The 57,479-nt window shown below is 66.0% G+C and carries 46 protein-coding genes (1 of these 46 running past the window's edge); 15 read left to right on the forward strand and 31 right to left on the reverse strand.

Annotated features, from left to right (window positions below; all coding sequences use genetic code 11):
• Positions 1-69: 69 nt before the first annotated feature.
• From brxL to ACYQ1H_RS01695, 10 genes are all read right to left on the reverse strand, one after another.
• The gene (gene brxL / locus ACYQ1H_RS01650; RefSeq protein WP_460026310.1) at positions 70-2,103 is read right to left on the reverse strand and encodes a protease Lon-related BREX system protein BrxL; all 2,034 of its coding nucleotides are present in this window, start codon (positions 2,101-2,103) and stop codon (positions 70-72) included.
• Between the two features lie 9 nt (positions 2,104-2,112).
• Positions 2,113-4,725 carry a BREX-1 system phosphatase PglZ type A gene (pglZ, locus tag ACYQ1H_RS01655; RefSeq protein ID WP_460026311.1) on the reverse strand — a complete coding sequence of 871 codons (2,613 nt, stop codon included), beginning with the start codon at positions 4,723-4,725 and terminating at the stop codon, positions 2,113-2,115.
• Positions 4,722-5,768, reverse strand: a complete 1,047-nt coding sequence (locus tag ACYQ1H_RS01660; protein ID WP_460026312.1) for a PDDEXK nuclease domain-containing protein — start codon at positions 5,766-5,768, stop codon at positions 4,722-4,724. Before ACYQ1H_RS01660 ends, pglZ begins: the two co-directional genes overlap by 4 nt.
• A 7-nt stretch (positions 5,769-5,775) precedes the next feature.
• Positions 5,776-6,867, reverse strand: coding sequence for a PDDEXK nuclease domain-containing protein (locus tag ACYQ1H_RS01665; RefSeq protein ID WP_460026313.1), 1,092 nt, complete (start codon positions 6,865-6,867; stop codon positions 5,776-5,778).
• A gap of 7 nt (positions 6,868-6,874) precedes the next feature.
• Positions 6,875-10,474: a BREX-1 system adenine-specific DNA-methyltransferase PglX gene (gene pglX / locus ACYQ1H_RS01670; protein WP_460026314.1), complete on the reverse strand. Its 3,600-nt coding sequence runs from the start codon at positions 10,472-10,474 to the stop codon at positions 6,875-6,877.
• 9 nt (positions 10,475-10,483) lie between these two features.
• Positions 10,484-14,083 (reverse strand): BREX system P-loop protein BrxC, encoded by a 3,600-nt coding sequence (gene brxC / locus ACYQ1H_RS01675; protein WP_460026315.1) that lies wholly within the window; start codon positions 14,081-14,083, stop codon positions 10,484-10,486.
• Between the two features lie 31 nt (positions 14,084-14,114).
• Positions 14,115-14,558 (reverse strand): DUF1788 domain-containing protein, encoded by a 444-nt coding sequence (locus ACYQ1H_RS01680; RefSeq protein WP_460026316.1) that lies wholly within the window; start codon positions 14,556-14,558, stop codon positions 14,115-14,117.
• Between the two features lie 131 nt (positions 14,559-14,689).
• Positions 14,690-15,295 carry a DUF1819 family protein gene (locus tag ACYQ1H_RS01685; RefSeq protein WP_460026317.1) on the reverse strand — a complete coding sequence of 202 codons (606 nt, stop codon included), beginning with the start codon at positions 15,293-15,295 and terminating at the stop codon, positions 14,690-14,692.
• Between the two features lie 441 nt (positions 15,296-15,736).
• Positions 15,737-16,618 (reverse strand): 4-hydroxybenzoate octaprenyltransferase, encoded by an 882-nt coding sequence (ubiA, locus tag ACYQ1H_RS01690; protein ID WP_460026318.1) that lies wholly within the window; start codon positions 16,616-16,618, stop codon positions 15,737-15,739.
• Complete coding sequence (locus ACYQ1H_RS01695; RefSeq protein ID WP_460026319.1) at positions 16,615-17,199, reverse strand: chorismate--pyruvate lyase family protein; 585 nt, start codon at positions 17,197-17,199, stop codon at positions 16,615-16,617. Before ACYQ1H_RS01695 ends, ubiA begins: the two co-directional genes overlap by 4 nt.
• 463 nt (positions 17,200-17,662) lie before the next feature.
• On the opposite strand from ACYQ1H_RS01695, the gene ACYQ1H_RS01700 reads away from it, so the two are divergent.
• From ACYQ1H_RS01700 to lnt, 4 genes are all read left to right on the forward strand, one after another.
• Positions 17,663-17,884 carry a hypothetical protein gene (locus tag ACYQ1H_RS01700; RefSeq protein WP_460026320.1) on the forward strand — a complete coding sequence of 74 codons (222 nt, stop codon included), beginning with the start codon at positions 17,663-17,665 and terminating at the stop codon, positions 17,882-17,884.
• Between the two features lie 499 nt (positions 17,885-18,383).
• Complete coding sequence (locus tag ACYQ1H_RS01705) at positions 18,384-18,680, forward strand: antibiotic biosynthesis monooxygenase (RefSeq protein ID WP_460026321.1); 297 nt, start codon at positions 18,384-18,386, stop codon at positions 18,678-18,680.
• 4 nt (positions 18,681-18,684) lie between these two features.
• Positions 18,685-19,869, forward strand: a complete 1,185-nt coding sequence (locus ACYQ1H_RS01710) for an iron-containing alcohol dehydrogenase (protein ID WP_460026322.1) — start codon at positions 18,685-18,687, stop codon at positions 19,867-19,869.
• A gap of 133 nt (positions 19,870-20,002) precedes the next feature.
• Positions 20,003-21,562, forward strand: coding sequence for an apolipoprotein N-acyltransferase (gene lnt, locus ACYQ1H_RS01715; protein ID WP_460026323.1), 1,560 nt, complete (start codon positions 20,003-20,005; stop codon positions 21,560-21,562).
• Positions 21,563-21,592: 30 nt separating this feature from the next.
• Here the strand turns inward: lnt and ACYQ1H_RS01720 are convergent, their stop codons facing one another.
• From ACYQ1H_RS01720 to ftsH, 3 genes are all read right to left on the reverse strand, one after another.
• Positions 21,593-22,183, reverse strand: a complete 591-nt coding sequence (locus ACYQ1H_RS01720; RefSeq protein WP_460026324.1) for a lipocalin family protein — start codon at positions 22,181-22,183, stop codon at positions 21,593-21,595.
• Between the two features lie 18 nt (positions 22,184-22,201).
• Positions 22,202-22,678 (reverse strand): DUF2956 domain-containing protein, encoded by a 477-nt coding sequence (locus tag ACYQ1H_RS01725; protein WP_460026325.1) that lies wholly within the window; start codon positions 22,676-22,678, stop codon positions 22,202-22,204.
• Between the two features lie 135 nt (positions 22,679-22,813).
• On the reverse strand, positions 22,814-24,727 hold the full coding sequence (gene ftsH / locus ACYQ1H_RS01730; protein WP_460026326.1) for an ATP-dependent zinc metalloprotease FtsH: 1,914 nt from the start codon (positions 24,725-24,727) through the stop codon (positions 22,814-22,816).
• A gap of 265 nt (positions 24,728-24,992) precedes the next feature.
• Between ftsH and ACYQ1H_RS01735 the strand changes: the two genes are divergently transcribed.
• Positions 24,993-26,024 (forward strand): MerR family transcriptional regulator, encoded by a 1,032-nt coding sequence (locus tag ACYQ1H_RS01735; protein ID WP_460026327.1) that lies wholly within the window; start codon positions 24,993-24,995, stop codon positions 26,022-26,024.
• A 21-nt stretch (positions 26,025-26,045) separates the two neighbouring features.
• Entirely contained in the window at positions 26,046-26,834 is a 789-nt protein-coding gene (locus ACYQ1H_RS01740; protein WP_460026328.1) for a YdcF family protein, read from the forward strand.
• Here the strand turns inward: ACYQ1H_RS01740 and ACYQ1H_RS01745 are convergent.
• Positions 26,827-28,332 (reverse strand): Ppx/GppA phosphatase family protein, encoded by a 1,506-nt coding sequence (locus ACYQ1H_RS01745; RefSeq protein WP_460026329.1) that lies wholly within the window; start codon positions 28,330-28,332, stop codon positions 26,827-26,829. The two genes, ACYQ1H_RS01740 and ACYQ1H_RS01745, sit on opposite strands and share 8 nt — an antisense overlap.
• 137 nt (positions 28,333-28,469) lie before the next feature.
• Between ACYQ1H_RS01745 and ACYQ1H_RS01750 the strand changes: the two genes are divergently transcribed.
• The gene (locus ACYQ1H_RS01750; protein ID WP_460026330.1) at positions 28,470-29,405 is read left to right on the forward strand and encodes an ABC transporter ATP-binding protein; all 936 of its coding nucleotides are present in this window, start codon (positions 28,470-28,472) and stop codon (positions 29,403-29,405) included.
• A 7-nt stretch (positions 29,406-29,412) separates the two neighbouring features.
• Here ACYQ1H_RS01750 and ACYQ1H_RS01755 read toward each other — a convergent pair whose 3' ends face one another.
• From ACYQ1H_RS01755 to ACYQ1H_RS01775, 5 genes are all read right to left on the reverse strand, one after another.
• Positions 29,413-30,270, reverse strand: coding sequence for a M48 family metallopeptidase (locus ACYQ1H_RS01755; protein WP_460026398.1), 858 nt, complete (start codon positions 30,268-30,270; stop codon positions 29,413-29,415).
• Positions 30,271-30,498: 228 nt separating this feature from the next.
• Positions 30,499-34,545, reverse strand: coding sequence for a hypothetical protein (locus tag ACYQ1H_RS01760; RefSeq protein WP_460026331.1), 4,047 nt, complete (start codon positions 34,543-34,545; stop codon positions 30,499-30,501).
• Positions 34,546-34,656: 111 nt separating this feature from the next.
• Positions 34,657-35,598 carry an N-acetylmuramoyl-L-alanine amidase family protein gene (locus ACYQ1H_RS01765; protein ID WP_460026332.1) on the reverse strand — a complete coding sequence of 314 codons (942 nt, stop codon included), beginning with the start codon at positions 35,596-35,598 and terminating at the stop codon, positions 34,657-34,659.
• A gap of 67 nt (positions 35,599-35,665) precedes the next feature.
• Positions 35,666-36,814, reverse strand: a complete 1,149-nt coding sequence (locus ACYQ1H_RS01770; RefSeq protein WP_460026333.1) for a glycosyltransferase — start codon at positions 36,812-36,814, stop codon at positions 35,666-35,668.
• Positions 36,807-37,943, reverse strand: a complete 1,137-nt coding sequence (locus tag ACYQ1H_RS01775) for a glycosyltransferase (protein WP_460026334.1) — start codon at positions 37,941-37,943, stop codon at positions 36,807-36,809. Before ACYQ1H_RS01775 ends, ACYQ1H_RS01770 begins: the two co-directional genes overlap by 8 nt.
• A 237-nt stretch (positions 37,944-38,180) precedes the next feature.
• Between ACYQ1H_RS01775 and ACYQ1H_RS01780 the strand changes: the two genes are divergently transcribed.
• Together ACYQ1H_RS01780 and ACYQ1H_RS01785 are read left to right on the forward strand one after the other, a co-directional pair.
• Complete coding sequence (locus ACYQ1H_RS01780; RefSeq protein ID WP_460026335.1) at positions 38,181-39,410, forward strand: O-antigen ligase family protein; 1,230 nt, start codon at positions 38,181-38,183, stop codon at positions 39,408-39,410.
• A complete protein-coding gene (locus ACYQ1H_RS01785; protein ID WP_460026336.1) occupies positions 39,403-40,476 on the forward strand; it encodes a glycosyltransferase family 2 protein in 1,074 nt (357 codons plus the stop codon). The genes ACYQ1H_RS01780 and ACYQ1H_RS01785 overlap by 8 nt, the downstream gene beginning before the upstream one ends.
• On the opposite strand, the gene ACYQ1H_RS01790 is transcribed toward ACYQ1H_RS01785, so the two are convergent.
• The 4 genes from ACYQ1H_RS01790 to metH are packed head-to-tail and all read right to left on the reverse strand — an operon-like array spanning position 40,403 to position 46,473.
• Complete coding sequence (locus ACYQ1H_RS01790; RefSeq protein WP_460026337.1) at positions 40,403-41,077, reverse strand: M15 family metallopeptidase; 675 nt, start codon at positions 41,075-41,077, stop codon at positions 40,403-40,405. The two genes, ACYQ1H_RS01785 and ACYQ1H_RS01790, sit on opposite strands and share 74 nt — an antisense overlap.
• Positions 41,074-42,465 carry a class II fumarate hydratase gene (locus ACYQ1H_RS01795; protein ID WP_460026338.1) on the reverse strand — a complete coding sequence of 464 codons (1,392 nt, stop codon included), beginning with the start codon at positions 42,463-42,465 and terminating at the stop codon, positions 41,074-41,076. Before ACYQ1H_RS01795 ends, ACYQ1H_RS01790 begins: the two co-directional genes overlap by 4 nt.
• Positions 42,466-42,510: 45 nt before the next feature.
• On the reverse strand, positions 42,511-42,756 hold the full coding sequence (locus tag ACYQ1H_RS01800) for a glutaredoxin family protein (RefSeq protein WP_460026339.1): 246 nt from the start codon (positions 42,754-42,756) through the stop codon (positions 42,511-42,513).
• A 6-nt stretch (positions 42,757-42,762) separates the two neighbouring features.
• The gene (gene metH / locus ACYQ1H_RS01805; RefSeq protein WP_460026340.1) at positions 42,763-46,473 is read right to left on the reverse strand and encodes a methionine synthase; all 3,711 of its coding nucleotides are present in this window, start codon (positions 46,471-46,473) and stop codon (positions 42,763-42,765) included.
• A 215-nt stretch (positions 46,474-46,688) separates the two neighbouring features.
• Between metH and ACYQ1H_RS01810 the strand changes: the two genes are divergently transcribed.
• From ACYQ1H_RS01810 to ACYQ1H_RS01835, 6 genes are all read left to right on the forward strand, one after another.
• On the forward strand, positions 46,689-47,084 hold the full coding sequence (locus ACYQ1H_RS01810) for a hypothetical protein (protein WP_460026341.1): 396 nt from the start codon (positions 46,689-46,691) through the stop codon (positions 47,082-47,084).
• Positions 47,085-47,098: 14 nt separating this feature from the next.
• Positions 47,099-47,602 carry a hypothetical protein gene (locus tag ACYQ1H_RS01815; protein ID WP_460026342.1) on the forward strand — a complete coding sequence of 168 codons (504 nt, stop codon included), beginning with the start codon at positions 47,099-47,101 and terminating at the stop codon, positions 47,600-47,602.
• Positions 47,603-47,618: 16 nt separating this feature from the next.
• Positions 47,619-47,813 carry a DUF2970 domain-containing protein gene (locus ACYQ1H_RS01820; RefSeq protein WP_460026343.1) on the forward strand — a complete coding sequence of 65 codons (195 nt, stop codon included), beginning with the start codon at positions 47,619-47,621 and terminating at the stop codon, positions 47,811-47,813.
• Positions 47,814-47,955: 142 nt separating this feature from the next.
• Complete coding sequence (locus ACYQ1H_RS01825) at positions 47,956-48,309, forward strand: hypothetical protein (protein WP_460026344.1); 354 nt, start codon at positions 47,956-47,958, stop codon at positions 48,307-48,309.
• A gap of 17 nt (positions 48,310-48,326) precedes the next feature.
• Positions 48,327-48,860: an OmpA/MotB family protein gene (locus ACYQ1H_RS01830; protein WP_460026345.1), complete on the forward strand. Its 534-nt coding sequence runs from the start codon at positions 48,327-48,329 to the stop codon at positions 48,858-48,860.
• Positions 48,860-49,270: a DUF4890 domain-containing protein gene (locus ACYQ1H_RS01835; protein WP_460026346.1), complete on the forward strand. Its 411-nt coding sequence runs from the start codon at positions 48,860-48,862 to the stop codon at positions 49,268-49,270. Before ACYQ1H_RS01830 ends, ACYQ1H_RS01835 begins: the two co-directional genes overlap by 1 nt.
• Here ACYQ1H_RS01835 and ACYQ1H_RS01840 read toward each other — a convergent pair.
• From ACYQ1H_RS01840 to ACYQ1H_RS01875, 8 genes are all read right to left on the reverse strand, one after another.
• Entirely contained in the window at positions 49,239-50,024 is a 786-nt protein-coding gene (locus tag ACYQ1H_RS01840) for a class I SAM-dependent methyltransferase (protein WP_460026347.1), read from the reverse strand. The two genes, ACYQ1H_RS01835 and ACYQ1H_RS01840, sit on opposite strands and share 32 nt — an antisense overlap.
• A gap of 124 nt (positions 50,025-50,148) precedes the next feature.
• Complete coding sequence (rho, locus tag ACYQ1H_RS01845) at positions 50,149-51,405, reverse strand: transcription termination factor Rho (RefSeq protein ID WP_460026348.1); 1,257 nt, start codon at positions 51,403-51,405, stop codon at positions 50,149-50,151.
• Between the two features lie 196 nt (positions 51,406-51,601).
• Positions 51,602-51,928 carry a thioredoxin TrxA gene (trxA, locus tag ACYQ1H_RS01850; RefSeq protein WP_460026349.1) on the reverse strand — a complete coding sequence of 109 codons (327 nt, stop codon included), beginning with the start codon at positions 51,926-51,928 and terminating at the stop codon, positions 51,602-51,604.
• 181 nt (positions 51,929-52,109) lie between these two features.
• A complete protein-coding gene (gene recG / locus ACYQ1H_RS01855) occupies positions 52,110-54,230 on the reverse strand; it encodes an ATP-dependent DNA helicase RecG (protein ID WP_460026350.1) in 2,121 nt (706 codons plus the stop codon).
• Positions 54,205-54,591 (reverse strand): RidA family protein, encoded by a 387-nt coding sequence (locus tag ACYQ1H_RS01860; RefSeq protein ID WP_460026351.1) that lies wholly within the window; start codon positions 54,589-54,591, stop codon positions 54,205-54,207. Before ACYQ1H_RS01860 ends, recG begins: the two co-directional genes overlap by 26 nt.
• Positions 54,584-56,782 (reverse strand): RelA/SpoT family protein, encoded by a 2,199-nt coding sequence (locus ACYQ1H_RS01865; RefSeq protein WP_460026352.1) that lies wholly within the window; start codon positions 56,780-56,782, stop codon positions 54,584-54,586. Before ACYQ1H_RS01865 ends, ACYQ1H_RS01860 begins: the two co-directional genes overlap by 8 nt.
• A gap of 87 nt (positions 56,783-56,869) precedes the next feature.
• Positions 56,870-57,151 (reverse strand): DNA-directed RNA polymerase subunit omega, encoded by a 282-nt coding sequence (rpoZ, locus tag ACYQ1H_RS01870; protein ID WP_460026353.1) that lies wholly within the window; start codon positions 57,149-57,151, stop codon positions 56,870-56,872.
• A gap of 139 nt (positions 57,152-57,290) precedes the next feature.
• A protein-coding gene (locus ACYQ1H_RS01875) for a phosphoglycerate kinase (RefSeq protein ID WP_460026354.1) crosses the window boundary here: on the reverse strand, positions 57,291-57,479 show its end. It continues 987 nt past the right edge of the window; the window shows 189 of its 1,176 coding nt (coding positions 988-1,176); its start codon lies off the right edge, out of view; it ends in the stop codon at positions 57,291-57,293.

The following is a 57,479-nucleotide window of genomic DNA, read 5'->3' on the forward strand; positions in this document are numbered from 1 at the left end:
GAATGTGTGCCGCCGCGTGCTTGACGACCGCCTTGCCGGAGAGGGCCTTTCAGGCGCATGTCTTCCGATTCATTCAACCCCGAGTGCCTTGAAGACGGCGTCTAGCGGATCCGAATAGAAACTCGTCTGAAATTTGGCAAACAGTTCGCCCGGTACCGTCGGAATATCCACGACGCTGGACATCGGCAGCAGCAGCCTTTTGGCGCCCGCATCAAACGCGACCTGCAGGCTCTCGGCCAGGTTGCGCACCTGCACCACGGTACCGCCGAGACTCATGTCGCCCATGATCACCATCTGGGGCTGCACGGGTTTCCGCAGGGCGACAGAACAGAGCGCGATGAAGCTGGCCAGCGTCAAGGCTTGTGGAGCTCCGGCATTTTGCAGTTCCACCAGGTGCAGGTGGAAGTCGAGTTCGCCGGGCTTGATCGAGGCACTCACCCGCGAGGCATTAGCCTTGAAGTAATCGTGCGCCACTCTGACCGGCTCCCTGGGCGCCGAGCCGGAGGCCGAAATCTTGCCACTGCCGGGAATGCTCTGAATTTCCAGCCGATAGGTCCCCGGCATTTCGGCGGTGCCCATGCTGATGGTGTGGAGCGTTCCCGGATTCAGGCGCCCGTCCGGAATCAGGGCGCCGCCGGATTGTTCCGGCACCGAGATGAAACGCTCCTGTCCGTCCTCGAGATCGATATAGGAAAAGTGGACATCGTAGAACTCCATGCCGCCGATCTTCTTCAACTGCTCCTTCACCCGGCGACGGGTTTCCAGAGCATATTCCAGACACTTCCGGACCGATTCCTTCCCATAGTCGCCGGCCGGGCAGATCAGCTTCAATAGGCCCGACACGGTCCGCCGCACGGCGATGGTGTCGCGCTGGTTCAGGTTGTTGCCCAGCCTGAACCACTTGTCGATGGCATCCGCAAAATTGACCTTGCGCATTTCCCGCAGGTACTCGGCCAGATAATCGACGATCAAGCCGTACTGATTAGTGAAGAACTCCGGCCGCATCTTCGGGATTTCCCAACCCGGGATGTAGGCATGGAAACGATCGAAGAACGCCGAATCGATCATGGCCTCGGGGAATGGCGCCAGCAGGTGCGATGTTTTCACCAGCGATTCGACACTCTGGTTGATGTTGCCGATGAAGACCAGGGAGGCGTTGGCGTTGATCGACTCGCGTCCGCGCGAGAAGGAGCCGGAAGCCATGTAATCCTTCATGATCTGGACGCCGTCATGATCCTTGAAGGTGATGCCGGACACCTCGTCGAAGGCCACCGTATCCCAGAGCCCCACCAGGCCGACTTTCCTGGCCCCCATGTTGTAGAACAGGTTGGCCACCGTGGTCTGACCGCCGGACACCAGGATGCTGTTCGGGCTGATCTCCTTGTAGATGTGGCTCTTGCCGGTGCCGCGTGGCCCCAGCTCGCAGAAGTTGTAGTTGTTTTCCACCAGCGGAATCAGGCGGGCCAGCAAGTGCCACTTCACCCGTTCCTTGAAACAGGACGGCTCCATGCCGGTCGATCGAATCAGGGCATCGATCCAGAGTTCCTCGGTAAACGCCTTGCGACCCTCGAACAGGCCCGGCATGTCCATGTTGGGCATCTGGATCGGTTTCAGATCCGTGACCAGAAACGGTGAACCCTTCTGATTCTCCTCGAACCGATAATGCAGCGTGACGATGCACCAGATGCCGCCCACCAGCAGCTTTTCGTACTGGCGCACGAACGCGTCGGAAATCTCGGCGTTCTTCACGCCCAGATTGGAGAGCAACGCCTCGTAAACGTCACGCTTTTCGTTGAGCTTGACGGTGACCTTATCGATGACCTTGTAGCTGCCGCTCTCGCGGATCTTGGACTTGATCTTCTCCGCCTCGTCGGGGCGCACGTAATTCTCGGCCAGGATGCGCTTGACATGGCTCAACCCCGACTCGAGAGTCGCCTCGTCGTCGGATGCGCAATACATGCCCAGCAGGTACTCCAGCACATAGACCGGGACGTTGGCCCCTTCCTTGATCAGCTTGGTGAGATCCTTGCGCACCACCTTGCCGGCAAAGTGGGTATTCAGCAGGGTATCGACGCTGGCCTCGGATTGCAGTGTTTCAGTCACGGTTCAGTCTCAAAAATCGTTGGCGAAGGCCAGGTCGACTTTCACCGGCAAGCGGATCACCTCCACCCTGGTCTGGGTATCGCGTGCGATCAGGAAGTAGTCGCGGGTCTTGTCGTAGTCTCCGGACTTCACCGTCAGGATCACGGAGCGCTTGCGCTCGTCCATCAGGTTGGAGGTACTGTCAAACGTCACCGATACCTCATCGCTGATCGGCTCCTCACCGTCACGCAGAGAGATCAGCACGCAGCGCGGCAAAACCCGCTCGGAAACCGGTTCGGTCTGGATAAACTCGAACCGTTGCTTATTCGTCACAACCTTGTTTGATGCGCCCAGTAGGCTGAATTCCACGGAACGGGTCCTGGCGGATTCCTTCTCACTCTCGCGCACGGTGATCACCGGAATGACGATTTCCTGCGGCATGGCACTGCCATGGACAAAACGGGCGCCGCCGGCAAAGTGAAAGCGCGCTGCACCGCGTGGGACAAGGAAGTCCATGCTGCCCTCGCCCGGCGAGGTGCCGGCAGTCACTGCCGTATTGCCGCACCAGGCTTTCGGATGGCTACCCAGTCCCTGGCCCAGCAGGTACCGCTTCTTGACCTTGAGGGTACCCTCCGGCTTCTCGCCCAGGGCGGATTTATCGGCCTCCTCCAGGGGGGATTCCTGATAGAGAAAGCCATGATCGGCCGTGATTAGCACCAGTGAACCGTTCAGGCTGTTGACGATGAAGCTGGTGAGCTGATTCAGTTCCGCCAGCGTCTGGGCCACGGCGTCGAAGGTTTCCCGCTCGGACCCCTGCTTGTCGCCCAGCATGTCGATCCTGTCGTGATAGACGTAAATCACCTTCCGGTCACGGACGAATTCGCGTCCCTTGTCCTTGCCCAGGGCCAATAACTCATCCGCCTTGATCGCCACGCCGGAGACCTTGGCCAGTTGCTGCCCGCGTTGCTCCACCGTGGCGACGATCGCCCCGTCCACCGCCACATCCGGATTCGCGTTCGGTTTGTAGTTCAGCGTCGCGTGAGGCAACAGGGCCGCCATGCCCAAGGCGGTATAGCTGGGCAACACGCCCAGCATGGGGGCAAGGGACGCCTTGAACCGACTCTTGCCGTTGATGTCCCGCGCCAGCTCCTCGGCGGCCTCATAGCGGAAGGCATCAGAAATCACCACGAACACCCGACGGATGCCGCTGTCGAGGTGAACCTTGACCTGATTGGCATAGAAATCCTGCTGGTTGATCCAGCCTGGCACTTGCCAGAGCGCCAGCAAACCGCCATCGCCTTCGAGGATCGGGTTCCAGGCCGAGCCTAGTTGCGGGATGAACCAGCCGGAATAGGCGCTTTCGATGCGCTCACGCAATTCGTGCAGCAACGCCCAGCCCATCGGCTCCACCGCATCGGCGGCGTGGTTCATCTGACGATAAAGCTGATCGAAACGGAACAGTTCGTCCCGGTAGGCGGATAGGGCTGCTTCGGCGTGGGCGAAACTGAATCCACCCTTGTGCCGCGCCGCCAGCTCCAGGAAAGCGGCACCCGCTTCCAGTGCGTCGTAGCAGGCGGCCAGGGCGCGAGTGGTCGGGCTCGCATGGGCCAGCAACTTGCTGGCCCAATGTCCATCCCGGCGACGGGCCATCAGGGCGCGCAAGGAATCCATGTCAGCCCCCTCGCCAGCGATGATCCGCGCCTTGATGTCCTGGATGATGCGCCGCTCGACCTCCTCAAAGGTCATGGCCTCCAGCAGGTCGTCGGCGGAGAGTGGGGCCAGCAGCCCGGATAAGCCCAGTTCCCGCCCCACGGCGCCGGACAGTGCGTCGTAGCTGGTGAAGTGTTGCAGATGCGAACGCCACCCCGAGGCAAATACGCAGGCATTGGCCGCCCGCGCCGCATCGGTCAGAACGAAATGGCCGAGCTGGGCCGGCAACGCCGACCGCAACGCCCGGGCAAAATCCGTCACCAGCATGCGGAACAGCAAGTCCCGCAGTGACGGTTGATCTCCTCGGTAGCCGAACGCAGCCGAGATCAGCGACCAGAAGGCCGGCTCCAGATCATTGCCCACGATTTCGCTCCATGCCTTGGACTCGGCATCGATATGGGCCACCCCATCCACAACCATGCCCGCGAACAGACGCAAAAGAATGGCACTGAGGTCAGCCGGTTCCGCCTTGACCAGCACGGCAATCATCTTCCGGTCCAGATCCTCGGCGGTGTCTTGCGGCAAGACCAACCGCTTCAGGCGCTCGACCCGATCCCGACCGCCCAGGAACACGGATCGGGCCTTGAGATGATCCCGCAACTGCTGACTGACCAGCCCCAGATCCTCCAGCAGCAGCGAAGCATGGTCGGCCCGAAAAGCCTTGCTGCGCAGTCGCACGTCGAGCAACCAGTCATGCGCCGGTTCCGGCTCGGGTTTCGTGCCGTACAGCAGGAACCGCTCGCCCGGGCTGGCCCGCTCCAGTTGAATCTTGATGCCGAGGGCGGGCATGGCATCCATGCTCAGCAAGCTTATGCCCTCGGGCGTCAACTCAGCGACGGAGGACACGAACTCGCCATCGGGATCATGCCAGAACACCACGGCATGCGTGGCAAACAGGTTGCCGAGAGCGGCGATGATGCGGGGTTGGGTCATGAAGGGTTGCTTTCCTCGTTCGGGCTGGCCTCGTCCTGCAACTCGGCCTCGATCTGATCAATGCTCGGAAAGTAACGCGCCAGATCATCCGGCAATTGCAGCTTGTATTCGGCCACCCCAATGGGCTGGGTCATGCCACGCAGGGCATATTCGGCGACGATGCGATGTTGCTGCTTGCACAGAAGCAGGCCGATGGTGGGTTGGTCGTCAGCGCCCTTCAGATGCTCATCGACCAGGGTGACATAAAAATTGAGCCGGCCGGCGTGTTCCGGCTTGAAGGCGCCGCCCTTGAGTTCCACCACCAGGAAGCGGTGCAGGCGGTAGTTGTAGAACAACAGATCGACGTAGAAGTCCTCGCCATCGACTTCCAGGTGAACCTGGCGGCCGGCGAAGGCAAAGCCCTCGCCCAGCTCCATCAGCAGCCGGGTGACATGACGCACCATGGCCCCCTCGATCTCTCGTTCCAGCGCTTTCTCGGACACGCCGAGAAAGTCGAACAGGTAGGGATCCTTCAGGGTTTGTTGGGCCAGTTCCGAATCCGGCGACGGCAAGCGCTGCTCGAAATTGGTCACGGCGTTGCCGGAACGCAGATGCAGTGCGGTCGAGATGTGGTGCCACATCACGTTGCGGGACCAGCCGTTCTCGATGGCCTTGGCGAGATACCATTCCCGCTCCGGGCGGGTCTTCAGCTTGTCGAGCAAGGTGACCTGATGGTACCAGGGTAATGGTGCAAGCACCTCTTGCACACATTCAGGGTCTGGCCAGGCCTCGGCAAAACTGCGCATGTACAGGAGGTTCCGGCGGGAAAAACCCTTCATGTCGGGAAAGGCGGCCTGGAGGTCCTTTGCCAGTTGCTCAATCACCTTGGCGCCCCAGCCTTGGGCCTGTTGGCGTTCAAGGATGTCGCGGCCGATGTGCCAATAGAGCAGGATCAGTTCGCGGTTGACCGAGAGGACAGCGCGCTGCTGGGCCGACTGGATGCGCTGCTTGAGGTCAGTGAGCCAACAAGCATAGTCAGTTGAGGGTGAAATGTGCGGTTGCATGGACCCGTTATGCATGTCCGTCCCCAATTTCCTGCAACTGCCGCAAATCCTGTTCAATTTCTTCCACCGTCGGCAATGCACCCTTCAGGTTATCGGGCAAGGCTTCCGCCAGAGTGTATTCGCTCACACCCATCGGTTTGTTCATGTCGCGCAGGGCAAACTCCACCTCGATGTTGTTCTTGTCGCGGCACAACAGCAGGCCAATGGTGGGTTGATCGTCTTCGCGTTTGAGCAGGCTATCGACGGCCGAGAGGTAGAAATTGAGCTTGCCGGCATATTCCGGGATGAATTTGCGGTTCTTCAGTTCCACCACCACATAGCATTTCAGTGTCACGTGGTAGAAGAGCAAATCGATGTAGTAATCGTTACCGGCGATTTCCATGTGGAACTGACGGCCGATGAAGGCAAAGCCCTTGCCCAGCTCCAGCAGAAACTGGGTGATGTGCCGGGTGAGTTGGCGCTCGACGTCCCGCTCGTTGTAGGGCTCGGGCATGGCCATGAAGTCGAAGGTGTACGGGTCCTTCAGGGTCTGCTGGGCCAGGTCGGACTGGGGCGGGGGCAAGGTGCGGGAGAAGTTGGTCACCGCCTTGCCGGCACGGGCGTGCAATCGGCTCTTGAGTTGAAGTGCCAGCACATCGCGGCTCCAGCCGTGGGCGAGCGTATGCTCGATGTAAAACCGGGCCTCGTCCACGCTGTTGCACTTGGTGAAGATCTGGATGTTGTGGCCCCAGGGGATTTGGTCAACAGCCTGTTGACCAAATGGCAGACCGCTGCTGTCTGGCGCCGCGGCCTCGCCCGCCTGTCCATAGAACTGGAAAAAGCGCAGGCAATACTTCAGGTTGGACGTCGACAGCCCCTTGATGTCAGGAAATGCCCTCTGTAGATCCGCCGAGAGTTGAGGAATGAGTTTGTCTCCCCATTGGCGGTGTGCCTGTTGGTGGGCAAGCATCGCCCCCAACTCCCAGTAGAACAGGATCAGCTCGCGATTGGCCGAGAGCGCCATGCGCAGTCGCGCCGAGACGACACGCTGCTTGATGGTGTTCAGCCACGCCTGGTAGTCGGCCAGGGCGTCGGGCTGCAGCGTCAGCGGGTTGGTCATGGCCGGCTCACTCATCGCCCGCCCCACCCGTCACCGCCTTCACCTCTGCCAGCAAATCCCCGAACTTGCCGTAGTTCACCTTCACCCCGTCATCCAGGTCGAGCTGGATGCGCAGGTCGGCGTGGTGGCGGAGCTTTTCGTCGTAGGCGAGGAGTTCGACGTGTTTTTTGCGTAGTTTTTCGATCTGCTTGTTGATTTTGTTGCGTGTTGCGGTCGACGCTGATTCTGCGTCTTTTTCCAGCATGTCGATGCGGGCCTGGAGCTTGCCGGTGAGGGGCACGACGTATTCCGCGCGCAGGCGGGCGAGTGTGCCTTCGTGGTAGCGGTGCAGGTAGACCAGCGCCTGGAAGGCGCCCTGTTTGCCGCTGGAGAACAGCCAGTAGATCGGGCGCTTCTTGTAGGTTTGCAGGTGGTCCTTGAAGAACTTGTCGGCCAGATAGCGGCGGATCGTCTCGTCCGGCGTTTCACTGACTTTGGGGCCCAGGCTCTCGGCGAGCCAGGCCATGTTCTCGTCCAGCGTGTCGGCGCCCCACACGGCGCGCAGGAACTCGTGCACGCGGTGGGCCGCGTCGTCCTCGAACCAGAACTCGTCGGTGATCGGCACGATGCCGTCTGCGTCGGCCGGGAAGGTCTTGTAGCGGGTCGCATCGAAGCCCTCGTTGCCGGCGTGAGCGTAGATCAGGCCGGGTTCGTCGAGGCTGTAGCGGCCCATCATGCAGCCGATGGCGTAGGAGATAAGTTCCGCCACGGTGTCTTGACGGAAGCGAGTCCATTGCTCCTCTTCGGTGAGAGTGCCGCCGTAGCGATAAGCGGGGTTCACCGTCAGGGTGATTTGTTCGATAGGGACGTCTGGTGCCAGCTCGTCAGCGAGACCGTAAGCATCGATGAAGATGCGGTTGTTTTCCACTTCGAGCCGCTGCATCTCGGCGATGGTGGCGTGGTTTTGTGCGATCCAAGCGGTGTAGCTTGATTCGAGAGTCTGGGCGAGACCGCCCTCTGCACCCAGTAGGGGCAGAGTACGGAAGTCCCAAGAGCGCTCATAGGCATTCCAGTCCCATTTTGAGATATCTATTAGCTGCCTCGCTGAAGCTACTCCAAGGCTAGGTGCAACTGGTATTCTTCCAATATCTCCTGGATTCGCGTTTAGCGTCGGGTTCAAGACCTTGGCTAGAGCCGCATGAACCTTGGAATTAAGTAGTGCCAGATACAGTTCAACACGGTGCTCATCTGAGCAGAATAGTGCATTCGATGCAGAGCTAAAAAGAAACCCTTTTGGCAGGTGGCGTATCGAAAAAAGGCCGCTCGTTATCGACGTCCATGACAGACCAGGTTTGAAGATGAATTCCAGATTCAGATTAACAGCACGAATGCGTCCGCTTTCATGCTCCTCCGTTTGCAATCGCTTTCCGTCTAACTGCCAATTCACGATGTCATCGTAGTGACCGTACCACTTGCGGTATGCGCCACCATTTGCATATGGGAACCACTTTAAACCTGAGTTTTTGGCTTCAATTCTGGTCTTACCAACTCCCACGTGGTTGACCGACACTTCATGCCAAGCACGAACAAATTCCGCATTCAGCCCAGTTGCCATCCCCTTTCTCGTTGAACAGTCTGAATCCAGGGACCGCCCTACCTCGAACGCATGCAAAACTCGCTCACTTACCCAGTATGCCAAAGGACTTCCTGGAATTTTCTTGAAGTCATCTGGCTTGGCAGTGTAGCGCCAGTCGCAGTTCTTATTCTGAATCGCCTCTAGCGTTTTCGGCCCCTGCTGGTCTGCACCCTTGAAATCTGACAGGCGCACATAGGAGCCGATAAATTGCGCTAGATGTTGCTTACTTATCGTGAAGGTGCAAATGGGCACCGTTGCACCATCAAAGCCGGAGTATTCTAGTTGCACTAATGTTGCCAAGGTGGCGTGGTCGATGAAATGGCTGCGGAGTTCTTCGTAGGATGAAATGAACATCCATACGAATGGCGACATGAATCCAAGCTGGCCGGTAGGTTTCGCAAGAGATAAATCACGTATCATGAAGGCCGAAAACAGGTCCTTCTCATATCCTGCATAGTGGGCCTTCAGGTAGCTTTTCAGCACGGGCGTCAGGTACTTGCTCCCCATATACGGCGGGTTCGCCACCACCGCATCGAACTTCCGCCCCAGCACCCTCGCCTGCTCCACCAGCGCCATCAAATCCTGCGCCGCCGCCTGCGCATACAGATCTCCGGTCTCGTTCGCCTTCCCCAAGGCCTCCGCCAGCGCCGGCAGTTGCGCGTTCAGCGCGTCCGGAATCTGGATCAGCGAGCCGAAGGTTTTGGCGTGTTGGAAGGTGTCGAGCAGCGTCTTGACGGTGCTGCGCTGCACGCCAAAGGGCGCAAGGTGGGTGGCGAGTTCGTCCAGGTCCAGCCCCTTGCTCTCCTGCAGGCTCAGCACATTGAGCCGGGGCGGGTCGTTGAACAGGCGGCGGTCGTCGGCGCGTGCCTTCATCAGCAGCGCGAAGCCGGCGAGCTGCGCGGCGCGGTCGTCGATGTCGAGGCCGTAGAGGTTCTTGTCCAGGATCAGGCGCGGGATGTCGCGCAGGCGGTAACCGCGTTCGAGGTAGATGCCTTTGAGCAGCGCGTAGGCTTCGACCAGTATGTGGCCGGAGCCGCAGGCGGGGTCGAGCACGGTGATGGATTCGGGATTCAGGCTGCCGCCGTCCTCGGCCATGCGGGTCTGGATGAGGGCGTCGAGTTGGGCGTTGACCTCGGGGGTTTGCTCGGCCGGCTCGATGTAATACGGCCACTGGCTCTTGAGGCTCGACGCTGGGTTGGCCATCAACCAGAGGCGGCCGACGCTGTTCTGCACCAGGTACTGGACGATCCAGTTGGGCGTAAAAAGCTGCGTGGCGGCGGGGATGTCCTCAGCTCTAACCACCTTGCCGATGACCTGGTCCTTCTTCTCGCTGATGTAGAACTGGTAGAGCCAGCCAATGATCTCGACCTCGGCCCAGTCTTCTTCCGGGATCTCGGCGACCAGCTTGGCGATGACGGAGTCGGTGCGCAGCAGGTTGTCGGGCAGCAGCAGCTCGGTTTCGTCGTCGATGCGCTCGAAGAGGAAGGGCATGGCGGCACTGAGCGCGTTGCACTGGGCGACCAGCAGCAGGCGGTAGAGCTCGCCGTCCTGATTGCCGGCCAGTTTCATGTCGGCAACGGGCTGGGCTTTGAGGCCGGGGAGCACGCCGACCAGTTCGGTGGCGTGGGCCAGAATGTCCGGCAAGCCGCCTTCGCGGCTGGACAGCACGCGATGGCCGTGGCCGAGATAGTCATGGATCTCCATGTAGCGCAGCGCGGCGAAGCGGTTGAACCAGGTGTAGGCGATGGCGTCCAGGGTGTGGGCAAAGCCGTCCTTCTGCAGGCGCTGAATCAGCCGCTCGCGTTGCGGATATACCTTGCCCGGCCAGGCCTGCCCGGCAATCAGTACGAGGTCGCCGGTTTTCTCGGCGGGGGCGATGTCGAGCTGGTCGTTCGTTTCCGAGATACCCAACTGATGGGCCCGCGCCGTCACGGCGGCGATGAAATCCTTGCGCGCCTGCGGGGCGTAGGTCTTGAGCTTGGCTTTGTTCATGGGGACTGCTTATTGGATGCGGGCGCGCTTTCCGGACTGGATGGCGTCGAGTAACTCTGCCTTGAGTCTGGCCACAAAGACTTCGACCTCAGCCTCGGTTTCCAGGTAGATCGTAGGCGATAACTCGGCGGCGCGGATCACTTGGGATAGCTTGGGTTGCGGCACGGGCGGTGTCGGTGGGGTTGCCGGTTTACCTGGCCCGGGTGGCGACACGGGTTTCGCCAACGCGGACTGGATGACGAGCATAGCGTCGTCGAGCAGAGTGCCGCCCTGTTCCTGCAGGTAAAGGATTTTCGGAATGCTGGACAAGCCCGCTACCCGGGTTTTCAGATCCTGGAGCGGGTGCAGCGCCTTGTTGCGCAGATCAGCGTCGGCCTGGACCTGATCCAGGGATTTCCCGACCTCGGCCAGCTGGGCGTCGATGGATTTCAGCGCCTGTTCCCGCTTGTCCTGGGCTGCGGCCTCGTTCACCGAATCGACGGTCTTGATCAACCCGTCGATCCGTGACACCTGTCCGTAAGGTGCCGGGTTCTCCCGAATCGCTTCCAACTCGGCCAAGGCGGCCGCGCTGGCGGATGCCTTGAGCAGCAGGTCGCGGTTGTCGCCAAATCCCGTCAGCGCCTCCAGCAGTTTGCGCCACGTCGGCAATTGGGTCTTGTAGAAACTCACGACGTCGTGGATGTCGTCGCTGGTGTCCAGCCAGTCATGTCTGGCGGTCAGCATGGCGTCAATGAACCCGAAGGCGTCACGGATCGCCAGTTGCCTGCCGATGCGGGTCATGGCGGCGTCGATGACATCCTTGCCGGGGTGGTACTTGATGGCGGCGGTTTGCTGGTGGCTGGCAAGAGCGGACTGCCAATCACCCAGGGCGGCACGAAAATCCGCGATCAGGCCATCGGTGTCTTCACGGGCGATTCTGGAGAACAGTTGCTTGTACAGGTCGCGGGCACGGTTGATCGCGGCGGTGTCCGGCACCTTCTTCTTGAGGATGGACACCTGCCTGAAGCGCACGGATTTGGTGAGTGGGTCGACGGCGCTTTTGGGGTCGAGATCGTTGCCTTCACAGACCAGTTTGATTTCACCGGCCATGAACAGACGCGCCACCAGCAGCACGACTTCCCATTCCGGCTTCCAGCCCCAGGGACTGCCGGTGAAACGGTCGACCACATCCGACAGAAGCACGCGCTCGGCACTGGCCTTGAGCAGGAGGTACTCGCGCAGCTCCTTGATCGCGAGCGGGTTGCCTTCCTCGCCATCCGGGTAGAGGGTGAACTGGCCGATGTCATTGATGGCCAGCACGGCCTTGATTTCGGCGATGGGATCGGCCTGCCTGACCTTCAGATAGGGGAGCTTGGTGTAGGTGTTGGCAATCAGGTAGTTCACCAGCTCGTCGAGCAGGATGGCCGGCGTTCCGGCCTTGATCCGAGGCTTCTGGCCCAGCGCGTAAACGTCGCCGGTCAGCAGCATCTCGCGCAATTGCGCGAGCAGGCGGGCCCGGCGTTCGCGGTTCTCGTCCTTGCGATCCATGAGGATGCGCCTGAGGCTGGCGGCGGCGGTGCTGGCCTTGGGACTTTCGATGTATTTCTCGATTTGCAGGTAAAGCGTCAGCTCGATGTCCAGCCGCTCGCCTTCCGCCATGCGGATGAGGGCGCGGCCACCGGACTCGGCACTGCGCAGGACGCATTTGGCATCGGTGAGGGTTTCGTCGTCATCGCCCAGCGGGGTCACGACGTCAAGACTGAGCGCATGGCTGGCGTGCTTCCAGGGCACGCCGTCGAGCAGACGGTTGAATTCGTAATCGGCCCTGGTGTCCCGGTGCCGGACCTTGGTCTGGCCGCCGAGAAGGTCGTCAAACACCAGTTCGCTCAACAGCCTTGATTTCTCGCTGGCGGAAATGTCGATGTGGCCAATTTCGCGGGCGACATCCCGCTCCTCGTTGGTAAGGAAAAACCAGAGATCGCCATTGCGGCTGACCAGCCGCTGCTGCTCCAGGCGAGCCAGACTTTCCTGAATGCCGCGCTTGAGCGAGAGTTTGTCGGTGTCGATCTGGTCGACGCAAAGAGTCGCCAGGTTATCGATGTTGGGCTTGATGATGTCCGGGATATGGCGGATCAGGAACAGGGCCTTGAGCAACAGGACATCGAAGGCTTCGAGGGCGGAATTGCCGGGGGCCTCATCGATGGAGCGCTTGGCGCTGGTATCGATGAAACTTTCGATGCTGGGATAGAAGTCATGGAGCGGGACCAGCGCGTCGATGTCGCGATCCGCGTTGCGCACGGCGGCCGACTGAAAGGCGTCGAGCAGGGAGCGTTCGCCCTTGGACAGGTGCTTGCCGGTGGCGCCGACCTTGCGAATCGATTCGAAGATCTTCTGCAGCAGCGCAAACTGGTAGGGCGCAAAGGGATAGCAGGCGACAAACTCGGCGGCATCCTGGTAACTCTTCATGGTGACCGAGTTGCCGATGAAGGCCAGCTGGTTGTTGATGATGTCGCCTTTACGCTCAAAGCGATCACGCAAGGCACCATGCGCCGCTTCGGTTTTGGCCAGCAGCCGCTCGCTGATCACCTCGTCGGTATTGGAACTGGCCAGCGACAGGCGGGTGTGGAAGCGCCCCTGAATCTTGGAAAAATCCTGCGACCTGGCCTTGTTGGCTTCGCCGATGGCGGCATCGATGTCTTCCTGGCTGGTGACGATGACCCAGGCGCGGCCCTGACAGAGGGTGCCCAGCTGCTCGGTGATGGTTTGCAGCGTGAGCATGAGCTGGGTGTTGTCGCCGATGAATTGCCCGACCTCGTCGACCAGGAAGATGATGCGGTGACCCGCTGGCCGGGTTTCCAGATAATCCCGGATCATTCGGGCCAGACCCTCGATGTTGATCCGGAAGGTGTCGCGGGCATTGTCGAACCAGGCGGCGGCCGAGGCCTCTGATTGATTCAGGGCCTTGGCCAGGGCTGCGACGACATCGTCGCGGAGAAAATCCACCGCATCGCGTTCGGCATCCCAGGTCGAGCCATTCTTCTCGGCAAAGGCGGTTTTGAAGGTGTCGTAGACGCCCTTGCTGACCAGGTAACGCTCCATGTCGGCGACATGCGGCGCATCGCCGCTGTAGCCGAGCTTTTCGTTGAAGACGCGCAGGAAGACTTGCAGGATCACGTCGCGATCAGACTTGCTATCGGCCTTGGCATCGATGTTGAAGAGCATCACATCCGCATTGCCCCGGGTGGCACGCTGCAGATCGGCGAGGAGCATGGGGTCCCTGATCTTGGATTGATCAAAGAAATCGGCCGCCCGCTTCGTCGTGCCATTCTTCGGGTTGATCGCCTGGATGTTTTCCAGCAGGTAGGAGAGGATCTTGATGAAATGGGACTTGCCCGACCCGAAGAATCCGGACACCCAGACACCCATGCGGGCGGAGAGCACCGGGTCGTTGGGATGGTCGGCCGCCGCCAAATAGGCATCAAAGAAGCGCCGGAAGTATTCGGTGAGCTGCCGGGTGACAACGTATTCATCAAGTTCCTGCCAGATGCTTTCGGCGTCGCGCTGATCGGCCTTGATGACGCCATTGATCGGGCGGTCGATGGGTTTGGTGAAGAGTTCCCTGATGTTCATGGTCCGGTTTTCCGTCTTGGCTCGTCCAGGATTAGGGGATCAGTCGGAAGGCCCGGTAATAGTGGTCTTCCGACAGCTTGTTGAAGAGTCGCAGGGAGTAGCCGTCATACTTGCCGGGAAAGAACATGACCAGCGGCGTGTCTTTCATGAGCGGATGCAGGGCGGACAGCAGCGTGTGGGTGCGGATCATCGGATATGCCGCCCCGACGTTCCACAGCATCAGCAAGTCGAGATGGCTGATGTCATGCCGGGCCACCAGCCGTTCGGCCAGCCGATCTTCCTTGAGAACCCTGCGGAGAGACTCCAGGGTTTTGGCGTCGCCCTGGGTGCGCTGCATGTCCAGCGCCCTGTCCAGCAGTCTGCGATCCTCCAGCAGCCCGATGGTCAGATCGAAGAGGTTGACGGCGGAACTGCGAATGGCCGGTTGGTGCTTTTCCAAAGCGGGCATTACTACCTCGCGAAGAAAAGCACGCATGGCCATTTCCTCCTCTGGCGGGTAATCAAAGATCCAGAAGCCGATCTCATTGCCCAGGCCTTGATTCCGGAGAAAGTCCGGAGACGTCAATTTTGGCAGGATGCCGTTCAGCCGATCTTTGAAGCTGCCACTCAAGTTTCTATCTCCATGATGGCGAGAATGTCGCCCCAGCCGAGGCTGTTGAGGTGTCTTGCAACGAGCGGGTGCACGTGGGGAACCGTCAGTTCCAGGCCCCGGGTCGATTTCAGGTAACCGGCTTCCGCGAGAATGCGAACGACTACCTGGAAAACCTTCTTGCGGGTGCTCTCCGACCATTCGGAGACGATCGGATCCCGATGTTCGCACTCAACAAGGAAATCTCCCCAGCTTTTCGCATCCAGCGTCCTTTCCAGTCGACGGAGCCGTTCGCGATAGACATCGTTCAGATAATCACCCAGCAAACGGCTGTGCTTGACGGCGCAGGCAAACAGGATTTGCAAAGCCACTTCTCTGGTGCCCTCGGCCACCAGCCGTAACGTCTCTTGGCGGGCACCCGCAAATCGGTTGCGGATAAGACGGGCTATCCGCCTGGCGGTCGCAGGCTTGTTTTTTTGGAGAAGGTTTTCCTCGAGGCTGAATGCCCGTCGCCAAGCCGCCTGATCCGGGTCGGTTAGCATGAAGGCGGCTATGCGCCGGCTTTCCGGCAACATCAGGGAGCCGGCCGAGACTTCGGCATTATAAAGATTCGGATCTCTCATCCTGCACGCAACATGACTTGTCTTATGGGCTTGCGAACTGGGGCTTCCGGGTTACCGCCAGTCAACAAGGTCATGCCACTCTCGCGCCGTCTGCCTGAGGGGAGGGGAGAGGGGCGGGTGGGGGATATCCAGGTGGCATGACGTTGTTGGCACCCTTCATCGGCACAACCGCTGAACATGATCTGGGTCAGGCATCCCGACTAAGCCGGCAATCCGGATGATCCGTCGGCTGATCCCTTGGTGGCCGGAGTCGCTCGGGTGCCCGCCGCAGGTCGAGGCCGGTACCGACGGTATTGCCCCTGGCCTAGCCGTTCCACGAGGAATCCAGAGCCATTCAGGTCAAGGCGTGTCGGCGCGGTCGACTTCTGGGTACCGGTGGGGGCGCCAAGGCGCGATGCCGCCGCCGGGCCACCTCTCGCCGCCGTCAGCCGCCGGGGCCCATCAGCGCAGCGCGTAATCCAGTGCGATGCCGGCGAAGAGGGTGGCGCCGAACCAGTGATTGTTGAGAAAGGCGCGAAAGCAGGCGGACCGTTCCCGGTTCCAGGTCAGCCACTGCTGGTAGGCGAACAGCCCGCCCCCGGCCAGCAAGCCCAGCTGGTAGGGCAGGCCCAGGCCGGCGTTGCGGCCGACGGCATGGAGCACCGCCAGCAGGCCGGCCTGCAACAGGCCGATGATCAGCCGGTCGTGGCGGCCGAACAGGATGGCGGTCGACTTGACGCCGATCTTCAGGTCGTCGTCGCGATCGACCATGGCGTACTGGGTGTCGTAGACCAGCGCCCAGAGGATGGCGGCCAGGAACAGCAGCCAGCCCAGCGCCGGGATGCCGCCGGTCTCGGCGGCAAAGCTCATCGGTACCGCCCAGCCGAACGCCACGCCCAGGTAGGCCTGCGGCAGATGCGTGTAGCGCTTGGTGAAGGGATAGCTGGCGGCCAGGAAGGCGCCGGGCACCGCCAGGGCGATGGTCAGGGGGTTCATGAACAGGACCAGGGCCAGTGACAGCAGGCACAGGCCGACGAACAGCCACAGCGCCTCGCGGGGCTTCACCTCGCCCGCGGCGATGGGGCGCAGGCGGGTGCGTTCCACATGCGGGTCGAAATCGCGGTCGGCATAGTCGTTGATCACGCAGCCCGCCGAGCGCATCAGCACCGTGCCCAGCACGATGACAGCCACGACCCGGGCCTGCGGATGTCCCGACCCCGCGATCCACAGCGCCCACAGCGCCGGCCACAGCAGCAGGAAGATGCCGATCGGCTTGTCCAGGCGCATCAGGCGCCAGTAGGCATCGAGCTGGCGGCGCCAGCCGGGCGTGGCAGGTGTGTTCATGGCGGCAGGGTCCTGGCAGTGAGCTGCATGAGTTCGGGCAGAAAGAATTCCGCAACCAGCAGGGTGTGATCCCTGCCCAGACTGTAGAGCGAGCGGCGACCCCAGATGGGCGCCGAACCGCTGTCGAAGGCGCCGGCGAGCCGCTGTGCCGGCTCGACGCGGGTGACGTGCAGGTCCAGCCGTTGCAGCCGGGGATCGGCAAACAGGAGATGCCCCAGCGGGCGGTTGCCGAGCCGTGCCAGACGCCGATCCGCGCCATGCAGGGTATGCAGGGGGATGATGCTGCGGGCCACCACCAGCGGCCGGTCGGTATCCTGCAGGCTGACTTCGCGCACCAGCGCACGCTGGCCCGGTCGCAGACGCAGCAAGCGTGCCTCTTCCGCGAACGGCTTTTGCCAGGCCTGGTCCAGCACGACCAGCCTGAAACTGTCGCCGCACAGCCGCCGCAGGCGCAGGGTCAGCGAGCCCGCTTCCTGCAGCCAGGATTGCAGCTCGCCCGGGGCGGCGGCGCTCGCCGATGAGCCGGGACATGCCCGCCGCCAGCGGAGAGGCCGGGTAAAGAGCTGGCTGGGGCGCTTCAAGACGGTTTCCCAAAAAGCCGCCATTTTAGCAGCCCGCTACCCGCGAGCGGTCGGACACGGTGGCGGCGGGTGCCTGCTGCCGCGAATGCCGTGGGGCGATGCGGCAAATGGCGCAGCGACTGCGGCATTTGGCCCAGGCGCGCCATCCGGGGTTCGCCGGCCCGGGTCAGGCCGGCCCGTCCTGTCGATGGCGTGACTTTTGCTATCGCGGTGAGGGGGTGGCCGCATGGCCAGCAGCCTTACAACAACAACGACGTCCAAGGAAAAACCACATCATGAAAAGCTCCCTGTTGACCTTCCTCTCCCTGCCTGCCGCCCTGCTGCTGAGCGGGCCGGCCAGCGCCGTCTGCACCCAGCAGGATGTGAGGGGACCTGGATCACCTATCAGTCGGCCTTCATCGTCCAGGAGGGTGCGCACGTCGGCCAGTGCCGGCTGGTGGTCGACAAGGCTGGAAACGTCCGCATGGACCTGGGCAGCTACTGCGAATTCGTGACCTTCAACACGCCCCAGATTGCCACCGAGGGTACCTTCAAGGTCAACCGCAACTGTAGCGCGGACATCAACCTGAGCGTCGGCGGCCTGGCCGCCCAGGTGCAGGTGACGCGCGACAAGCAGATGTATGCCGGCCGCTTCCAGGCCCAGGACGGCGCGGTATCGGGTACCACCAGCGGCGTCAGGCAGTAGGCCTGCAGCGACGCCTCGGCGCACTCGCCCGGCAGCGCACGCCAGCCGGGCGACGTCGCCATCCCCGAACCCGCCGGGCCGCGTAGCCCGGGTGTCTTCCCGCGGTAATCTCGCGCCGCTATCGTTCCCGCATCGCGCATGTGCCCTGCGGGCGCCCTCGCCAGCCGGCCCGCAGGGGACGGACGGTTTTCCCCGCATGTTGCCCGCAGGGTGTGGAGGCCACCCGAGCCGGGCTTCCGCCCGCGCCATGCGGGACGCGAAAGCCGGCCTGGCGTGTCCCGCCATTCGACCTGAGGGGACAAGGTAGGCGAAAATAGGCGCCGGTCTCACCGGCCCGACAGGCGCACCTCGGCCGGGTCCTTCCGGCCGCCGCGATACGCCGGGCCAGGGCCGGCATTTCCCACCGGCGGGGTGCCGGGAGACGGGCGGCAGCCCTCACGCCGGCGCAGGGGCTCCGTCCCCCGTTGTCACACACCCCATCCAGCAAACGGCCATCACCATGCATGTCACCCTCGTCCATGTCCATGTCAAACCCGAATCGGTTCCGGCCTTCCTGGCCGCGACCCGGCTGAACCATGAAGCCTCGGTGCGGGAGCCCGGCAACCGGCGCTTCGACGTGCTGCAGGATCCCGCCGACGTCACGCATTTCATCCTCTATGAGGCCTATGCCAGCGCCGAGGACGCGGCGGCGCACAAGCAGACGCCGCACTACGCCGCCTGGCGCGATACCGTCGCCGAGATGATGGCCCGGCCGCGGCAGGGCGTGCCCATGCAGGGCCTCTACCCGGCGGGCTGAGGGCATGCAGCCGTTCTCGATCGGCCGCCTGCCGCGCATCGAATTCGGCCCGGGGCGCCTGGTCGCCTTGCCCGACATCGCCCGCGCCTTCGGGCATCGACTCCTGATCGTCACCGGCGGACAGTCGTTTGTCTCTTCGCCGTCCTGGGAAGCCCTGCAACACGCCTTGCAGGCAGGCGACCTCGAATGGGAGCTGTTGCGGATCACCGGCGAGCCAGCCCCGGAGGCGGTGGACGAGGCCGTCAGGATCTGGGGTCCGGCCGGCATCGATGCCGTGATCGGTATCGGCGGCGGCAGCGTCCTCGACGCCGCCAAGGCCATCGCCGGCCTGCTGAAACCGGGCAACAGCGTCATGCAGCACCTGGAAGGGGTCGGGCCCGAGCGGCCTTACCGGGGGCCGGCAACGCCCTTTGTCGCCGTCCCGACCACGGCGGGCACCGGTTCCGAGGCCACCCGCAACGCGGTGCTGACGCGCCAGGGGGCCGACGGTTTCAAGAAGTCGTTCCGCGACGATCGGCTGGTGGCCACGCATGCCATCGTCGATCCCGATCTGCTGGCCGGCTGTCCGCCCGAGCTGATTGCCGCCAATGGCATGGATGCCTTCACGCAGTTGCTGGAGGCCTATGTCTCGCTGCGCGCCAATCCCCTGACCGATGCCCTGGCGGAATCGGGCCTGCGGGCGGCGATCGAAGGCCTGCTGCCCTGGTACGAGGCCGGTCCGGAGGCGGCCGAGGCCCGCGCGCGGATGGCCTATGCGGCGCTGCTGTCCGGTATCTGCCTGGCGCAGACGGGACTGGGTTCGGTGCATGGCCTGGCCCAGCCCCTGGGATCGCTGTTCCCGATTCCGCACGGGGTGGTCTGTGGCACGCTGCTGGCGGCGGCGACCGCGGTCAACCTGACTGCCCTGCAGGCGCGCGCGCCGGTGTCCCCGGCGCTGGCCAGGTATGCCGATGTCGGTCGCTGGCTCGTGGGCCGCCCGGGGCTGGATGCGCCCGCGGCGCGGGCGGCGCTGCTGGAGACCCTGTCGGAGTGGACGGTCCGCCTGCGCCTGCCGCGCCTGGCGCATTTCGGCGTCGGCGAGCCGGACCTGCCGCGTATCGTCGCCAATGCGCGCGGCGCGAGCATGAAGACCAATCCGGTGGAGCTCGACGATACGGAGATCGCGACGATCGTCCGCGAGCGGCTTTGAGGGCCGGCGACGCCTGCCCCAGGCGCATGCCACGCTTCCGGCAGCCGGGGTCGCCAGCCCGGTTGCCGACCTCAGGTCCCGTTTCCGCCTCTGCACGCAACCGCACACAACCCCGTTTCTCGCGTACCAGCCCATGAAGCCCTCCGCCCGTCACTGGTGGCTGCCGGTCCTGTCCGGCGTGTTCATCGGCACCAGCTACATTCCGTTTCCGCCCTGGGCCTCGCTGTTCTGCTTCGTGCCGCTGTGGCTGTTCTGGCAACGCCAGGCGCGCTGGCGGGAAGTGGTTCTGGGGGGCTTTCTGACCGCGTTCGTCTTCACCCTCATCGGTTTCAACTGGGTTACCTACGTGCTGCACGAATTCGGCCAGCTGGACTGGCCGGTGGCCGTGCTGGGGATGCTGCTGTTCGCGCTGCTGGCGCACCTGTTTGTGCCGCTGGCGGGACTGCTGTGGTTTCTCGGGCAGCGCCGCTTCCGCTGGCGGCCCGGCCTGTCGCTGGCGCTGATGGCCCTGATCACGGTGCTCTGCGAGGCCAATTCGCCGACCCTGTTCGACTGGAACTTCGGCTATTCCTGGTACGGCAGCCAGGTGCCCCTGTATCACTGGGCCGAGATCGTCGGCTTCAGCGGCCTCAGCGCAGCAACGCTGCTGGCCAACTGGCCGCTGCTGCTGGCCTGGCGGCAGCGGCGCGAGGCGCGGGGCCGCCGGCTGCTGGCGGGCGTCGTCGTGGCTTTCGCGCTCCTGAATCTGGGCGGGCTGTGGCTCAAGCAGCGCCTGCCGCAGCCGGATGGCCTGCTGCGGGTGCTGCTGGTGCAGGGCAATGTCGGCAATTTCGAGAAAATCTCGGCCGAACTCGGCAAGGGCTATCAGCAGGCCATTCTCGACCGCTACCTGAAGGCGACCGATGCGGCACTGGCGGGCGAGGTGCGCCCGATCGATTTCGCCCTGTGGCCGGAAACCGCCTTTCCGGCCCTGCTGGGGGAAGACCTCAACCCGAGTCCCTACAGCGAAAGATTGCGCGAGTTTCTCCGCCAGCGCCGGCTGGCGCTGGTGACCGGCGCCTACGGGGTGGATTTCGCCTCACGGCTGCTGACCAATTCCCTGTTCATGCTGGATCAGGACGGCGAGATCGTGCCGCCCCATTACAGCAAGACACGGCTGCTGGCGTTCGGCGAGTACATCCCCGGGGAGAGCTGGTTTCCGCAGCTCCGCTCCTGGCTGCCGCCCACCGGGCAGTTCGCGCGCGGGCCGGGGCCCACCGTGCTGCTGGAGTGGAACGGGCTGCGCATGGGGCCGCAGGTCTGCTACGAGAGCCTGTTCCCCGATTTCAGCCGCGCCCTGGCCGACCTCGGGGCGCAGTTCATCGTCAACACCACCAACGATTCCTGGTACGGCAGCTGGCAGGAGCCCTGGCAGCACATGATGATGACGCTGGCGCGCGGGGTGGAACTGCGGCGACCGGTGCTGCGCGCCACCAATACCGGCATCTCGACCGTCGGCCTGGCCAGCGGCGAGGTGTTGCGGCAATCGCCGCTGCATGAGCCCTGGGCCGGCGTCTACGACGTGCCCTTCGTGCGGGTGCCGGCGCCCACGGTCTACCAGCACGCCTACTGGGCGGTGCCCGCTCTGCTGTGGCTGGCGCTGGCCGCGGGGCTGGTTGCCGGCTGGCGGGAGCGTCGGGTCAGCCGCGTGTGAGCGCTGCCGGCTGGCGCCCGGCGCGGGCTGTCATGGCGCCGGCGCGGGGGCGGCCGGCGCCGCTCCCGGTGCCGGCACCGTCTCGTCCTTCTGGTCCACGTAGACCAGTTTTTCCAGCTTGAAGCCGAGGCCGATGGCCTTCTGTACCAGCCGCTGCATGGTCGGGTTGTCCAGCGTCTTGTCGCGCGACAGAATCCAGAAGAAGCGGGTGTTGGGGCCGGTCACCATGGCGTAGCGATAGTTTTCCGGATCCAGGTCGATGACGTTGTAGCTGCCGTAGAAGGGGCCGAAGAAGGAGACCTTGAGGCGCCCGACATCCGGCGTATCGATGAAGAAGGCCTTGGCCTCGTTGGATTCCCAGTGGCCGGTCTTGGTGTTGAAGCCCTTGTTGACGACGCGGAAGCCGCCATCGTCCCTGGGCTGGTAGTCGGCGGTCACGTGGCTCATGCCCTTTTCGAAGCCATGGTCCAGGCGGGCGATCTCGTACCAGGTGCCGGCGAACCGCTTGGCGTCGAAGTTCTGCACCGCGCTCACGCCGTCGGGGATGCCGAGCTTGCCGAACATCAGGTAGGACATGCTGGCGATCAGGAAGACCAGGATGATGATGGACAGTAGTTTCATGGGGGTGGGTCCGAGGGTTTAGCAGAGGCGGCGGGCGCCGCGGAAAAGCCAGAAGGCCAGGGTGGCGAGCAGCGGGACGGCAAGGCCGGACAGCCACGCGGGAACGTTCCAGCCGGCGATGACGACCGGCCAGCCGGCCAGGAGGCGCAGCCCATGCAGCAGCGCCATCAGCGTGAACAGCCAGGCAGCCACGCGGAGGGCCATGACCGGATCGGAACCGGAGGCCAGCCCGTCTTCGGCATCCTCGTGCAAGGGCGCGCCGTGACCGGCGGCTGCCTGGTGACGCTGTTTGTCCAGACGCTTGCGGGCCTTGTCGCGCTCCCGGGCCTTGGCGCTCTGCTGGCGCTTGTACTGTTCGATCCCCTTGGCGATACCCTGGGCGATCAGCCGTGTCTGTTCCTTGGTCTGTCCGGGTTTCTGGATGCCGCGGGCGACAGCCATGGCCTCGTCCTGGACGGCGGTCGCGGCGGGTTCGGGACGGTTGGACTTGGACATGGCGGCACGGTGGATTCGGGGCGGCCATTTTAACCGGTTTGACCGTGGCGGCTGCCGGTGCCGCCGGCAAACGGGGCGCCGGGCATGAAAAAGCCCGCCGGAGCGGGCTCCGGCGGGCCTGGGACGGGCAGGGGCTCAGTGCGAGGTCGCAGCCTTGCCGATCGGGCCGATCTCGACCGGTTCGGACGGCGAACCGCCCTCGCTGCCGGCGTTGCTCGGCGGCGTGTTGATCCAGTCCTTCGGCGGGCTGGGCACGCGCCCTTCCATGATCTGGTCGATCTGATGACGGTCGATGGTCTCGTACTTCATCAGCGCCTCGGCCATCAGGTGCATCTTGTCGAGGTTCTCGCGCAGCAGGCGATCGGCACGCTCGTAGTTGCGGTCGATCACCGAGCGGATCTCCTCGTCGATCAGGTGCGCGGTCTCCTCGGACACCGACTTGGTCTGGGTGACCGAGCGGCCGAGGAAGACTTCGCCCTGCTCCTCGCTGTAGGCCAGCGGCCCCAGTCGCTCCGACAGGCCCCAGCGGGTGACCATGTTGCGGGCCAGCTGGGTGGCGCGCTCGATGTCGTTCTGGGCGCCGGTGGTGACTTTTTCGGTGCCGAAGATGATTTCCTCGGCCAGGCGACCGCCGTAGAGGCTGGAAATCTGGCTTTCCAGCTTCTGCTTGCTCATGCTGTACTGATCCTTCTCGGGCAGGAACATGGTGATGCCCAGGGCGCGTCCGCGCGGGATGATGCTGACCTTGTAGACCGGATCATGATCCGGCACCAGCCGGCCGACGATGGCATGGCCGGCCTCGTGATAGGCCGTCACCAGCTTCTCCTCCTCGCTCATGACCGCCGTCTTGCGCTCGGCGCCCATGAGGATCTTGTCCTTGGCCTTCTCGAAGTCATCCATCTCCACCTGCTTCTTGTTGCGGCGGGCGGCGAACAGGGCGGCCTCGTTGACCAGGTTGGCCAGATCGGCGCCGGAGAAGCCCGGGGTGCCGCGCGCCAGCCATTCGGTCTCGACGTTGCCGGCCACCGGCACGCGCTTCATGTGTACGCCCAGAATCTGCTGGCGGCCGCGCAGGTCGGGCAGGCCGACGGTGATCTGGCGGTCGAAGCGGCCGGGACGCAGCAGCGCCTTGTCCAGTACGTCGGGCCGGTTGGTGGCGGCGATGATGATGATGCCCTCGTTGCCGCTGAAGCCGTCCATTTCCACCAGCAGCTGGTTGAGGGTCTGCTCGCGCTCGTCGTGACCACCGCCGAGGCCGGCACCGCGCTGGCGGCCGACGGCGTCAATCTCGTCGATGAAGATGATGCAGGGGGCGCGCTTCTTGGCCTCCTCGAACATGCTGCGGACGCGGGAGGCGCCGACGCCGACGAACATTTCCACGAAGTCGGAGCCGGAGATCGAGAAGAAGGGAACTTTGGCCTCGCCGGCAATGGCGCGGGCCAGCAGGGTCTTGCCGGTGCCGGGCGGGCCGACCATGAGGGCGCCGCGCGGGATCATGCCGCCCAGCTTCTGGAACTTGGTCGGGTCGCGCAGGAAGTCGACCATTTCCTGCACATCTTCTTTGGCCTCGTCGCAGCCGGCGACATCGGCGAAGGTGACCTTGACCTTGTCCTCCTCGATCAGCTTGGCCTTGTTCTTGCCGAAGTTCATCGCTCCGCCGCCGGCACCGCCCTGCATGCGCCGCATGAAGTAGATCCAGACGCCGATCAGCAGCAGCATGGGGAAGGTGGCCATGAACAGCTGGGTCAGGAAGGAGGGACGTTCCGGGGGAACGACCTTGATGTCCACATGGTTCTTCAGCAGGTCGTCGACCAGGTGGGGATCGCCCGGGTTATAGGTCATGAAGCGGTCGCCATCGGTGGTCATGCCGCTGATCACATCGCCCTCGATGTTGACCTGGCGGATGCTGCCCTGGTTGATGGCGGCGATGAAATTGGTGTAGGTCATGGCCGGGTCTGTCTTGCCCCGGGGACTGAAGTAATTGAACATCGACAGCAGCGCGAACGCGATGACGACCCACAGGAGGATGTTCTTCGTCATGTCTTTCATGTCTCTTCCTCTTTGGTATCCAAAAACGCGGAGATGAACTCCGCAACCTCAACGTCTTGTCGATCCTGGCAATCCCTGCCTGTCTAGAACGGGTAGAGCGGCTTCACGCCGTCTGCGCTTGGCTGTCAATCCAGCGAGCCATGTCCATATGTTGTCCATTATTAACCCATCTTGGCCCGGTCCTGTCAATCTGTTGTCAAGGACAATGACTTTGCGTAGCATGCCGTCAGACTGAATCCTGTAGTTTTTGTTCAACGGAGGTCGCTTGACTGTCTCCATTACGGGTTCTTCCTTCGGCATCGGCACCGTCTCGCGGCTGACCGGCATTCCCATGGACACCCTGCGCGTCTGGGAGCGTCGTTATGGTGCCGTCTGTCCGCGGCGCTCGGCCCAGAACCGGCGCTTCTACACGCGGGAGGATGTCTCGCGGCTGCTGCTGATCAAGCAGCTGGTCGAGCGCGGCGAGCCGGTGGGCTCGATCGTGCACCTGCCCGAGGCGGAGTTGCGCAGCCGGCTGGCGGTGCATGCCGAGTTCCAGCAGCAGGGCCTGCTCGCCGCGGGGCTGGAGCCTGACGCCGGGCGCCGTGTCTCGGTCATCGCCTACGGCGACGCCCTGCCGCACCAGCTGCGTCACTGGTCGGGGCCATTGTCCGCCCTCGACATCCGTGCCGCCCATACGCTCTGGTCCGACTTCCTGCGCGAGGGACGGGAACGGCAGGCCGACATCGCCATCGTCGAATTTCCGGCGCTTTCCGCCGATCGGCTCGGCCGTCTGCTGGAACTCCCGGCCCAGCTCCGGACGCGCCGCATCGTGGTCGTCTATGCCTTCTCGGCAAGAACCGTGCTCGAACGCTTGCATCAGCGCGGAATCCAGACGCTGCGGGCGCCACTGACCCCCGAGCTGTTGCTGGGGGCCTGCCTGCCGGTCGCCGCCGAGACACCGCCCGAGACGGCCATCCTGGCTGTGCCGCGCCCCGTGGCGCCGCCCCGCTTCGATGCCGCGACCCTGGCCGAGATCGCCAATCGGGAAATCCACCTACCGTGCGAATGTCCGCACCATCTCGTCGAACTGGTGTCCCGTCTGGGTGCGTTCGAGCAGTACAGTCTTGCCTGCGAGCATCGCCATGCCCAGGATGCCGCCGTGCATGCGCGCCTGCACGCCATGACGGCCGAAGCCCGGGCCCTGCTGGAGGAGGCGCTGGCGTTCCTGCTGGAGAGCGAGGGCATCGAGCTGGCCGCCCGTGACAAGGGCGATGCCGTCCTGGCGCCGGACCCGTCGGCGCTCGCCATCTCCTGAGCGCGATGCCGGCGTCGGCGCATGCCCCGCGCACCGGGGGTTGGCGTGCTGGATAGTGTCTGGTTCGTGGCCGGCAAGCTGCTCGGGCTGGCATGGCTGCCGCCGGTCAACCTGCCGCTGCTGGCGATGGCCGGCCTGGCATTGTGGCCCCGCTGGCCCGGCTGGGGACGGACCCTGCTGGCGGGCAGTCTCGCCGGCCTGATCCTGCTGGGTATTCCGGTGATCGCCAGGGTGCTCCTGGCGCCCTGGCAGGCCGACGCCTGCCGTCCGGTGACGGCACCCGCCGATGCCATCGTCATACTCGGCGGCGGCCTCCGCGAGGTTGCCCCCGAATACGGGGGCGCGCCGGCGGTCAAGCCGCTGGCGCTGGAACGGTTGCGGCACGGCGCGCGCCTGCACCGCGATACCGGGCTGCCCATCCTCGTCACCGGTGGCGCGGCCGAGGGGCGTCCGGCGGAAGCCGCGGCCATGCGCGAGACGCTGGTGAGGGATTTCGGGGTGCCGGTGCGCTGGGTCGAGGACCGTGCCCGCACCACCCGGGAAAACGCCCGCAACGCGGCACGACTCCTGGAGCCGGCGGGCGTGAAGCGCATCTATCTGGTCAGCCAGGGTTGGCATCTGCCGCGGGCCGCGCCGGAATTCGAGCGGCTGGGCCTGGAGGTGATTCCGGCCGGCACCGGCTGCGAGGGTGCTGTCGAGTCGGACTGGCTGGATTTCCTGCCCGATGCGCAGGCCTGGGTGGACAGCTATCACGCCATCCACGAGGGGCTGGGGATGGTCTGGTATCGCCTGCTGCGCCGCCTCAGCTGAAGCTCAGCGCGATGCCCGCGGCCTGCAGGTAGGTGGCCTCCTGCTCCAGATCGGCCACGGTCAGGGGGTGTGCCTCCAGCCAGCCGGGCGGGAACTCCAGGCAGACAGCGGATCTGTCGATCCGCAGGCCGATGCGCGGCGGGTCGACCAGGGCGCGGCTGCGGTGCAGCAGGATCGACAGGCGCAGCAGGACGGCCAGCCATTTGCCGGCTTCGTCCCAGGGTGCGGCAAGCTCCTTGAACAGCTTGATCGGAAACTTGCGGCGATGCGCCCGCACCAGCGTGGCCAGCAGCAGCTGATCCTGGGTCGAGAAACCCGGCAGGTCGGCATTGGCGAGGATGTAGGCGCCGTGCTTGTGATAGCCGCTGTGGGCGATGTCGCGGCCGATGTCGTGCAGCCGGGCGGCCCAGTCCAGCCACTGGCTGGCGCTGGCGCGGTCCAGCTCCGGCAGCAGCTCCGGCTGTGACAGCCAGTCGGCCAGCGTGTCCTGGATCAGCCGCGCGTGTTCCATTTCCACGTGGTAGCGCGTGGCCAGCGCCGCTACCGTGCGCTCGCGGATGTCCTGATGGTTGATGCGGCCCAGCAGGTCGTGCAGCAGGCCTTCGCGCAGGGCGCCGTCGGAAATCTGCATGTGCCGGATGCCCAGCGCCGTGAAGCTCGCCTGGATGATGGCGAGACCGCCGGGAAAGCTGGGGTGGCGCTCGGGATCCAGGTCCGGCAGCAGCGTCCTGCTCAGGCGCCCGCCATCGACCACCAGGTCGACCAGCCGTTGCAGGCCCTCGGCAGAGATGCCGTCGCGGCTCCAGCCGCGGTTCTGCAGCAGCTTCTGGGTTGTCCTGAGCGTGCCGGAGGCGCCCACGGCCTGGGCCCATTCGTGGCTGCAGAAGAGATGCTGGAACGGTTCCAGCTCGCGCTCGGCCGCCAGCACGGCGCGACGGAAGCGCTTGGCGGTGATGCGGCCGTCGGCGAAGTGGGCAAGGCTCATGGAGACGCAGCCCATGCGCAGGCTTTCCTTCTGCAGCGGCGTGCGGTCGACGCCGATGATGTATTCGGTGCTGCCGCCGCCGATGTCCATCACCAGGCGCCGCTTGCCGTCGGGGGCCAGACTCTCGGCGACGCCCTGGTAGATGAGCCGCGCCTCCTCGATGCCGGCGATGATCTCGATCGGGTGGCCCAGTGCCTGCTCGGCCCGCAGCAGCCAAGGCCCGGCGTTGCGGGCGACGCGCAGGGTGTTGGTGCCCACCGCCCGCACGCTGCCGGGCGGCAGGTGGCGCAGGCGTTGACCAAAGCGTTCCAGGCACTCCAGCGCCCGTTGCTGGATGTCCTCACCGAGCTGGTTGTCCGGGGTCAGGCCGGCGCCCAGGCGGACCATTTCGCGCAGCCGGTCGAGCACCACGATCTCGTTGGCCCGCAGTTCCGCGACGATCATGTGGAAGCTGTTGGAGCCTAGGTCGACGGCGGCGACCTGGCGGGGTTTGTCTTGGCTGGGCAGGGTCATGGCGGTGCGGCGGGTTGCGGGAACCGGCGGGCGGAGCCGGGAAATCCGTTAAACTTTGCGAAAAAAAGCCGCTGTGCGCGTGGCGCCGGCGGCTGCCCGAGTATTGTTGCAAATCCCCCCGGCGAAATACACCCACGATGAAAGCCCTGTCCTTGCGCGGACTGCGCAAGACCTACCGCAACGGCATGGAGGCCCTGAAAGGTATCGATCTCGATGTCGCCACCGGGGATTTCTTCGCCCTGCTGGGGCCGAACGGCGCCGGCAAGTCCACCACCATCGGCATCATCAGCTCGCTGGTCAACAAGACGGCGGGGCGGGTGGAGATTTTCGGGCTCGATCTGGACCGCCAGCGCGACGCCGCCAAGCGGCTGATCGGTCTGGTGCCGCAGGAAGTCAACTTCAACCAGTTCGAGACCGTGCTCAGCGTGGTCGCCAACCATGCCGGCTATCAGGGCATCCCCCGGCGGGAGGCGCGGGAGCGGGCGGAAAACTGCCTGGACCAGCTGGGACTGTGGGGCAAGCGTCACAGCGTGTCGCGCACCCTGTCCGGCGGCATGAAGCGGCGCCTGATGATCGCACGGGCGCTGGTGCACTCGCCGCGCCTGCTGATCCTCGACGAGCCGACCGCCGGCGTGGACATCGAGATCCGCCGGTCCATGTGGGAGCTGCTGACGCGCATCAACCGCGAGGGCACCACCATCATCCTGACCACGCATTACCTGGAGGAGGCGGAGAATCTCTGCCGCCACATCGCCATCATCAACCATGGGCGGATCGTCGAGCACGCCGCCATGGACAGCCTGCTGGCACGGCTGCACGCCAGCCGCTACATCCTCGAACTGGACCGCCCGCTCGCGGTCCTGCCGGAACTGGCGGCGATGCGGCTGGAGCGCATCGACGAGCGCACGCTGTCGGCCGAGGTGCCGACCGAGGTCGGCGTGCATGCACTGTTCGACGCGCTGGCCGCCATCGGCGTCCGCGTGATGGCGCTGCGCAACGCCGCCAACCGGCTGGAGCAGCTGTTCTTCGATCTGCTCGACAATGCCCGGGAAAGGCCGGGCGATCCGGTCTGATCCCGGGCTAGTTCAGCGGACGGGTCTGCACCGCCGCCGCGGGTGATGTGGGCGCTGCGCTGGCGCCGCCCTGGCGGGCCGCCTCGTAGACCGGCATCAACTGTTGCGCCCGGGCTTTCATGGCGGCGATGCGCGACTCCGGATTCGGGTGGGTGCTCAGCCAGTCCGGCGTGCCGCCGCTGCCGAAGCGGATCATCTTTTCCCACAGGGTTACCGCCGCGTTCGGATTGAAGCCGGCCCTGGCCGCCAGCTCGATGCCGACCTGGTCGGCCTCGCTCTCGGCCTCGCGGCTGTTGGGCAGTTGCAGACCCAGCGTGGCCACCGAATCGGCGATGGAAGCCAGGTTGCCGAGATTGACGCCGAACATGGCGCCCGCCAGCACGCCCGCCGTGAGCCCGGCTTTCTGCATCTGCGCCCGCGACAGTTTCTCGGCCTGGTGCGAGAGCAGGGCATGCGAGATCTCATGCCCGAGGACGGCCGCCAGTTCGTCGTCGGTCGGCTGGATCTTCTGCAACAGCCCCGTGTAGACCGCCATCTTGCCGCCGGCCATGCACCAGGCATTGATCTCGTCGCTCTTCAGGACGTGCACCTCCCAGCGCCAGTTCTGGACTTCCGGTCGCAGTTTGACCGCCTGCTGGATCAGCGGTTTGGCGATCGACTGGATGCGGTTGAGCTCGTAGGTGTCGTCATCCAGCAGGCGCTTCTGCGCGGCCTCGCCGATCAGCTGGGCATAGGCCTGGCTGGATTGCTGCGCGGCCGATTCGTCGCTGACCAGCATGGCCTGCGTGCGGCCGGTGATCTTGTTGGTGGCGCAGGCGGCGATGCCGGCAGCCAGCAGGACAATCATGGGGATACGGGCAGACATGGACACGGCTGGACTCCTGGACGATCGGGGGGCGCGGAGGAACTGCCCCCCGGCGGGTTCTTGGAACGGCCTGGCGGACCTCGGTCGGTCGGTCGGCCGGATGGCGATAGTTTACGTTGCCGGGCGAGGCGGCACCGAGGCATGGCGGGTTGGGGATGCCGGCGGCCGTCTTCAAGCCGCCGCCGCATGGCTGGTCCGTGCCTCCCGGCTCCGGCCCCGCCGGCCGGATCACGGTTCTGCCGTCGCGATGGGGTCACCCATCAGGCAGTTCCAGCCCCATCGGAGCCACTTCAGCAGGGTGTTGGCGAGCCACAGGGCCCAGGCCAGCATCAGGCCGCGATAGACCCACAGCGGTACGGACAGCACCCAGGGTCGCGGCAGGGTTTCCGGGCTGCGATCCAGGTACCAGACCAGATCCTGGGCCTGCGACTGATTGCCGGCAATCTGCATGGCCGGCAGGCCCAGGAGACCCTCGGCGACGGCTCCGGTGAGTGTGGCGAGCGCCACGAGCGACCACAGGATCAGGCCGGTCTGCGTCAACCGCAGGGTACGGCTGCCGGCCGGCAACGGCGTCCTTTCCCGCCAGGCGAGCGCCAGCAGCCAGCCGACAACGGCCAGGCCGCCGCTGACCGAGGCTTGGCTCAGCCCGACCAGCAGCAGCGCCCATTCGCCGAAGCGTGCCGGGCTATGCGGCAGCCTCGACAGTCCGAAGGCCAGCAGCACCAGCAGCGCCAGCACGCTCCAGAACAGCACCGCCGGGCCCATGCGCGGCCCGCCCAGCAGCCAGATCCAACGGTCCGGGCTCATCTCGACATGCACGGTAGCGTTGACGCTGGGCTGGCCCAGGCGAATGTCCGGTACCGGGAAGACGGTGCGGATGCCATCCTGGCTGGCCCAGTCGAGCCGGGCCGTCTGCCGGCCCGGATGCACCGGCAGGCGCACGGTGCGGCCGTCCTGGCGGATCGGCTGGGCCAGGCCGTCGATCGCCACGGCTTGCAGCTGCGCGCCGGGTGGCAGGGTCACCGGCAGCTGGCCGCCCTGCGAGCTGTGGAAGTTCAGGCTCAGCGAGGCTTGCGTGGCCCGTTTGCCCGGCCGCAGCCGCAGTTCGCTGCCATCGATGGTCAGGGTCTCGCCGGGCGCCCCGGCCGGCTGGGTGATGGCGAGCGTGACCTGCTCGCCGGGCCAGGGCCGCCATTCCGGCTGCCAGTGGCCATCGGGCGCGCGATGGTGGACCACGGCGATGCCCGAACTGGCGACATGCCAGCGGGGCCCGATGGCCAGGCGCCAGACCTCGGACCAGCGCCCGGTATCCGGCGCGGCGAGCGTCAGGGTGGCCTGTCGCGCCAGCGACGAAGTCCAGCCGCCCTCCGTCTCGCCGGCGGGCAGGCTGAAGCGGACATGGCCGCCGGCAGCCGGAAGGTCGGCCGTCAGCACCGATTCCCCCGGCAACAGGGGGATTTCCAGCGTCACCGCGCTGTCGGGCGGGGTCAGGCGGCGCACCCGGGTGACGACGCGCCAGTCGAGCCCCAGCGCCAGGGTTCGCTCCACCTCCAGAAAGGCCGGCAGCGGCTCGCCTGCGGCCAGCGCCGGCAGGGAGGACGGCGTCTCCCCGGTGATCCGCAGCAGGCGCAGCTGCACCTCGGGAACGCCGTGTTCACCGACTCCCTCGATACGCCAGCCGCTGCCGGCTGTCTCGATCCGGTGCGGCCGCAGGGGCAGGGGCAGCACGACCTGATCCTGCGCGGGCAGGCCACCGCCGAGTGCGACCCGGTGCCGGCCCGGCTCCAGCGCCAGCCAGAGCCGCCCCTCCTCGTCGCGCAGCAGGGCGGTGGCGGGTTTGCCGTCGACCTGCACCTGCGATGGCAGCCACCACCCCGGCTGCGCCGGCAAGGGCACGCCGACCGGAGCGGCGACATCGATGTCGAGTTGCAGGTTCAGGGTGCGTGGCCCGGTACTCACCGTCATGCGCGGGATATCGGCGCAGCGGGGCGCGCAGGCGGGCGGGGCGGTCAGCCGGTTCCGCAGTTCGTTGAGCAGCTCCGGAGTTGGCAGTTCGGCGGCGTGCGGCCGGGGCAGGAACAGCATCAGCAGCAACAGTCCTGCGGTCTGCCCGGCACGCAGCCGGAACCGTGGCCAGGGCGCATCGCCACGGATCAGCAGGGCCGCCAGTGCCGCGAGCAGGAGGACGCGCAGCCCATTGAGGAACAGGTTCATGGCCGGCGAAACCAGCACCAGCGTCAGGTTCTGGTCCTGCTGGACCGGCCCCTTCCAGACCAGGGCGATGCGGTTCCAGGTCCATGCTGGCCGCCCGGGTCCGGTCTGGGTCAGGGCATCGGGGTCGATGCGGTCGACGCCCAGCGCGACCGGTTCGGGCGCCGGCGCGGTCGGGCCGGCGGCCTTCATCGCCGGCGCCGCCGGCGGACTGTCCGGCATGCTTTCATCCCGGTTTTCCGCCAGCGCCGAGGCCACCTCGCCGGCAGCCTGCGCTCGGGCAACCTCGGGTGTCGCCAGGCCCGGGGCGCCGTAGGGATGTTCCAGCGCCGGATACAGACCCAGGCGCAGCTGCTGGCCCAGGAACGGGATCGCGATCAGCGCCAGCACGACCACCGCCAGCAGCCGGTAACCCTGCACCCAGCGGCGCATCGTCGCCGCTCGCGCACCGCCTGCCGCCGTGGCCGGCAGTACCCGCAGCAGGCCGGCCACGGCCAGCAGGTTGACCCAGGCGAAACGCGGCGCCCCCGGTTCCTGCCAGATCAGCGTCAGGGTCAACAGGGTCAGCAGTCCCGCGCGCCAGTCCCACAGCTTGCCGGCCGCCAGGCCGAGGGTCAGCACGACGAAGAAGTCCAGCAGCGTCCAGGCCGTCATCCAGGCGCCTGGGGCCTCATCGACGCCCCAGGCGGTGACCAGCCGCCAGCCCGGCGGCAGGTTGAGCTCGGCCCGCAGCGACCGGAAATCCTTGCGCCAGCCGGTCGCCGACAGCGCCTGGCCCGCCGGCAGGCGGCTGTCGGCATGGAGGTCGAGGTCGCCGCGGCGGACCTCGACGCCGTGCTCGCCGCCGGCGGGGTCGAGAGTGATGGGCTGCGGCTCGCCATTCAGGAGCACCTGGCCGAGCCGCAGCCCGGCACCGGCGTTCAAGCGCCAGTCCCGGGTCATCTGGCCGCCGATGTGGTCAGCCACCGTGTAGCCGCCGCCGTCGAAATCCAGCCACAGGCTGCGGCTGAGGGTCAGCCGGTCCGGCTCCGGTTCCGGATCGCCGCGCCGCAGGACGTTCAGCCGCAGCACCGTGCCGGCTTCCAGCCGGTAGGCCGGCAGGTGGCGCCAGTCCTCCGGCAGTTGCGTCTGGCGCGGATCGACGGTGGCGGCATCCGCGACCTCGGCGAGGCGCACGGCGCGGTCGGCCCGGTAGGACCAGATTTCCTCGGCCGGCCAGGCTTCGCCGGCTGCGGCGCGCGGGAACTCGGTGATGCCGCCGGGATAGCGGGCCAGGAGTTCCAGCGACCAGCGGCCCGGCCGGACCTGCAGCCGCAGGGTACCGTCCGGCTCGAGGCGCGCGGGCAGGGGGCTGTCCAGCCGCATCGCTACGGCCTGGGGCAACAGTGCGCCGGCCAGGGCGATCTCGCGGCTTTTGCCGGCGACATCGAGGTCGACATGGGTCAGCACCCGGACCGGCACGCCGTCGTCGAGGCGGCGGAACACGGCGACATGCAGCGTGTCCGAGGCCGCGGCCGGCGGCTCGTCCGCCGCCGGCGCGAGCCAGAGCTGGCCCTGTTCGTTGAGGGTGGGGAAGTCCACCGGCCTCCCGTGCACTTTCAGGTCGATCAGCGCCGATCCTGCCGGCAGGGCCAGGGTGGGGGGCAGCCGGTCCCAGCGGAAGCGACCCGACAGGTAGTGGGTGCCGGGCGGCAGCGAGGCATATGGCAGGCCGTCCCGCTCGACAACCGGCAGCGGCCGGCCGTTGGCCGTCGCCGCCTGGGGCCAGTGCACGGTGTCGCCCGGCAGCGCCACCTGCTGCTCGGCATAGACCGCCAGCGCCAGCTCGAAGCGCCCGCCGCGTCCGTCGAGATCGAGGCGCAACCGGCCGGGCCAGACGCAGGGCCGCATCCCGGCGTGGTCCGTGAGCGCCGGGCAGCCGAGGTTGCGCTCCGGCCACAGTACCCAGTTCTGCCAGGGTTTCAGCGCGTCCGGGATGGCGGTGGCCGGGAGGGGGGCGGCGCCCGATGTCTGGCTCAGGAGCCAGGCCAGGCCGGCAAGCAGCAGCAGACCACGGTGCGACATGGATCACCTCGAAGGTCGGTGGCGGCCCTGCCGCCGGAGCGGGCAGTATCGCCGAATCGGTGCCGGGCGCCTATCCGTGGCGGATCGCCGACGATCCGGTGGCGGTATCGCTCAGGGTATCGACGAGGTTCGGGTCGGTTCGGGATTGTCGCGCCGGGCGGACGTTGCTGCGCCGGCGGGGTCCGGGGGAAGCCGGCCGAGCGTGGCGGCATGCTGGCGGATGCCCCGGTACAGCGCGCCCGCCAGGCGCTCCTGCTGCTTCGGGTCCAGCAGCCGGGCTTCCTCGTCGGGATTGGAGATGAAGGCCATCTCCACCAGCAGGGACGGCACGTCCAGCGATTTCAGCACGGCGAAGCCGGCTTTCTGCACGCCCGGGTTGTGCAGGCGGAATTCCTGCTGCAAGGCTCCCAGCACCTGGCCGGCGGCGCGTTCGCTGGCTTCGATGTTGGCGTTCTTGGACAGGTCCACCAGCACCGAGGCCAGCACGGCGTCCTGCGCGCTGAGATCGACGCCGCCCACCTCGCCGGCATTCTCGCGGTCGGCCAGGCAGCGGGCAGCCTCGCTGCTGGCACCCGATTCGGACAGGATGTAGACCGAGGAACCGCTGGCCTCGCCGTCGGCATAGGCGTCCGCGTGCAGCGAGACGAACAGGTCGGCACGGGCCCGGTGGGCGATCTCGGCCCGCTGGCGCAGGTTGAGGAAGCGGTCGTCGGCGCGCACCAGGATGCCGCGCATGCCGGGCTCGCGGTTTAGCTGTCTGGCCAGCCGCCGCGCCACGGCAAGCACGACATCCTTCTCCAAGGTGCCGCGCGGGCCCTGGGCGCCGCCATCCTTGCCGCCATGGCCGGCATCGATGACGACCACGAAGCGTGGCTGGACGGCCGGCGCCTGCCTGGCGCTGCGGGCGGTCGAAGGCTTCTGGGTATCGGCGCCGGCCGGCACGGGGCCGGCGACGAGTCCGCCCAGGGCCAGCAGGCACAGCGTCCGGGTCAGGCCACGGACCCGCCCGGGAACGTCAGACAGGGAAACAGGCAAGGGAGAAGGAGGCTTCATCGTGGGGCAGAATCGGGGAGCGCGCACCTTACCGTCACGCTTCTTCCGGCGCAAGCCGCGCCGCGCCTCAGACTGGTGCCAGGCCCATGGCTTGCAAGTGCCGCCGGCAGCTGTCGGCCTGAGTATAGGGTGCGGCGCCCTGTCGCAGCAGGGCCGCATCCGGTGGGTTGTCCAGCGTCTCGCGCATGGCCGCGGCCAGCGCGGCCGGATCGCCCGGCGGCACCAGCCGGCCGTAGCGGCCGTCCTGCAGGATCTCGCGCGGGCCGGTCGGGCAGTCGGTGGACACCACCGGGATGCCCAGCGCCAGCGCTTCGATCAGCACGATCGGTCCCCCTTCGCGCAGCGAACTGACAGCGAGCAGGCTGGCGCGCCGCAGGCTGGCGTAAGGGTTGTCGAAAAAGCCCGGCAGGTCGACATCCTCGCCGACCCCGAGCCGCGTGGCCAGCTGAAGCAGCCGGTCGCGCTGCCGCCCCCGGCCGAGGATCAGCAGCCGGCAGGCGCGCTCGGCGCGCAGCTGCGCGAAGGCGCGGATCAGGGTCGGGTAGTCCTTCACCCGCGCCAGCCGCCCCAGGGCCATGATGACCGGTGGCTGGCCGGCGGCGAACCAGGGATGTCCGGGTTCGACGGCGGCCAGCCGCTCGACATCGGCGGTGAGCGTGGGGTTGGGTATCGCCGTCACCCGCGCCGGCGGAATGCCCAGTTCCGCGACGATTTCCCGCGCTGCGCCGGTGGACGTGGTAATGACGCCGTCGCAGGCCAGGAACAGCCGTACCAGTTGCCGGCGGCGGAAGCCGCCGGTCAGCCAGTGCAGGCGATCCTCGCGCAGGCGGCTGATGATGGCGGTGCCGACGCGGATGTAGAAGCGCGCGCCGCTGCGGTCCGCGAGTTGTGCCTTGACGCGCACGGCGATGCGATCGTCGGCATCGTTGGCGCTGATGACGGCCGCCACCGCATGCGCGCCGAGGTAGTCGGCCAGCGCCCGGCCACTGGCTTCGGGCCGGCCGCCTGGCAGCCGAATGCGCTCGACGCCGGACTGAAGCTGCGACTGGAACGCCCCCTCGGTCTGCCGCAGCAGGATGGCGACCGGATAGCCCAGGGCGCTGAAGCCGTTGGCCAGGTTGACGGTGTCGCGCTCGACGCCGCCGTCGCCGAAGGAGGGCGAGAAGAACACGATGCGGAGGCGACGCGCCCCGTTTGGCGTGACGATGTCAGTCACGCGGCAAGGTTTCCGGCCGGCGGGCGGGTTGGTCCAGATGCAGTGCCTGGATGTAGGCGCTGGTGGCGTTCTCGATCTCGTAGGGCCGGGCGGCCTCTTGCAGCCTGGCCTTCGGCAGGGGCGACCGGAGCACCTCGGCCATGGCGGCGGCCAGCGCCTCGTGATCGCCCACCGGCACCAGCGGTCCGTAGTCGCCATCGTGCAGGATTTCCCGCGGGCCGCTGGGGCAGTCGGTCGAGACCGAGGGAATGCCGACCGCCAGCGCCTCGATCAGGGCGAAGCCGAGCCCCTCCAGCAGCGAGGTGAAGGCGAACAGGCTGGCCTGGGCCAGCCAGGCATGGGGTGCCTCGACGAAGCCGGGCAGCGCCAGCTGCTCGGCGACACCGAGCGCGTGCGCCGTCGCCAGCAGGCGTTCGCGATCCTGTCCCCGGCCGAGGATCATCAGCCGGCAGGGCAGGCGCTCGCGCAGCCGGGCGAAGGCGCGGATCAGGGTGACGAAGTCCTTGCGGGCACAGAGTTCGCCGAGGCCCATGATGATCGGCGGTCCGCCGTCGCCGAACCAGGGGTGGTCGGGCGTCCCGAAACGGCCTTCGAATGCCGCGGCCGGCACGACCGGGCAGGGCACGACCGAGATGTGCCGGCGTGGCAGGCCCGTGTAGGCGGCCATGTCGTCCGCCACACCCCGGGAGGTGACGATGACGTTGTCGGCATAGCGGTACAGCCGGCCGGTGGAAAACCGCGTCTTGACGCGATGCAGCAGGCCGCGCTGGGCGCAGTCGATCGACAGCGTGGTGCCGGTGCCGACGGCGAGGTAGCTGGACGATCCGGCCAGGGCATGGGCGAGGATCGCGGTGTGGTTGACGCGATCCTTGTCGCAATAGAGCGTCCTCGGCCGGTGGCGGCGCAGGTAGTGGGCCAGCGGCAGCAGGCTGGAATAGGTATGCGCCGTGCCCAGGTCGATGACCCGCACGCCCTCGGGCAGGCTGTCCAGATAGGGGCCGTGCTTGCGGACCTTCAGCACGTCGACGGCATAGCCGCGCCTGGCCAGGGCCGGCACCAGATTCTGCGCCAGCCGGTCGACGCCGCTGTGGCCCGAGGTGGAAAAGAAGATGGCCAGGTCGGTGCTCATGTCGGGTATGCCCTGAGGCTGACGGCCGGCGGATGAGCCGGCCGGGCGGTGTGATGTGGCGCTTGTCGCGGACATGTTGCGATCTTCATCGGCAGGCATGGGGATCGGGACGGAGGGTCGGCGGCCGCGACACGGGGGTGGGCTATTGTAGCGAAGCCGGTCCGCCATTGGGTTTCCCTCGCGCCCGGTGGGCCGGCCGTATAATGCCGGGCTTTTCCCGGGGGTCCGTTGCGCGTCATGTCCGGCAGCCGTTTTCCGCTTTCCTGTTCCGCCTGCCGGCCGGCCGCGACGGCGCTCGGCAATCGTCTGCTGCTGCTGGGGGTCTATGGCTTTGCCCTGTCGCTGCTGACCAACCGCGGCACCTATGTCCTGAGCCAGCAGGTGACGGCGGCCGCCCTGCTGCTGATCGGCATCGGCGAGCCGGCCCGCCTGCGGCTGCGGCTGCCGCGGCCGCTGGTCTGGCTGTGGGGAGCGGGACTGGTGTTCCTGGTGCTGGGCGTGACGATGGCGGTCCAGCCGAGCCCGGGGCACGAGCCTGCCATCCTGCTGGGCGGGCTCGTGATGGCGACGGCCATGACCCTGCTGCCCCCGCGCGTGTCGGCGCGCTTCGACCACCGCACGGCGGTGATCCTGCTGCTGCTGGTGTTTGTCGCCACCCAGGGCGTCGCCGACCTGCTCGGTTCCCGCGGCAACCACGACGGGCCGCGCGGCCTCTACCGCAACATCCACTACATGGCGGCCTATGCGGTACTGGTGCTGCCGCCGCTCGCCTGTCTGGCCCTGGCCCTGCGCGCCCGGGTCCGCTGGCTGCTGGTGCTGGCCCTGGTGGTGGATCTGGCGATGCTGCTGCTGACCCATTCGCGGCCCGGCTACCTGGCCCTGTTCTGCATGCCGCTGGCCCTGGTGCCGCATCTGTCACCGCGCCTCGGCTGGCGGCTGGCCGGGTTCAGCCTGCTGCTGGCGGCGGGACTCTATGCCTCCGGCGGGTTCGGCTTCGCGGATCGCATCGACGATTTCCTCGTCCATATCGACCAGGAGGAGCGCTGGGTGCTGTGGCGGGAGTTCATCCCCCTGCAACTGTCCAGCACGCCGCTGCAGTGGTGGCTGGGCCACGGCTTCGGCGCCTATTACCGGGATTACCAGGCCTATTCCAGCCTCCGTCATGTCCAGGATTTTGTCTTCCCGCACAACTTCCTCCTGGAAATCCTCTACAGCCATGGGCTGCTGGGGCTGACGCTGCTCCTTGCCGCCTTCGCGCTGGGCTATCGGGGGCTGGCGCGCGCCATCCGCGACAGCCGGACATTGCCGGAGCGGCGCCGGGGCCTGGCGTTGCTGGCTGCCTGGGCCGGCTTCCTGGTGGTGGGCTTCCTGACCCTGCCGTTTTTCGCCCGCCATCATTTTCATCCCCTCAGCCTGCTGATCGGGGCCAGCTTCTGCCATATCCGCACAATCCCGCGCCATGCCTGATGCGATCCTGCCGGCCGTCAGCCTCGTCATTCCCAATTTCAACGGTGCCCGGCTGCTGGGCGCCAATCTGCCGGCCGTGCTGGCCGCCGCCGCGCACTATCCCGGCGACTGCGAGATCATCGTCGTCGACGATGGCTCGACGGATGACAGCGTGGCGCGGCTGACGCGCGAGTTTCCCAGCGTCAGGCTGGTGCAGCATGCTGTCAACCGCGGTTTTGCCGAGGCCGTGCATTCCGGGGTCGAGGCGGCGGCGAACGAGTGCCTGGTGCTGCTCAACTCCGACGTGCGGCCGGACGCCGATTTCATCGCTCCGCTGATCCGGCACCTGCAGGTGCCGGATGTGTTCGCGGTCGCGCCGCTGATCGTCGACGGACAGGGGCGCCCCACCGACGAATCCTGGCGCGGCTACGAGATCCGCCGCCGGCGCCTGCGGCCACTGAAACTGGGCGGACGCCTGCCGGATCGGGCGGTGCCGACCCTGTTCGCCTCCGGCGGCTCGATGGCGGTCAGGAAGTCGCGCTTCCAGGCCTTGGGCGGTTTCCATCCCATCTACCAGCCGTTCTACTGGGAGGACATCGACCTGGGACTGCGGGCCTGGCGCCGCGGCTGGCGCAGCCTGTTCGAGCCGGGCTGCCGCATCGTCCACGACCACAGCGATTCCTCCATCAAGCGGCACGTGCGGGCCGCGCGCATCCAGCGCATCGGTCGCCGCAACAAGTTCCTGTTCGAGTGGATCCATCTCTCGCCGGAGGCCTTGCAGCAGGTGATTCCGGGATATGCCGTGCAGGCGCTGACCCGGCTGCTGCGGCTGGATTTCGTCTACCTCGGCGGTCTGTATGCCGCGCTGCGGCGACTGCCCGAGGTGCGCGCCCTCCGCCGCGAGCTGGCGGCGACCAGTTGCCTGGATTACCAGGCGATCGTCGATACCGTCCGCGAGGGGCTGGCGCGGGCGTGGACGGAATCGCAGCCGGCCGCCACCCCGGCCGGCCCGCTCAGGGAGACGCCTGACCGGCGCGTGTCAGGGGAATATCCAGCAGGGGCTGGCGATCGCAATCCCGGTAGTTGAAGTGCCACCACTCGTTGGCCAGCACGGTGTAGCCCTGGGCCGCCATGGCCTGGCGCAGGAGCGCCCGGGTGCGCCGGGTTGCCGGGCTTGCACCCGGCCAGTCCGCATGGGCGCGCACGCTGAAGTCGTCGAAGGCGCTGGGCATGGGGACTTCCCGCCCGGTCGTCAGGTCGTAGAGACCGACATCCACCGCGCAGCCGCGGTTGTGACGCGAGCCGGTATCCGGATCGGCGACATAGCCCTGCCGGCGGTCGGACTCGCTCGCCGCGTCCCATAGCGCCTTGGTGATGTGCCAGGGCCGGTAGGCGTCGTAGACCAAGAGGCCGTAGCCCTCGGCGGCGAGGCTCCGGTGCACGCGACCTAGGGCCGCGGCCGCTGCCGGCAGCAGGTAGGCCCGGGCGACCGGGTACAGCGGCCGGCCGGTGAAGTTGCGGGGGGTGGCGTAGCGGAGATCGAGCCGGATGCCGGGTTCGACCCGGACGATCTCCGTCAGTCTGGCCTGGTGCTCGATCACGGGCGGGGCCTGGCAGGCCGGGAGGCCCAGCCCGCCGAGCAGGAGCGCCAGCGGGAGCCGGCGCCGCGAGCGGCCGGTGCGGCTCATCCGTCGGCCTGGATGCCACCCGCGGTGAGAGCCTTAGGGTTCAGCAGCCGTTCCAGCTCGGCGCGGGGAATGTCGGTCATCTCGGCGGCGACCTCGATGATCGGCCGCCGCGACTGATAGGCGGTCTTGGCGATCCTGGCGGCCTCCAGATAGCCGATCACCGGATTCAGTGCGGTGACCAGGATGGGATTCAGGGCCAGCGCCCGTTCCAGGTTGTCGGTCCGTACCGTGAAGTTGGCGATGGCCTTCTGCGCCAGCAGGCGGGCGGCATTGGCCAGCAGCTCGATGCTCTGCAGCAGGTTGTAGACGATCACCGGCAGCATCACGTTGAGCTGGAACGCGCCCGACTGGCCGGCTACCGTGATGGTGGCATCGTTGCCGATGACCTGGGCGGCGACCATGCCGACCGATTCCGGGATCACCGGGTTGACCTTGCCGGGCATGATGGAACTGCCCGGTTGCAATGCCGGCAGCTCGATCTCGCCGAGCCCCGCCAGCGGGCCGGAATTCATCCAGCGCAGGTCATTGGCGATCTTCATCAGGCTCACGGCCACGGTCTTGAGCTGGCCGGACAGCTCCACCGCCGCGTCTTGGGCGCTCAGGCTCTCGAAGAAGTTCTCGTTCGGCGCCAGCGCGATGCCGGTCTTCTGGCTGAGCGCCGCGGCGATGCGCCGGGCGAATTCCGGGTGCGCGTTGATGCCGGTGCCGACCGCCGTGCCGCCCTGGGCCAGCTTGTGGATGCGGGTCAGGGCCGACTCGATGCGCGCGCTGCCGTTGCGGACCTGGAAGGCCCAGCCGTCGAGTTCCTGGCCGAGCGTGATGGGCATGGCGTCCATCAGGTGCGTGCGGCCGGTCTTCACCGCGTCGTCCAGCGTGCGCGCCCGGGTTTCCAGCGCATCGGCGAGGGTATCCAGCGCCGGCAGCAGTTTGCCCTTGCATTCCAGGGCGGCGCTCAGGTGAATGGCGGTGGGGATGGTGTCGTTGCTGCTCTGGCCCATGTTGACGTGGTCGTTGGCGCTGACCGGCCGTCCGGAAACCCGGGTGGCCAGCGTCGCGATGACCTCATTGGCGTTCATGTTGGTGCTGGTGCCGGAGCCGGTCTGGAAGACATCGACCGGAAACTGGTCGAGATGATGTCCCTCGACGATCTCGGCGGCGGCCGACTGGATGGCGTCGGCGATCTGCGGATCCAGCATGCCCAGCTGGGCGTTCACCTCCGCCGCGCATTGCTTGATCAGCGCTACCGCGCGGATGAAGGCCGGCGGCAGGGTCAGTCCGCTGACCGGAAAGTTTTCCACCGCGCGCTGGGTCTGGGCCGCGTACAGCGCATCGACGGGGACCTTCAGCTCGCCCATGCTGTCCTGTTCGGTTCGAAATACCGTGCTCATGCGTGTCTCCGGTTCGATTGGGGTTGCGAAAAAAAGCAGGGCCGTTCAGTCGGGTGACAGGAAGGTGGCCAGCTCCTGCGCGCCGAAGGGCCAGTCCAGCTCGCTCCCGTCGGCGCGGCACAGCACCGGGATGCGCATCCCGTAGCGCGCCAGCAGGGCATCGTCGGCGGCGATGTCGATCAGCTCCAGCGTGGCGGGATCGGCGCGGGTCGGCAGTGCCTGCCGCACCCGGTCCGCCGCTATCTCGCACAGATGGCAGCCGTCCGTGCCGTAGAGCAGCAGGCGCCGCATGGACGCTCAGTCCGGCTCGTAGGCCAGGGTTGGCGCCAGCCAGCGTTCCATGTCCGCCAGCGACAGACCCTTGCGGCGGGCGTAATCCTCGACCTGGTCGCGGCCGATCTTGCCGACGTTGAAATAGCGCGCCGCCGGGTGGCTGAAATACCAGCCGCTGACCGAGGAGGCCGGGGTCATGGCGAAGGACTCGGTCAGGTGGATGCCGCTGCGCGATTCCACCTCGAGCAGGCGGAACAGCGTCGCCTTCTCGGTGTGGTCGGGGCAGGCGGGATAGCCGGGGGCCGGGCGGATGCCGCGATAGGCCTCCTCGATCAAGGCCTCGTTGTTCAGCGCTTCGTCCGGGGCATAGCCCCAGAATGCACGGCGCACGCGGCGGTGCAGGCACTCGGCGAAGGCCTCGGCCAGCCGGTCGGCCAGCGCCTTGAGCAGGATGCTGCTGTAGTCGTCATGCTCGGCGGCGAAGCGGTCGAGGTGTTCCTCGATGCCGATGCCGGCGGTCACGGCAAAGCCGCCGACGTAGTCGGCGATGCCGCTCTCCTGCGGCGCGACGAAGTCGGACAGCGCATAGTTGGGCTGGCCCGGCGGCTTGACGGACTGCTGGCGCAGGTGATGCAGGACAGCGAGCGGGCGCTGGCGGCTTTCGTCCTCATACAGCTGGATGTCGTCCCCGACCCCCGCCGCCGGGAAGAAACCCAGCACGGCGCGCGCGGTGAGCCACTCGTCCGCGACCAGGGTCTCCAGCATGGCCCGGGCATCGGCATACAGCGCGCGGGCCTGCTCGCCGACGATCTCGTCGTCCAGAATTTTCGGGTAGCTGCCGGCCAGCTCCCAGGTGTGGAAGAACGGCGACCAGTCGATGAAGTCGACCAGTTCCGCCAGCGGGTAGCGGTCGAAGGTCTGCACGCCCAGGAATCCGGGCCGGGGCGCGGCGTAGCCGGTCCAGTCGGCGCGGAAGGCATTGGCGCGGGCGGCGGCGATGTCGTGCAGGGGCGCCCTGGCCTTGCGGCCGCCGTGGTGGATGCGGACCTCCTCGTATTCCCGGCGGATGCGGGCGACATAGTCATTGCGCAGGTCCTCGCTCAGCAGGCTGCCGGCAACGCCGACGGCGCGCGAGGCGTCGGTCACGTAGACGGTCGGGCCGGCCTGGTAGTGAGGCTCGATCTTGACCGCGGTGTGCGCCCGCGAGGTGGTGGCGCCGCCGATCAGCAGCGGGATGGCGAAACCCAGGCGCTGCATCTCCCTGGCGACATGCACCATCTCGTCCAGCGACGGGGTGATGAGGCCGGAGAGGCCGATGATGTCCACCCGGTGCTCGCGCGCGGCATCCAGGATCTTCTCGCAGGGCACCATCACGCCCAGGTCGACCACGTCGAAGCCGTTGCATTGCAGCACCACGCCGACGATGTTCTTGCCGATGTCGTGGACGTCGCCCTTCACGGTGGCCATGAGGATCTTGCCGTTGGACTTCGGCGCGGGATTCAGCGCCTTTTCCGTCTCCATGAACGGCATCAGGTAGGCCACCGATTTCTTCATGACCCGGGCCGACTTCACCACCTGCGGCAGAAACATCTTGCCGGCGCCGAACAGGTCGCCGACGACGTTCATGCCGTCCATCAGCGGGCCCTCGATGACATGCAGGGGCCGCTCGAACTGCTGGCGGGCTTCCTCGGTATCAGCCTCGATGAATTCGTCGATTCCCTTGACCAGGGCGTGTTCCAGCCGTTTGGCCACCGGCCAGGCGCGCCAGGCCTGGTCCTCCTTTTTTTCCGTCGTGCCGCCCTCCTCGCGGTACCGGTCGGCGAGTTCCAGCAGCCGTTCGGTGGCGCCGTCGTGCCGCGCCAGGATCACGTCCTCGATGGCGTCGCGGAGTTCCGCCGGGATGTCCGCGTAGATGGCCAGCTGGCCGGCGTTGACGATGCCCATGTCCATGCCGTTGCGGATGGCGTGGTAGAGGAACACGGCGTGGATGGCCTCGCGCACGGCATTGTTGCCGCGGAACGAGAACGAGACGTTGGAGACGCCACCCGAGATCAACGCGTGGGGCAGGGCCTCCTTGATGATCTTGACCGCCTCGATGAAATCCAGCCCATAGCGGTTGTGTTCTTCGATGCCGGTGGCGACGGCGAAGATGTTGGGATCGAAGATGATGTCCTCGGGCGGGAAGTCCAGCTTTTCGGTGAGGAGCCTGTAGGCGCGGGTACAAATCTCGACCTTGCGCGCCACCGTGTCGGCCTGGCCAACCTCGTCGAAGGCCATGACGATGACCGCGGCGCCATAGCGGCGCACCAGCCGGGCCTGGCGCAGGAAGGCGTCCTCGCCCTCCTTCATCGAGATGGAGTTGACGATGCCCTTGCCCTGCACGCACTTGAGGCCAGCCTCGAGGATGTCCCACTTGGACGAATCGAGCATCACCGGCACGCGGGCGATGTCCGGTTCGGCGGCGATCAGATTCAGGAACCGCACCATCGCGGCCTGCGAATCCAGCATGCCCTCGTCCATGTTGATGTCGATGATCTGGGCGCCGTTTTCCACCTGCTGGCGGGCGACCTCCAGCGCCTCTTCGTACCTTTCCTCGCGGATCAGCCGCCGGAAGACGGCCGAGCCGGTGACATTGGTGCGCTCGCCGACGTTGACGAACAGGGTGTCGGCGCCGATGTTCAGCGGCTCCAGTCCGGCCAGGCGACATTGCGGCTCGGGTGACGGTACCCGGCGCGGCGGGCAATCCTTTACCGCGTCGTGGATGGCCTTGATGTGCGGCGGGCGGGTGCCGCAGCAGCCGCCGATGATGTTGAGAAAGCCCTGTTCGGCCCATTCGGCGATCTCCCTGGCCATGGCCTCGGGCGATTCGTCGTACTCGCCGAACTCGTTGGGCAGGCCGGCATTGGGATGGGCCGAGACATGGGTGTCGGCAAGGTTCGACAGTTCCTCGATGTACTGGCGCAACTGCTTGGCGCCCAGCGCGCAGTTGAAGCCGAAGGAGATGGGCTTGGCATGGCGCAGCGAGTTCCAGAAGGCGCCGACGGTCTGGCCGGACAGGGTACGGCCGGAGGCGTCGGTGATGGTGCCGGAGATCATGACGGGCAGGGGCAGCCCGTGATCCTCGGCGAACTGCTCGACGGCGAACACGGCGGCCTTGGCGTTGAGGGTGTCGAACACCGTTTCGATCAGGATCAGGTCGGCGCCGCCGTCGACCAGGCCGCGGGTGGCCTCGGTGTAGGCCTCCACCAGTTCGTCGAAGTGGACATTGCGGAAACCGGGATCGTTGACGTCGGGCGAGAGGGTCGCCGTGCGGCTGGTCGGACCCAGCACGCCGGCGACGAAGCGTGGCCGGTCCGGGGTTTGCGCGGTCGTCGCGTCGCAGGCGGCGCGGGCCAGACGGGTGGCTTCGACGTTCAGTTCGTAGACCAGCGCCTCCATACCGTAGTCCGCCATGCTGATGCGGTTGGCGTTGAAGGTGTTGGTTTCGAGAATGTCGGCGCCGGCCTCCAGATAGGCGTCGTGGATGGCGCGGATGATCTGCGGCTGGGTCAGGGCCAGCAGGTCGTTGTTGCCCTTGAGATCACGTGGCCATTCGGCGAAGCGTTCGCCCCGATAGTCCGCCTCGGCCAGTTGGTAGGTCTGGATCATGGTGCCCATGGCGCCATCCAGGAACAGGATGCGTTCGGCCAGCAGCGACCGAATCTGGCGGGTCCGGGCAGCGTAATCTTGGGTCATGGCGGGGCGGGTCATCGTGCGCAAAACGCGGCATTGTAGAGGCTGGCGCCATGCCTATAAACCACCGGGGTCCGGCTCCCGCTTGGCTTCCTTGCTATGCCGAATTGAAAAATGTAAGAATCGGCGCTGATTTGCAACGCTTCCTCCCTACAGAAATACCAAATTCTGTTGGCCGGGAAGGTGACACGACAACAACTTCGGCGGGGGGATCTCCGATGAAACTGACACTACATGGCGCACGCACGGTCCTGCTGGCTTCCACCCTGCTGACGACCGCGGCCAACGCCGATATCGCGCTCAAGGACATGAGCGAGATCGTCGGCAGCTGGAAGCTCGAATCGGTGGCCGCCGCGCTCGACAAGCCGCAGGTTCCGGAAAACCGCACCTGGGAATTCCGTCCGGACGGCATCATCGTCACCAGCGGCTACAACCGCCATTTCAAGACCGACGATCGCCACGAGTGGAGTTACAAGATCGTCAACGGGAAGATTGTTGCCGACGACCCGGGCCGCCCGGGCAGGACCATCGATTATTCCGTCTACAAGAAGGAAGGCAATGAACTCATCCTCAAGGGCGGTCTCGAAGGGTTCTACTTTTTCAAAAAACAATAAGGAGTCTGGCAGTCATGATCAAAGATCTGTTCAAGTTCGGTAAGCCCGATGTGCTGATGTGGTCCGGCGTGGGCATCTTCAGCGTCATTCTCATCGTCGCCTTCAGCCTCTTTTCGAGCAACAGCGGCCTGGTGGTCAAGGATCTGTTCGGCATGGCCGTAGTGCTGATCCTGCCCGGCTATGTCATCGTCAAGCTCTATCTCGACAATATCACCATCAGCGAGAACCTGACCAAGAATGCTGATGTCAACAAGGCCATCGACCTGCTGATCATGTCGATCGGCGTCAGCATCGCCAGCATCATCCCGATGAACTTCATCTGGAACTACCTGCTGACCATGGGTGGCGGCGAGGATGTCAAGAGCGGCGCCGGCTCCAACCTGTGGGGCAACGTCGATGAGGAGCAGATCTATACCGGCAGCGCCAGCTGGCGGTCGCTGTTCACCGTGATTGTGGTCGTCGGCCTGGCCATCGGCTACAAGATCTACGAACAGAAGCGCAAGGCCAAGTCCGAGTAAGGAGCCGGTGTCCACGATGCATGAGCAAAAGCCATCGTTGCGGCAGGTCATCGGCAGCGTGGTATCCGCAGCCTTCGGGGTGCAGAGCAGCGCCAACCGTGAACGCGATTTCACCGGTGGATCGGCCACCCCCTACATCGTCGCCGGTATCGTCTTCACGGTGCTCTTCATCCTCGCCATTGTCGGGGTGGTGAAGCTGGTACTGGGTTAGTCACCGCATGGGCTGCGTGGTACGGGGCCTTGGCTTTCCAGGGGCGTGGTCCCGTACCCCGGGCGCAGGTGCCGTGCCTGCCGGCCTCTTCCGGCAGACCGTCATTCCCCGACCATCCGCCAACGTGTCGCCGACAGAATCGATGGCCAGACCCAGCCGATCCCCCGTCCGCAAGCTCCTGGCACGGGCCTGGGGAGCCGGTGTGCTGATCCTGGCCGGCTGCATGAGCCACCTGACCGTTTATCAGGTTCCCTCGCCCGTTCTGCGGGCCTTCAAGGCCGCCTATCCCACCGCCACGGAGGTGGAGTTCCGCGAGCAAGTCAGGCAGGGCGTGAAGCTGTACACGGCCGAATTCATGGAGGACGGTTTTCCGCATGAGGTGGACTACACCTTCGACGGCAAGCCCTATGCGCCCCTGAAACGACCGGCCGCGGCCGAGGCGGAGTCCGAGCCGGCTGGCGCCGGCGACGACAAGAAAGAAACCCCAGAACCGTAACCCCACGGAGACTGACCATGCGCACCAGGAAGCTTGCCATTCTGCTCTTCTCGGCCCTGCTGGGTTCGGGCTGCGTCATGCAGAAAACCTATGACCGCGAGCATCAGCTCAACGAGCAGTTGCAGGCGGAAGTCCAGTCGGATCAGGTGCAGATTCAGGAACTGAAGGACCGCCTCCGCGTCACGATCGAGGACAGCATTCTCTTCCCCTCCGGTCAGGCCGGCCTGAGCCGCAGCGGTCGGGCGATTCTCGACAAGCTGGTTCCAACCTTGCAGGATGCCAGCGATCATCGTATCGAGATCGAGGGTTATACCGACGATGTCCCGGTGGGTCACCATCTGCGCGGCAAGTACAAGAGCAACTGGGAACTCTCCGCCGCGCGTGCCGCCAGCGTGGTGGAGTACCTGCAGAAGAGGGGTGTCGACCCCGCCCGCATGACGGCCGCCGGGCATGGTCAGTACCAGCCCACCGACGACAACGCAACCCCAGAGGGGCGCGCCCGCAATCGTCGCACCGATATCGATCTGGTGCCGATCGACAAGAGCAACTGATGGCATTGCCTGCGCGGATGGTCGGGCGCTTGTCGCCCAAGCCGCGGCGCTGCCGCCTGATCCTGTCGCTGGTCGCAGGTCTCGCCATCGTCCCGGCCTGCGTTGCCGGGGGCATGGAGGCCAGTACGCCGGAGCAGCGGGCCGCTCTCCAGACCCGTTACATGAAGGAACATCTCGCTCTCGACGAGGCCCAGACCGCCAGGGTACAGGCCATCAATCTCGACTATGCGCGGCAAATGGAGCCGGTGCTGAAGGGGAGCGAGGGCGGGCTGGCCAGGATGAGCAAGGGTCGCAGCCTCATGAGCGCCAAGGACACGGCGCTGAAGCCCGTGCTCAGTCCGCAGCAGTACGAGGCCTATGAGGCGTCGAAGGACGACCTCAAGGCCTGGCTGGAAGATCAGCTGCGCTGACCTGCCGCCCGCCCTCTGCGCCGTTCCGCCCGGGCCGGGGCGAGGTCATCGCCACCGCCTTGACGTTGCCGAAGGGCGAGCTGAACAGTTCCAGCACTTCATAGCCAGCGTTCTCCAGCAACTGCCGCAGTTCATCCGGCCGATACAGGCAAACCGGCGCCTCGATGGCATGCCGCACCGCCATGTCGCTCCCGAGCCGGCCGAAGCGCACCGTCAGCGGCTGTCTTGCCGCCGGATAGCCGAGGCTCAGCTCGGACGCCAGACCGGACACGCCGATGTAGACCCTTGCGTCGGGTACAAGCAGGTGTCCGAGATCGCGCAGGCTTGCCAGCGCCGACGGGTAGGGGAGGTAGTGCAGGCAACGCTGGGCGATCAGCAGCGATACCTGCCCCGCCAGTGTGGCCAGCAGGCTTTCCGGCAGGGCCGAGAAATCGGCCTGCACGAAGCACAATCGCCCCCGGCAGGCCGGCGTCAGGGTCTCGGTCAGGCGGGCGAAATCCGCCGTGAAATCGATCCGGTCCACACCGGTATAGTCGGCTCCTGCCTGTGCCAGACGGACCGCCAGGCCACCCGCGCCACAGCCGAGTTCCAGCGCCCGGGGCGCTCGGGCGGGAGTCTCGTGCCAGCACCGTTCGATCTCGGCCAGCGCCAGCCGATCCAGCGGGTCCAGCCGCTGCGAGGCAATATCGGCGCCATGACCCTCCGCCTGCGCGATGCGTCGATCGCCGTAACGGTTGATGACCGGATCGTTCAAGATCCAATGTCCTGCGGGAGGGTTTGTGGCGAGCCCGTCCGGCCGACGCCGCCGGGCGGTCGGTGCCCGGCAATGCAGGGCAGGCCGGGATCGTCTGCGGGGTACTGGCCGGACAGGGAGGCGCTCAGCGCTTCATCATGTCGAAGAATTCCTGGTTGGTCCTGGTTTCCTTGAGCTTGCCGATCAGGAATTCGCTGGCCGCCATTTCGTCCATGGGTTGCAGGATCTTGCGGAGAATCCAGCATTTCTGCAGTTCGTCCGGCGGTACCAGGAATTCCTCGCGGCGGGTGCCGGAGCGGTTGATGTTGATGGCCGGATAGATGCGCCGTTCGGCGATCTTGCGCTCCAGGTGCAGCTCGTTGTTACCGGTGCCCTTGAATTCCTCGTAGATCACCTCGTCCATGCGCGAGCCGGTATCGATCAGCGCCGTGGCGATGATGGTCAGGCTGCCGCCTTCCTCGATGTTGCGGGCGGCGCCGAAGAAACGCTTGGGCCGTTCCAGGGCGTTGGCGTCGACGCCACCGGTGAGGATCTTGCCGGAGGCGGGCTGCACGGTATTGTAGGCGCGCGCCAGGCGGGTGATCGAGTCCAGCAGGATGACCACATCGCGCTTGTGTTCGACCAGACGCTTGGCCTTCTCGATGATCATTTCCGCGACCTGGACATGGCGCGCCGGCGGTTCGTCGAAGGTGCTGGAAATGACCTCGCCCTTGACGCTGCGCTGCATCTCGGTGACTTCCTCCGGGCGTTCGTCGATCAGCAGCACGATCAGGTAGCACTCCGGGTACTTCTCGGCGATGGAGTGAGCCAGGTTCTGCAGGATCATGGTCTTGCCGGCCTTGGGCGGCGAGACGATGAGGCCGCGCTGGCCCTTGCCGATGGGCGCCACCAGATCGATGATGCGGGCGGTGAGATCTTCGGTGGTGCCATTGCCGACTTCCAGTTGCAGGCGCGATTTGGGGAACAGCGGCGTCAGGTTGGAGAACAGGATCTTGTGCTTGGCGTTCTCGGGCGGCTCGTAGTTGATCTGCTCGACCTTGAGCATGGCGAAATAGCGCTCGCCCTCCTTCGGCGGCCGGATCTTGCCGGAAATCGTGTCGCCGGTGCGCAGGCTGAAGCGACGGATCTGGCTGGGAGACACGTAGATGTCGTCAGGTCCCGCGAGGAAGGAACTGTCGGCCGAACGCAAGAAGCCATAGCCGTCGGAGAGGATCTCCAGCACCCCGTCGCCGTAGATGTCCTCGCCGCTCTTGGACTGCTTCTTGAGGATGGCGAAGATCAGGTCTTGCTTGCGGGTGCGGGCGATGCCCTCGATTTCCAGGGATTCGCCGATTTCTATCAGCTCGGAAACCGGCTTGCGCTTGAGGTCAGTCAGATTCATGGACGGAGAGGAGAGTTTGGGTGAGGAATCGGTTGGGTTCCAGTCACGATCCCGCGAGGGGTGAATCGTCGGAGGGGGCAGCGGAGAGCCTGGGGCGCTGGAGGCCGGAGGACGGTGCGGGACTGGAGTGTCGGTGCTACGGGTTCAAGCATGCCCGCGGCCACGACGCCGCGGGGATTCAGGTGCGGCGGTTCGCTTACAGGTTGGCGTCGATGAAGGCCGCCAGCTGCGATTTTGCCAGTGCGCCGACCTTGGTGGCATGCACTTCGCCATCCTTGAACAGGATCAGCGTCGGAATGCCGCGCACACCGTAACGCTGCGGCGTGGCGGGGTTGTTGTCGATGTTGACCTTGGCAACGGTCAGCCGGCCGGCATAGTCAACGGCGATGTCTTCCAGGATCGGTGCAATCATCTTACACGGGCCGCACCATTCGGCCCAGAAATCCACCAGCACCGGCGTGGCGGATTTCAGTACCTTGTCGTCGAAGTCGGCGTCGTTGATTTGGAGAATGTTGTCACTCACGGGTAACTCCGCAGGATCGGATGAATAGAAAAGCGGTTCGGGAACGGGTCTGGCCGGGAAACGGCCGGGAAGGCTTGAGCAGGGCTCGGCGGTGCCGACATTTCAGCGGAAAGGATCGCCGAATGCAAGTGTTTTGCAGCGCCCGGCCTCCGGAAACCATCGTTTGCCCGGTCGCGGCCGGCTACGCCTCGACATAGTGCACGGCCTGCCCCAGCCAGCGTTCGATCAGCGGCTCCACATGATGGGGGTGCTCGCGATGCAGGCGCTCGGCGAGCGCCTGGACGGTATCCAGGAGGTTTTCGTCGCGCACCAGGTCGGCGATGCGGAACTGGATCTGGCCGGTCTGGCGCGTACCCAGCAATTCGCCGGGACCGCGGATGCTCATGTCCTTCTCGGCGATGAGGAAGCCGTCGTCGGTCTCCCTCAGGGTGGCCAGCCGGGCGCGGGCCGTCTCGCCCAGCGGAGGCTGATAGAGCAGCACGCAATGCGCCTCGCCGGGACCGCGGCCGACGCGCCCGCGTAGCTGGTGCAACTGGGCGAGCCCCAGCCGTTCGGCGTTTTCGATGACCATCAGGCTGGCGTTGGGAACGTCCACGCCCACCTCGATCACGGTCGTGGCGACCAGCACGTCGATATCACCCTGCTTGAAGCGCTGCATGATCGCTTCCTTGTCGGCGGCCTTCAGCCGGCCGTGGATCAGCGCGACGGCGAGGTCCGGCAGCGCCTCGGCCAGGAGCCGGGCGGTTCGTTCGGCGGCTTCGGCCTGCAGCGATTCCGATTCCTCGATCAGGGTGCAGACCCAGTACACCTGTCGCCGCTGTGCCACCCAGCCCTGGATGCGGGCGACGATGTCACCGCGGCGGGTGGTCGGCAACACGCTGGTCCTGACCGGTGTCCGCCCCGGTGGCCGCTCGTCGATCACCGAGAGGTCGAGGTCGGCATAGCCGATCATGGCCAGGGTTCTCGGGATGGGCGTCGCGGTCATGACCAGCTGATGCGGGTAGCGGCCCTGATGGCGGCCCTTCTCGCGCAGCGCCAGACGCTGATGCACACCGAAGCGGTGCTGTTCGTCGATGATGACCAGGCCCAGCCTGTGGAAGGCCACCTGCTCCTGGAACAGGGCGTGGGTGCCGATGATGACGCCGACCCGGCCGCTCGCCAGGCGCTCCAGCGTGGCGCTGCGGGCCGCGCCCTTGGCCTTGCCGGCGAGAAAGGCCACCTCCGCACCCAGCGGTTCCAGCCACTGGCGGAAGCTGCGGGCATGCTGTTCGGCCAGCAGCTCGGTGGGCGCCATGATGGCAACCTGGTGCTGGGCGCGGAGTGCCGTCAGGGCTGCGAACGCGGCCACCACGGTCTTGCCCGAGCCGACATCGCCCTGCACCAGACGCATCATCGGGCGTGGGCGGGCCAGATCGGCGCCGATTTCGGCGATGACGCGGGCCTGGGCGCCGGTAAGCGCGAACGGTAGGGCGCCCCGGAAGACTTCGGCGGCCTGCGCGTCGATCGTCAGGATGGGGGCGACATGGCTCTGCATGCGGGCGCGGTGGCGGCTCAGGCTGAGATGGTGCGCCACCAGCTCCTCGATGATCAGCCGCCGGCGGGCGGCGGCAAGGGCGGCCGAGCCCGCGGACAGGCCGGCGGGTGGCGTGTGCAGCAACCGCAGGGCATCGGCGAGCGCTGGGCCGTCGTCTCCGGCTTGCCCGGCGCCGGGCAGCCAGTCAGGCAATTGCTCGATCACCGTCAGCGCCTGGGCGACCAGACGCCGCAGCAGCTTCTGGTGCAGTCCGTCGGTCAGCGGATAGACCGGCGTCAGGGTGGCCTCGGGCCGGCCCCGCTCCGACTCGGCGATCAGTCGATAGTCGGGATGGACGATTTCCAGGCCATGAAAGCCTCCCCGGATCTCGCCGTAGCAGTGTAGCCACTGGCCCGGCAGGAAGTGCCGACGCTGATCCGGGGTGAAGTGGAAAAAGCGCAGGGACAGCCAGCCGCTGCCATCGGCGATGCGAACCGTCAGCGAGCGCCGGCCGGCGGGGCTCAGGTCGGCCAGTTCGATGCGTCCCTCGACCAGGGCATGATCGCCGGCCCGCAGCGCGCCCAGCGGGGTCAGCCGGGTGCGGTCCTCATAGCGCAGCGGCAGGTGGAACAACAGGTCCTCGCGCTTGCGGAGTCCCAGTTTTTCCAGTTTTCCGAGGGTTTGCGCGCCGACACCCTTGAGCGCGGCGATGGAATCGCCCGCCGTTGCAGGCCGTGGACGGGATGCTGGCGAGCGGTCCGCCTCACGCGGCGAGGACGAGCACCGCATCCATTTCCACGCCGGCGCCACGGGGCAGGGCGGCCACGCCGATGGCGGCGCGGGCCGGGTAGGGCGCCTGGAAATACTCCGCCATGATGGTGTTGACGCGGGCGAAGTGGCCGAGGTCGGTGAGGAAGACGTTGAGCTTGACCACGTCGCCGAAGCTGCCGCCGGCAGCCTCGGCCACCGCCAGGAGGTTGTCGAAGACCCGGCGGATCTGCGCGTCGATGTCGCCCTCGACCAGGTTCATGCTGTCGGGATCGAGCGGGATCTGTCCGGACAGGTAGACGGTGTTGCCGGCCCTGACGGCCTGCGAATAGGTGCCGATAGCCTGCGGCGCCCGGTCGGTGGATACGATCTGTCTAGTCATGTTGGGCTTTCTTGCGGAGCTCGGTCTTGGCGCGGGAAATCTTCAGTACGATCGAAAGCTTGCGCAGTTCGCGGACGACGGTGGCGAGATGGTTGCGGTCACGCACCATGAGGGTGATGAAGTCCACCGAAACCTGGCTGTCCTGGTTGATGATCTGCACGTTCTCGATGTTGGCGCGCATGCGCGAGATGGTCGAGGCGACCTTGGCGAGGGTGCCCACCTGGTTCATCAGCTCCAGCCGGATCAGCGCCGGAAATTCGCCCTTGGCCTGCTTGTCCCATTGCACGTCGATCCAGTTGACCTGGCGCTTGCGCAGTTCCTCGACGTTCTTGCACTCAGTCAGGTGCACGACAATGCCCTTGCCGGGATTGAAGAAGGCGATGATGGGATCGCCCGGGATGGGCCGGCAGCACTTGGCCAGGTTGACCACCATGCCCTCGGTGCCCTTGATGATCAGGGGATTCAGTTCCGGTTTTCCGGCCGAGGGCTCGCCCGCATCGGCATGGCCTTTGGTATTGATCAGTTGCCGGGCCACCAGCATCGGCAGGCGGTTGCCGAAGCCGATGTCTTCCAGCAGCGCCTCGCGGCTGGGCATCTCCAGGCGCCGCAGCAGGTGCTCGAACTGCTTGGCCGATATGTCCTCGTAGCGCTGGCCGAGGCTGTCCAGTTCCTTCTCCAGCAGCCGCTGGCCGAGGGCGATGCCCTCCTGGGTCTTGAAGTGTCGCAGGTGGTTGCGGATGGCCGCGCGGGCCTTGGCCGTGACCACGAAATTGAGCCACAGCGGATTCGGCCGTGCCCAGGGGGCGGTAATGATCTCGACCGTCTGGCCGTTCTGGAGCACGGTCTGCAGTGGCGCCAGTTGCCGGTCGATGCGGGCCGAGATGCAGGTGTTGCCGATCTGCGTATGCACCGCATAGGCGAAGTCGACGACCGTGGCGTTGCGCGGCAGCTTGATGATCTGGCCACGCGGGGTGAACACGTAGACCTCGCGCTGGAAGAGGTCCACCTTGAGGTTGTCGAGGAATTCCAGCGAATCGCCGGCGCTCTTCTGGATTTCCAGCAGATCCTGCAACCATTCGTGGGCGCGGGCCTGGCTGTAGGTGGAATGTTCCTGCTCGCTCTTGTACAGCCAGTGCGCGGCGATGCCGGCTTCCGCCAGGTGATGCATGGCCCGCGTGCGAATCTGGATTTCCACCGGCTGGCCATAGGGGCCGGCGAGGACGGTGTGCAATGACTGGTAGCCGTTGGCCTTGGGGACGGCGATGTAGTCCTTGAAGCGGCCCGGCACGGGCTTGTAGAGGTTGTGGGCGATGCCCAGGGCCCGGTAGCAGTCATCGATGGTTTCGCCGATGATGCGGAAGGCGTAGACATCGTAGACTTCCGCGAACGGCCGCCGCTTGCGGAGCATCTTCTGATAGAGGCTGTAGAGGTGCTTTTCCCGGCCGATGACCTCCATGTCTCCGAGGCCGGTGTCTTCCAGGCGGCGCCGGATGCTGGTCTCGATGCCGCTCACGACTTCCTTGCGGTTGCCCCGCGCCTTGCGCACGGACTGCTCCAGCACCCGCGCGCGCATCGGGTACATGGCGGCAAAGCCCAGATCCTCGAGCTCCAGGCACAGCTCGTGCATGCCAAGCCGGTTGGCGATCGGCGCGTAGATGTCGAGGGTCTCGGCGGCGATGCGGCGGCGCTTGGCGCTGGCCATGTTTTCCAGCGTGCGCATGTTGTGCAGGCGGTCGGCCAGCTTGACCATGATCACGCGCAGGTCCTTGACCATGGCCAGGAACATCTTGCGGACGTTCTGCGCCTGCGCCTCGGCACGCGACTTGCTGTCGATGCGGCCGAGCTTGGTGACGCCGTCGACCAGTTCGGCAACCTCCTCGCCGAATTCCTCGATCAGCTGTTCCTTGCCGATCGCGGTGTCCTCGATGACGTCATGCATGATCGCGGCCATGATGCCGCGCGCATCCATGCGCATGTCGGCGAGGATCAGGGCCACCGACAGCGGGTGGCAGATGTAGGGTTCGCCGGTCAGGCGGGTCTGGCCGGCATGGGCCCGATCGGCGAGGCGATAGGCCCGCTCGACCTCGGCGATCTGCGCTGGCTCCAGATAGGCCGACAGCACGCCGCACAGGCGGCGGATCAGCTTCTCCTGGGGCTGCTCGATAGCTTCACGTAGCGCAAGGGACTGCATGCGGCCAGCCACGCACGGTCAAGCTACCCGATGACGGCGGATCGCGGCGTGCGGCATGTGGCTGCTCCGCTCGGCCCCGCGCCTTCGTCAGTCGAAATCCTCGTCATCGAGATCCGGGCCCGGCGTGGGCAGCGGGGGGCGGGCGAAGGTGAAACGGTCCTGCTTGACCGGAACGTTCAGGTAGTCGCGGGTGATGTCGCCGGCGGCAATTTCCCGCAATGCAACCACAGTGGCCTTGTCGTTCTCCCAGGCTACCTTGGCGTCATCGGGGTTGATGGACAGCTGGCGGGCGCGCTTGGCGGCCACCAGCACCAGCTGGAAGCGGTTGTCGACGTTGTCGAGACAGTCCTCTACGGTAACTCGTGCCATGAAAAATCTTGACGATAGGTGAAAGGGGGGAACGGATCCCGGTTTTACCGGAAAGTCCCGAGCTTGTACAGCCTGGCAAGCGCTGCGGGCACTTGCCGAGGCACAGGTTCATACCGCCGGCGCGGTGTTCGCGGCGCTGTCAGCTTGCGCGGGTTTCCAGCATGGCGACAGCCGGCAGCTTCTTGCCTTCCAGGAATTCCAGGAAGGCGCCGCCACCGGTGGAGGTGTAGGACACCCGGTCGCCAATGCCGTATTGGTCGATCGCCGCCAGGGTGTCGCCGCCGCCGGCGATGGAGAAGCCCTGGCTGTCCGCGACGGCCCGGGCGAC

This window comes from Methyloparacoccus murrellii, from assembly GCF_054657115.1.

What these genes read in the sequence shown, in the direction of transcription:
- ACYQ1H_RS01700 (WP_460026320.1), top strand. Translation starts at nt 17,663, where the DNA reads ATGGACCTGGGCAGCTACTGCGAATTCGTGACCTTCAACACGCCCCAG.
- ACYQ1H_RS01660 (WP_460026312.1), bottom strand. Translation starts at nt 5,768, where the DNA reads ATGCAACCGCACATTTCACCCTCAACTGACTATGCTTGTTGGCTCACT.
- ACYQ1H_RS01815 (WP_460026342.1), top strand. Translation starts at nt 47,099, where the DNA reads ATGATCAAAGATCTGTTCAAGTTCGGTAAGCCCGATGTGCTGATGTGG.
- ACYQ1H_RS01790 (WP_460026337.1), bottom strand. Translation starts at nt 41,077, where the DNA reads ATGAGCCGCACCGGCCGCTCGCGGCGCCGGCTCCCGCTGGCGCTCCTG.
- ACYQ1H_RS01745 (WP_460026329.1), bottom strand. Translation starts at nt 28,332, where the DNA reads ATGACCCTGCCCAGCCAAGACAAACCCCGCCAGGTCGCCGCCGTCGAC.
- ACYQ1H_RS01780 (WP_460026335.1), top strand. Translation starts at nt 38,181, where the DNA reads ATGTCCGGCAGCCGTTTTCCGCTTTCCTGTTCCGCCTGCCGGCCGGCC.
- ACYQ1H_RS01800 (WP_460026339.1), bottom strand. Translation starts at nt 42,756, where the DNA reads ATGCGGCGCCTGCTGCTCTACGGCACGGACGGCTGCCATCTGTGCGAG.
- rho (WP_460026348.1), bottom strand. Translation starts at nt 51,405, where the DNA reads ATGAATCTGACTGACCTCAAGCGCAAGCCGGTTTCCGAGCTGATAGAA.
- ACYQ1H_RS01740 (WP_460026328.1), top strand. Translation starts at nt 26,046, where the DNA reads ATGCCCCGCGCACCGGGGGTTGGCGTGCTGGATAGTGTCTGGTTCGTG.
- ACYQ1H_RS01720 (WP_460026324.1), bottom strand. Translation starts at nt 22,183, where the DNA reads ATGAAACTACTGTCCATCATCATCCTGGTCTTCCTGATCGCCAGCATG.
- pglZ (WP_460026311.1), bottom strand. Translation starts at nt 4,725, where the DNA reads ATGACCCAACCCCGCATCATCGCCGCTCTCGGCAACCTGTTTGCCACG.
- metH (WP_460026340.1), bottom strand. Translation starts at nt 46,473, where the DNA reads ATGACCCAAGATTACGCTGCCCGGACCCGCCAGATTCGGTCGCTGCTG.
- ACYQ1H_RS01825 (WP_460026344.1), top strand. Translation starts at nt 47,956, where the DNA reads ATGGCCAGACCCAGCCGATCCCCCGTCCGCAAGCTCCTGGCACGGGCC.
- ACYQ1H_RS01750 (WP_460026330.1), top strand. Translation starts at nt 28,470, where the DNA reads ATGAAAGCCCTGTCCTTGCGCGGACTGCGCAAGACCTACCGCAACGGC.
- ACYQ1H_RS01765 (WP_460026332.1), bottom strand. Translation starts at nt 35,598, where the DNA reads ATGAAGCCTCCTTCTCCCTTGCCTGTTTCCCTGTCTGACGTTCCCGGG.
- rpoZ (WP_460026353.1), bottom strand. Translation starts at nt 57,151, where the DNA reads ATGGCACGAGTTACCGTAGAGGACTGTCTCGACAACGTCGACAACCGC.
- ACYQ1H_RS01760 (WP_460026331.1), bottom strand. Translation starts at nt 34,545, where the DNA reads ATGTCGCACCGTGGTCTGCTGCTGCTTGCCGGCCTGGCCTGGCTCCTG.
- ACYQ1H_RS01710 (WP_460026322.1), top strand. Translation starts at nt 18,685, where the DNA reads ATGCAGCCGTTCTCGATCGGCCGCCTGCCGCGCATCGAATTCGGCCCG.
- lnt (WP_460026323.1), top strand. Translation starts at nt 20,003, where the DNA reads ATGAAGCCCTCCGCCCGTCACTGGTGGCTGCCGGTCCTGTCCGGCGTG.
- ACYQ1H_RS01685 (WP_460026317.1), bottom strand. Translation starts at nt 15,295, where the DNA reads ATGAGAGATCCGAATCTTTATAATGCCGAAGTCTCGGCCGGCTCCCTG.
- ACYQ1H_RS01810 (WP_460026341.1), top strand. Translation starts at nt 46,689, where the DNA reads ATGAAACTGACACTACATGGCGCACGCACGGTCCTGCTGGCTTCCACC.
- ACYQ1H_RS01795 (WP_460026338.1), bottom strand. Translation starts at nt 42,465, where the DNA reads ATGAGCACGGTATTTCGAACCGAACAGGACAGCATGGGCGAGCTGAAG.
- brxC (WP_460026315.1), bottom strand. Translation starts at nt 14,083, where the DNA reads ATGAACATCAGGGAACTCTTCACCAAACCCATCGACCGCCCGATCAAT.
- recG (WP_460026350.1), bottom strand. Translation starts at nt 54,230, where the DNA reads ATGCGGTGCTCGTCCTCGCCGCGTGAGGCGGACCGCTCGCCAGCATCC.
- ACYQ1H_RS01725 (WP_460026325.1), bottom strand. Translation starts at nt 22,678, where the DNA reads ATGTCCAAGTCCAACCGTCCCGAACCCGCCGCGACCGCCGTCCAGGAC.
- ACYQ1H_RS01820 (WP_460026343.1), top strand. Translation starts at nt 47,619, where the DNA reads ATGCATGAGCAAAAGCCATCGTTGCGGCAGGTCATCGGCAGCGTGGTA.
- ACYQ1H_RS01830 (WP_460026345.1), top strand. Translation starts at nt 48,327, where the DNA reads ATGCGCACCAGGAAGCTTGCCATTCTGCTCTTCTCGGCCCTGCTGGGT.
- ACYQ1H_RS01755 (WP_460026398.1), bottom strand. Translation starts at nt 30,270, where the DNA reads ATGTCTGCCCGTATCCCCATGATTGTCCTGCTGGCTGCCGGCATCGCC.
- ACYQ1H_RS01835 (WP_460026346.1), top strand. Translation starts at nt 48,860, where the DNA reads ATGGCATTGCCTGCGCGGATGGTCGGGCGCTTGTCGCCCAAGCCGCGG.
- ACYQ1H_RS01865 (WP_460026352.1), bottom strand. Translation starts at nt 56,782, where the DNA reads ATGCAGTCCCTTGCGCTACGTGAAGCTATCGAGCAGCCCCAGGAGAAG.
- ACYQ1H_RS01775 (WP_460026334.1), bottom strand. Translation starts at nt 37,943, where the DNA reads ATGAGCACCGACCTGGCCATCTTCTTTTCCACCTCGGGCCACAGCGGC.
- ACYQ1H_RS01785 (WP_460026336.1), top strand. Translation starts at nt 39,403, where the DNA reads ATGCCTGATGCGATCCTGCCGGCCGTCAGCCTCGTCATTCCCAATTTC.
- ubiA (WP_460026318.1), bottom strand. Translation starts at nt 16,618, where the DNA reads ATGAACACACCTGCCACGCCCGGCTGGCGCCGCCAGCTCGATGCCTAC.
- ftsH (WP_460026326.1), bottom strand. Translation starts at nt 24,727, where the DNA reads ATGAAAGACATGACGAAGAACATCCTCCTGTGGGTCGTCATCGCGTTC.
- ACYQ1H_RS01705 (WP_460026321.1), top strand. Translation starts at nt 18,384, where the DNA reads ATGCATGTCACCCTCGTCCATGTCCATGTCAAACCCGAATCGGTTCCG.
- pglX (WP_460026314.1), bottom strand. Translation starts at nt 10,474, where the DNA reads ATGAACAAAGCCAAGCTCAAGACCTACGCCCCGCAGGCGCGCAAGGAT.
- ACYQ1H_RS01860 (WP_460026351.1), bottom strand. Translation starts at nt 54,591, where the DNA reads ATGACTAGACAGATCGTATCCACCGACCGGGCGCCGCAGGCTATCGGC.
- ACYQ1H_RS01665 (WP_460026313.1), bottom strand. Translation starts at nt 6,867, where the DNA reads ATGACCAACCCGCTGACGCTGCAGCCCGACGCCCTGGCCGACTACCAG.
- ACYQ1H_RS01680 (WP_460026316.1), bottom strand. Translation starts at nt 14,558, where the DNA reads ATGCGTGCTTTTCTTCGCGAGGTAGTAATGCCCGCTTTGGAAAAGCAC.